At 64.5% G+C, this 56,594-nt stretch carries 48 protein-coding genes, 1 tRNA gene and 1 riboswitch; of the genes, 29 read left to right on the plus strand and 20 right to left on the minus strand.

The annotated features are described in order from the left end of the window. The first annotated feature begins 361 nt into the window (after positions 1 to 361). Complete coding sequence (locus AC3ITN_RS01170) at positions 362 to 916, plus strand: hypothetical protein (RefSeq protein WP_489391778.1); 555 nt, start codon at positions 362 to 364, stop codon at positions 914 to 916. A 137-nt stretch (positions 917 to 1,053) separates the two neighbouring features. After that, the gene (locus tag AC3ITN_RS01175; protein WP_489391779.1) at positions 1,054 to 1,584 is read left to right on the plus strand and encodes a hypothetical protein; all 531 of its coding nucleotides are present in this window, start codon (positions 1,054 to 1,056) and stop codon (positions 1,582 to 1,584) included. A 304-nt stretch (positions 1,585 to 1,888) separates the two neighbouring features. Here AC3ITN_RS01175 and AC3ITN_RS01180 read toward each other — a convergent pair whose 3' ends face one another. Then, positions 1,889 to 2,332: a hypothetical protein gene (locus AC3ITN_RS01180; protein ID WP_489391780.1), complete on the minus strand. Its 444-nt coding sequence runs from the start codon at positions 2,330 to 2,332 to the stop codon at positions 1,889 to 1,891. 588 nt (positions 2,333 to 2,920) lie between these two features. Continuing rightward, positions 2,921 to 4,075 carry a hypothetical protein gene (locus AC3ITN_RS01185; RefSeq protein WP_489391781.1) on the minus strand — a complete coding sequence of 385 codons (1,155 nt, stop codon included), beginning with the start codon at positions 4,073 to 4,075 and terminating at the stop codon, positions 2,921 to 2,923. A gap of 464 nt (positions 4,076 to 4,539) precedes the next feature. On the opposite strand from AC3ITN_RS01185, the gene AC3ITN_RS01190 reads away from it, so the two are divergent. Both AC3ITN_RS01190 and AC3ITN_RS01195 read left to right on the plus strand, forming a co-directional pair. Continuing rightward, a tRNA-Lys gene (locus AC3ITN_RS01190) sits at positions 4,540 to 4,614 on the plus strand. A gap of 25 nt (positions 4,615 to 4,639) precedes the next feature. After that, positions 4,640 to 6,952 (plus strand): hypothetical protein, encoded by a 2,313-nt coding sequence (locus tag AC3ITN_RS01195; protein WP_489391782.1) that lies wholly within the window; start codon positions 4,640 to 4,642, stop codon positions 6,950 to 6,952. Between the two features lie 1,171 nt (positions 6,953 to 8,123). Here AC3ITN_RS01195 and pncA read toward each other — a convergent pair. From pncA to pnuC, 8 genes are all read right to left on the minus strand, one after another. Then, entirely contained in the window at positions 8,124 to 8,750 is a 627-nt protein-coding gene (pncA, locus tag AC3ITN_RS01200; RefSeq protein WP_489391783.1) for a bifunctional nicotinamidase/pyrazinamidase, read from the minus strand. A gap of 57 nt (positions 8,751 to 8,807) precedes the next feature. Next, the gene (locus tag AC3ITN_RS01205; protein WP_489391784.1) at positions 8,808 to 9,479 is read right to left on the minus strand and encodes an epoxyqueuosine reductase QueH; all 672 of its coding nucleotides are present in this window, start codon (positions 9,477 to 9,479) and stop codon (positions 8,808 to 8,810) included. Between the two features lie 66 nt (positions 9,480 to 9,545). After that, on the minus strand, positions 9,546 to 11,843 hold the full coding sequence (metE, locus tag AC3ITN_RS01210; RefSeq protein WP_489391785.1) for a 5-methyltetrahydropteroyltriglutamate--homocysteine S-methyltransferase: 2,298 nt from the start codon (positions 11,841 to 11,843) through the stop codon (positions 9,546 to 9,548). Positions 11,844 to 12,056: 213 nt separating this feature from the next. Beyond that, positions 12,057 to 12,290: riboswitch (cobalamin riboswitch) on the minus strand. A gap of 33 nt (positions 12,291 to 12,323) precedes the next feature. After that, on the minus strand, positions 12,324 to 13,748 hold the full coding sequence (locus AC3ITN_RS01215) for a nicotinate phosphoribosyltransferase (protein WP_489391786.1): 1,425 nt from the start codon (positions 13,746 to 13,748) through the stop codon (positions 12,324 to 12,326). Between the two features lie 67 nt (positions 13,749 to 13,815). After that, the gene (locus tag AC3ITN_RS01220) at positions 13,816 to 14,871 is read right to left on the minus strand and encodes a bifunctional nicotinamide-nucleotide adenylyltransferase/Nudix hydroxylase (protein WP_489392854.1); all 1,056 of its coding nucleotides are present in this window, start codon (positions 14,869 to 14,871) and stop codon (positions 13,816 to 13,818) included. Positions 14,872 to 14,962: 91 nt separating this feature from the next. Then, the gene (locus tag AC3ITN_RS01225; protein WP_489391787.1) at positions 14,963 to 16,375 is read right to left on the minus strand and encodes an FAD-binding oxidoreductase; all 1,413 of its coding nucleotides are present in this window, start codon (positions 16,373 to 16,375) and stop codon (positions 14,963 to 14,965) included. 91 nt (positions 16,376 to 16,466) lie between these two features. Beyond that, positions 16,467 to 17,534 (minus strand): AAA family ATPase, encoded by a 1,068-nt coding sequence (locus AC3ITN_RS01230; protein WP_489391788.1) that lies wholly within the window; start codon positions 17,532 to 17,534, stop codon positions 16,467 to 16,469. Next, positions 17,527 to 18,099, minus strand: a complete 573-nt coding sequence (gene pnuC, locus AC3ITN_RS01235) for a nicotinamide riboside transporter PnuC (RefSeq protein ID WP_489391789.1) — start codon at positions 18,097 to 18,099, stop codon at positions 17,527 to 17,529. Before pnuC ends, AC3ITN_RS01230 begins: the two co-directional genes overlap by 8 nt. A gap of 220 nt (positions 18,100 to 18,319) precedes the next feature. Between pnuC and AC3ITN_RS01240 the strand changes: the two genes are divergently transcribed. The 12 genes from AC3ITN_RS01240 (at position 18,320) to AC3ITN_RS01295 (ending at position 29,924) form a co-directional block, all read left to right on the plus strand. Further along, entirely contained in the window at positions 18,320 to 19,099 is a 780-nt protein-coding gene (locus tag AC3ITN_RS01240; protein WP_489391790.1) for a hypothetical protein, read from the plus strand. A gap of 70 nt (positions 19,100 to 19,169) precedes the next feature. Further along, positions 19,170 to 19,739: a sigma-70 family RNA polymerase sigma factor gene (locus AC3ITN_RS01245; protein ID WP_313342003.1), complete on the plus strand. Its 570-nt coding sequence runs from the start codon at positions 19,170 to 19,172 to the stop codon at positions 19,737 to 19,739. After that, positions 19,736 to 20,512: an anti-sigma factor gene (locus AC3ITN_RS01250; RefSeq protein ID WP_489391791.1), complete on the plus strand. Its 777-nt coding sequence runs from the start codon at positions 19,736 to 19,738 to the stop codon at positions 20,510 to 20,512. The genes AC3ITN_RS01245 and AC3ITN_RS01250 overlap by 4 nt, the downstream gene beginning before the upstream one ends. Before the next feature lie 92 nt (positions 20,513 to 20,604). Continuing rightward, on the plus strand, positions 20,605 to 21,564 hold the full coding sequence (locus tag AC3ITN_RS01255) for an acyl-CoA desaturase (protein WP_489391792.1): 960 nt from the start codon (positions 20,605 to 20,607) through the stop codon (positions 21,562 to 21,564). 1 nt (position 21,565) lies between these two features. Further along, positions 21,566 to 22,846: an NAD(P)/FAD-dependent oxidoreductase gene (locus AC3ITN_RS01260; protein ID WP_489391793.1), complete on the plus strand. Its 1,281-nt coding sequence runs from the start codon at positions 21,566 to 21,568 to the stop codon at positions 22,844 to 22,846. Then, positions 22,843 to 23,610: a DUF1365 domain-containing protein gene (locus tag AC3ITN_RS01265; protein ID WP_489392855.1), complete on the plus strand. Its 768-nt coding sequence runs from the start codon at positions 22,843 to 22,845 to the stop codon at positions 23,608 to 23,610. Before AC3ITN_RS01260 ends, AC3ITN_RS01265 begins: the two co-directional genes overlap by 4 nt. Beyond that, positions 23,607 to 24,863, plus strand: a complete 1,257-nt coding sequence (locus AC3ITN_RS01270) for a class I SAM-dependent methyltransferase (RefSeq protein WP_489391794.1) — start codon at positions 23,607 to 23,609, stop codon at positions 24,861 to 24,863. Before AC3ITN_RS01265 ends, AC3ITN_RS01270 begins: the two co-directional genes overlap by 4 nt. A gap of 1 nt (position 24,864) precedes the next feature. Continuing rightward, on the plus strand, positions 24,865 to 25,416 hold the full coding sequence (locus AC3ITN_RS01275; protein ID WP_489391795.1) for a DUF2878 domain-containing protein: 552 nt from the start codon (positions 24,865 to 24,867) through the stop codon (positions 25,414 to 25,416). Beyond that, positions 25,413 to 26,222 (plus strand): DUF1295 domain-containing protein, encoded by an 810-nt coding sequence (locus AC3ITN_RS01280; protein WP_489391796.1) that lies wholly within the window; start codon positions 25,413 to 25,415, stop codon positions 26,220 to 26,222. The genes AC3ITN_RS01275 and AC3ITN_RS01280 overlap by 4 nt, the downstream gene beginning before the upstream one ends. Continuing rightward, positions 26,219 to 27,292: an SAM-dependent methyltransferase gene (locus AC3ITN_RS01285; protein WP_489391797.1), complete on the plus strand. Its 1,074-nt coding sequence runs from the start codon at positions 26,219 to 26,221 to the stop codon at positions 27,290 to 27,292. The genes AC3ITN_RS01280 and AC3ITN_RS01285 overlap by 4 nt, the downstream gene beginning before the upstream one ends. A gap of 59 nt (positions 27,293 to 27,351) precedes the next feature. After that, entirely contained in the window at positions 27,352 to 27,849 is a 498-nt protein-coding gene (locus AC3ITN_RS01290; protein WP_489392856.1) for a lipocalin family protein, read from the plus strand. A 218-nt stretch (positions 27,850 to 28,067) separates the two neighbouring features. Beyond that, the gene (locus AC3ITN_RS01295; RefSeq protein WP_489391798.1) at positions 28,068 to 29,924 is read left to right on the plus strand and encodes a patatin-like phospholipase family protein; all 1,857 of its coding nucleotides are present in this window, start codon (positions 28,068 to 28,070) and stop codon (positions 29,922 to 29,924) included. 391 nt (positions 29,925 to 30,315) lie between these two features. Here AC3ITN_RS01295 and AC3ITN_RS01300 read toward each other — a convergent pair whose 3' ends face one another. Then, positions 30,316 to 31,686 carry a helix-turn-helix domain-containing protein gene (locus AC3ITN_RS01300; RefSeq protein WP_489391799.1) on the minus strand — a complete coding sequence of 457 codons (1,371 nt, stop codon included), beginning with the start codon at positions 31,684 to 31,686 and terminating at the stop codon, positions 30,316 to 30,318. Positions 31,687 to 31,797: 111 nt separating this feature from the next. Here AC3ITN_RS01300 and AC3ITN_RS01305 point away from each other — a divergent pair, with 111 nt between their 5' ends. From AC3ITN_RS01305 to mmsB, 5 genes are read left to right on the plus strand one after another with little or no spacing between them, the layout of a single operon-like run. Next, a complete protein-coding gene (locus AC3ITN_RS01305) occupies positions 31,798 to 33,303 on the plus strand; it encodes a CoA-acylating methylmalonate-semialdehyde dehydrogenase (RefSeq protein WP_489391800.1) in 1,506 nt (501 codons plus the stop codon). Between the two features lie 32 nt (positions 33,304 to 33,335). Further along, on the plus strand, positions 33,336 to 34,490 hold the full coding sequence (locus tag AC3ITN_RS01310; protein ID WP_489391801.1) for an acyl-CoA dehydrogenase family protein: 1,155 nt from the start codon (positions 33,336 to 33,338) through the stop codon (positions 34,488 to 34,490). Then, positions 34,487 to 35,284: an enoyl-CoA hydratase gene (locus AC3ITN_RS01315; RefSeq protein ID WP_489391802.1), complete on the plus strand. Its 798-nt coding sequence runs from the start codon at positions 34,487 to 34,489 to the stop codon at positions 35,282 to 35,284. Before AC3ITN_RS01310 ends, AC3ITN_RS01315 begins: the two co-directional genes overlap by 4 nt. Beyond that, positions 35,281 to 36,456: an enoyl-CoA hydratase/isomerase family protein gene (locus AC3ITN_RS01320; RefSeq protein ID WP_489391803.1), complete on the plus strand. Its 1,176-nt coding sequence runs from the start codon at positions 35,281 to 35,283 to the stop codon at positions 36,454 to 36,456. The genes AC3ITN_RS01315 and AC3ITN_RS01320 overlap by 4 nt, the downstream gene beginning before the upstream one ends. Then, entirely contained in the window at positions 36,453 to 37,343 is an 891-nt protein-coding gene (gene mmsB / locus AC3ITN_RS01325; RefSeq protein WP_489391804.1) for a 3-hydroxyisobutyrate dehydrogenase, read from the plus strand. Before AC3ITN_RS01320 ends, mmsB begins: the two co-directional genes overlap by 4 nt. A 110-nt stretch (positions 37,344 to 37,453) precedes the next feature. On the opposite strand, the gene AC3ITN_RS01330 is transcribed toward mmsB, so the two are convergent. Next, positions 37,454 to 37,879 carry an organic hydroperoxide resistance protein gene (locus tag AC3ITN_RS01330; protein ID WP_313341966.1) on the minus strand — a complete coding sequence of 142 codons (426 nt, stop codon included), beginning with the start codon at positions 37,877 to 37,879 and terminating at the stop codon, positions 37,454 to 37,456. A gap of 110 nt (positions 37,880 to 37,989) precedes the next feature. Here AC3ITN_RS01330 and AC3ITN_RS01335 point away from each other — a divergent pair, with 110 nt between their 5' ends. Next, entirely contained in the window at positions 37,990 to 38,817 is an 828-nt protein-coding gene (locus AC3ITN_RS01335) for a cupin domain-containing protein (RefSeq protein WP_489391805.1), read from the plus strand. A gap of 151 nt (positions 38,818 to 38,968) precedes the next feature. Beyond that, positions 38,969 to 39,529 carry a hypothetical protein gene (locus tag AC3ITN_RS01340; RefSeq protein WP_489391806.1) on the plus strand — a complete coding sequence of 187 codons (561 nt, stop codon included), beginning with the start codon at positions 38,969 to 38,971 and terminating at the stop codon, positions 39,527 to 39,529. Here the strand turns inward: AC3ITN_RS01340 and AC3ITN_RS01345 are convergent. Then, the gene (locus tag AC3ITN_RS01345; RefSeq protein WP_489391807.1) at positions 39,501 to 40,457 is read right to left on the minus strand and encodes a cation diffusion facilitator family transporter; all 957 of its coding nucleotides are present in this window, start codon (positions 40,455 to 40,457) and stop codon (positions 39,501 to 39,503) included. The two genes, AC3ITN_RS01340 and AC3ITN_RS01345, sit on opposite strands and share 29 nt — an antisense overlap. A 308-nt stretch (positions 40,458 to 40,765) precedes the next feature. Here AC3ITN_RS01345 and AC3ITN_RS01350 point away from each other — a divergent pair, with 308 nt between their 5' ends. Both AC3ITN_RS01350 and AC3ITN_RS01355 read left to right on the plus strand, forming a co-directional pair. Continuing rightward, on the plus strand, positions 40,766 to 41,395 hold the full coding sequence (locus tag AC3ITN_RS01350) for a lysozyme inhibitor LprI family protein (protein ID WP_489392857.1): 630 nt from the start codon (positions 40,766 to 40,768) through the stop codon (positions 41,393 to 41,395). A 27-nt stretch (positions 41,396 to 41,422) separates the two neighbouring features. Next, complete coding sequence (locus AC3ITN_RS01355) at positions 41,423 to 43,840, plus strand: VgrG-related protein (RefSeq protein WP_489391808.1); 2,418 nt, start codon at positions 41,423 to 41,425, stop codon at positions 43,838 to 43,840. A gap of 87 nt (positions 43,841 to 43,927) precedes the next feature. Here AC3ITN_RS01355 and AC3ITN_RS01360 read toward each other — a convergent pair whose 3' ends face one another. Both AC3ITN_RS01360 and AC3ITN_RS01365 read right to left on the minus strand, forming a co-directional pair. Next, entirely contained in the window at positions 43,928 to 44,407 is a 480-nt protein-coding gene (locus AC3ITN_RS01360) for a DUF2442 domain-containing protein (protein WP_489391809.1), read from the minus strand. Then, entirely contained in the window at positions 44,404 to 44,625 is a 222-nt protein-coding gene (locus AC3ITN_RS01365; protein WP_489391810.1) for a DUF4160 domain-containing protein, read from the minus strand. The genes AC3ITN_RS01360 and AC3ITN_RS01365 overlap by 4 nt, the downstream gene beginning before the upstream one ends. 919 nt (positions 44,626 to 45,544) lie before the next feature. Here AC3ITN_RS01365 and AC3ITN_RS01370 point away from each other — a divergent pair. Further along, entirely contained in the window at positions 45,545 to 46,087 is a 543-nt protein-coding gene (locus AC3ITN_RS01370; RefSeq protein WP_489391811.1) for a YfbU family protein, read from the plus strand. 12 nt (positions 46,088 to 46,099) lie between these two features. Then, the gene (locus AC3ITN_RS01375) at positions 46,100 to 47,920 is read left to right on the plus strand and encodes a hypothetical protein (protein ID WP_489391812.1); all 1,821 of its coding nucleotides are present in this window, start codon (positions 46,100 to 46,102) and stop codon (positions 47,918 to 47,920) included. Between the two features lie 143 nt (positions 47,921 to 48,063). On the opposite strand, the gene AC3ITN_RS01380 is transcribed toward AC3ITN_RS01375, so the two are convergent. Together AC3ITN_RS01380 and AC3ITN_RS01385 are read right to left on the minus strand one after the other, a co-directional pair. Beyond that, the gene (locus tag AC3ITN_RS01380) at positions 48,064 to 48,255 is read right to left on the minus strand and encodes a hypothetical protein (protein ID WP_489391813.1); all 192 of its coding nucleotides are present in this window, start codon (positions 48,253 to 48,255) and stop codon (positions 48,064 to 48,066) included. Between the two features lie 31 nt (positions 48,256 to 48,286). Continuing rightward, entirely contained in the window at positions 48,287 to 49,741 is a 1,455-nt protein-coding gene (locus tag AC3ITN_RS01385) for a KAP family P-loop NTPase fold protein (protein WP_489391814.1), read from the minus strand. Between the two features lie 771 nt (positions 49,742 to 50,512). Between AC3ITN_RS01385 and AC3ITN_RS01390 the strand changes: the two genes are divergently transcribed. Beyond that, positions 50,513 to 51,600 (plus strand): IS3 family transposase gene (locus AC3ITN_RS01390; protein WP_489391815.1). Its coding sequence is split into 2 segments (ribosomal slippage): positions 50,513 to 50,765 and positions 50,765 to 51,600, totalling 1,089 coding nucleotides; the frame shifts between segments, so codons are not numbered across the junction. 651 nt (positions 51,601 to 52,251) lie between these two features. Here the strand turns inward: AC3ITN_RS01390 and AC3ITN_RS01395 are convergent. From AC3ITN_RS01395 to AC3ITN_RS01405, 3 genes are all read right to left on the minus strand, one after another. After that, on the minus strand, positions 52,252 to 53,544 hold the full coding sequence (locus AC3ITN_RS01395) for an SMODS domain-containing nucleotidyltransferase (protein WP_489391816.1): 1,293 nt from the start codon (positions 53,542 to 53,544) through the stop codon (positions 52,252 to 52,254). Further along, the gene (locus tag AC3ITN_RS01400; protein WP_489391817.1) at positions 53,541 to 54,146 is read right to left on the minus strand and encodes an SLATT domain-containing protein; all 606 of its coding nucleotides are present in this window, start codon (positions 54,144 to 54,146) and stop codon (positions 53,541 to 53,543) included. Before AC3ITN_RS01400 ends, AC3ITN_RS01395 begins: the two co-directional genes overlap by 4 nt. A gap of 158 nt (positions 54,147 to 54,304) precedes the next feature. Beyond that, a complete protein-coding gene (locus tag AC3ITN_RS01405; protein ID WP_489391818.1) occupies positions 54,305 to 55,357 on the minus strand; it encodes a tyrosine-type recombinase/integrase in 1,053 nt (350 codons plus the stop codon). Positions 55,358 to 55,440: 83 nt separating this feature from the next. Here AC3ITN_RS01405 and dusA point away from each other — a divergent pair, with 83 nt between their 5' ends. Next, positions 55,441 to 56,478, plus strand: a complete 1,038-nt coding sequence (gene dusA / locus AC3ITN_RS01410) for a tRNA dihydrouridine(20/20a) synthase DusA (RefSeq protein ID WP_489391819.1) — start codon at positions 55,441 to 55,443, stop codon at positions 56,476 to 56,478. Positions 56,479 to 56,594 lie beyond the last annotated feature (116 nt).

Below are 56,594 nucleotides of genomic sequence, written 5' to 3' on the forward strand. Positions count from 1 at the left end.
GCGTCGGGACCCTGGTCGAGCGTCCACTTCTGGCCTGAAGCGAGCGCTTCAGGCTAGGCGGCGGGGCCGCACGGGGTCGTCTGGCCGCACTGTCGGCAGCTGCGCGTCCAACAGGGTTGCCTCTAGCGGCAGCTGGCCCGGGTGCTGGTGGGCGAGCGAGGGGTGGTCGGCCGGGTACCAGCCCTAGATGGCCAGCGCGGTAAGGTAGCGGAGCTGCGCCAGCAACGCGGCAGGCCGGTTCCGCCAGTGCATCAGGTGGTTGATATAGTTCGCGATGCGAAACCTAGAAATCGCAAGAAGCCAGCGCTTGAAGTACCAACGTCGTGTAGGTATTTCTTCCCTCTAAGGGTTAATTGTGCACATGAACTCGATCAGGTGGACACTATTGGCATTTGGGTTGCTAGCTCTAGGCACCACTCAGGCCGCCGGGTCCAAGGCGAACCTTGTATCAAATGTCTTCCATGACGGTGAGTACCTGCCTCGTGTGTACGACGAGGTGGACATCTTGCGCCGCTATGGCGAAGGGGAAAAGACCATCGATGGCGCGGGGCTGATTCGTCGCAGGTACTGGGACCGATCGACCCAATTGGAGGTGGTGATCACCTCTGATCCTGACATTGCACCTGAGTTCCGTACTATTGACGAGATCCGCGTTTCTTCGGTCGCCACTGGGCAACATTCGCTCAAGGAGACCGAGAGCCTTAAGGGTCTGAAGCTCAAGGGGGTGGCGATCGGAGATCCAGAGTCGAAGGGGAAGGCGGCCGCACGCAGCTATGGCCAAACCCACAGTTCGCAGGAAAGGCTCGGCGAACTACAGGTCGAGCGCGTCTGTGGCTACTCGGATACCGGCTCAAGCATATGCTTCTATGCGCGAGAGAAACGGATTGTTGCGATGGCCGTCGGCTTTGGACCATAGGCCGTTGGTCCATGCTGTACAGCCTCGAATGGAGCGGCGTGAACAAGACACGTCCAAGCATCCGCAGATGCGCCTTGGCAATCATTCCACTACGTTGAGAGTTCACTGTGTCCATGACGACGTGCAGATTACTCATCGTGGCACTTGCCCTGCTCTCCGCATCGACGCAGGTGCAGGCCAAGGGCGATAAGGTGGACCACGTGTCGAAGGCATTCCGCGATGGTACGTACGCACTCTACGTCTACCTCGAATCCGACATCCTTCGCCGTTATGGGCATGGAGACGAGCGCCTGGACGATGTAGGTTTGCTGCGCCGTAGATACTGGGACCCGACCACGGAGTGGGAGATAGTGATCACGTCCAATCCCGACATTGGGCCGAAGTACCGAACCATTGATGAGATTCGGATCTCGCCAGTTCTTACAGGGAAGCAAGCACTCAGCACTACCGAGAGCTTGAAGGGCTTGACACTGAAAGGGGTGGAAATCGGCGATCCGGCATCAAAAGCGGAAGCCGCCACACGTCGATACGGCGATCAGTACCGAGACAAGGACAGGCTCGGCCGGTTCGATGTCGAACGCGTCTGTGGCATCCTCGATGGCGTCAGCATTTGTTTCGATATTCGAGAGAAGAAGGTGGTCGCCATGGCTGTGGGTGCTGGTGATTGATCCAGTAAGTCCGCTCTTGGCAACACATTGGCGCATCCCCGGCTGACCGTGCCTACACTGACCGTCACCCACCACGAGCGGTTCAATTTCCGATTTCACCGCCATCTGCGAAGTTGGACCTCGCCTCATCTGCTCGCACCTTGGAAGCCCGACCCCGCAGCTTGGTGAGCGGAATGCTGTGCAGTTCGCCGCTCAAGCCCAGTGGTAGTTTCACCGTGTATAGAGCCACACCCTCTGTGTCGTGATGCCGGTTGAAGCCCATCCCAAGAGTGTCTTCCAGTTCTGACCATCTTCCAATGCGTCGTTACCTGGGCTTCTCCTGAGTGGGTGCGGGGCCAAGTCCTTGACTAAGAAACTCGTTGAAGCCCGGACGAGGGTCCAGTCCTGCGGGCGACTGCAGAGGGGCGTTCATACTCCGCGACAACATCTCTTGCATGAGATCCGATTGAAGGCGCTGCGTACCGTTGAGCTGATTGGACACCAGGTAGCGCTGTTCGAACCCGGACTGGTCACCGGCACGAGCCTGCAAACCGTAGTAGGCACTCGCCATGGCCGGATCGCGGAACCCTTTCACTGCCATGTAAATATCGCCGGCGGTCTTCAGTGCGTAGACAGATCCTTCGTTGGCCGATTTGCTCAATATCGTAAGAACATCTTCGCGCGAGCCGCCCGAGGCAGCCAGCTTGTACGCATAGATCGCGGCTGCGGGTTGATTTCCACGCGCGGCAAGGGATTCCAGTTCCTGCATGGAGAGGCGTCGGAGATGATCTTCAACATCCGGACCTGGAAATCCCCGGGACTCCAACCATGCAGCGTCAGCTTCGCTTGCTGCGATGCCTGGCTTCGACGCATCCCACCGATATCCCAACTCCGACCTGGTGAAGGCCTGCTGCGAGACTCGAGCTGAAGGCACTGCAGACGAGTGTGGTGTGACTTGGGAAGGCCGCTCACTCAAGTTCTGCCGACTTGGTGAGCTCTCTCTGTCTTGAGCGGGCCCTTGATGCACGAAATAATGCAGTGCGAATGAAACGCCGGCTGCCAATGCTACGACGACGAAGACTTTAGTTCCTCGACCCATAGCCACGCCTCCATTCATGATTTATCTATTGTTTGCATGTTTTGGAGTGTTCGTCAAAGGACGCGTAACCCACCTGTTTTTGCGTCTTGGCAAGTCCACTTTTGACCTTGGATCCAACCGGTCGATGCAACCCGCTTACGACCGCACGTGAGACCAATCTGTCGCTGCGCGTATGTCTGTCGCCGCGCGTATGGCACAGGTCTACGCGAGAATGCGGGCGGACACCCTTAGGAGGGTGCCGCCCGTGACCGAACTTGATCAGGTCAGTTTGTAACGCTCTTCGATTGCCGCGAGCAGCTGAGCAGCCTCTTCCTTGGCGCGGCAACTCTCGTCGGTGGAGAGTGGCGCCAATATGATTCCGTCATCGCCCCCGACATAGGCTGGCCCACCGATATCGTCGTCATACGGAGTACCGTCTTCGTTGATCGCTTCATGCCGGTCGCGGCTAAGGTCCCCACCCAGCATCCGCGATAGGTGCATCCAGACCCAAGCGCGGAACGGGGTCTCGCCCCGGCGTTCGATGAGCTCGCGCATGGCCGATACATCACCCTCGCGTGCGAGCACGGTCAGCCATTGGTAGGCCAGCTCGGATAGACCATTCGCATCGGCCAAGTCAGCCATCTCGTACGGATCCATTTCATCCGACGGCTCAAGCTCGAGCACTCCAGGATCGCGGTAGCGTTCCGCGGTGATCAGCATCGCGCGCCTATCCCCGCCGCGTGCCGCGGAAAGGAGATGGTACCGATGCTTGGCCACCACCTGAACGAACCTGTCTGCGTCTGCGGCGACCTCCGCGAAGCCCACTGGCTCGGTCGACCACTGACCGCGGCGGCGCAGTTCTCGACCGAAGCGGCGGTCATCCTCGGCTGACAGATCCCCATAGGGCTCGAGCACGTACGCGGTAGCAAGATGCGCAGCGGCCATGCCGCGCGCGGCAGCCGCCTCCAATCCCTCGAGCAGCAAGGGGAGCTCGCGGAGCAGCGCATCTACCCCTTTCTGAATGCGGCTGACCAGTTCAGTGGAAACCCACTCGGCAACGAGATGCGACCCCGCCTCATCAGTTTCTGCCCACTCGTCTTCATCGCTGGCGAGCGCGGCAATCAGCTCCTCAAAGCGCACAGGCCCGTAGCCAGATACGCCGAGGAAGTTGACCACGCCTTGGGCTGCGCGGTCTGCCTCCTCGGCTGACATCCCAAAGTGCAGACAGCGCTGGATGACCCTGTCCCTATCGGGAGTCAAGCCAGTATCGCGCCAGGCAACATCGCACCACGCGGCTTGGTGATGGAAAGCGGCATGGGTGGCAAAGCCGGCGGCAGCCGCCAGCAGCTCATGGATCTGGCTGCGGGTAAGCGACGCGGAGCCCTGCGTCCGAAGGTACGCATGGGCATGAAACGCATATTGCTTGATGGTCATGACTCGTCCTCTACGGCCAGGCAGATCCGGGTCAGGCGCACACGTTTAACTCCCCGGCAGCTGGCTAGAAGAAGAGTCGAACAGGGTATACGGCCTGTTTTTGCTCGTGTGCAAGCAAGGCGGGCGCCGCGGGTAGTGTACGCCGTCTGCTACCGTGACTCCACGCGCGGGCGAAAACTGTCCGCGTCGGATCGCTGGGTACCCGTTGAGCTGTGCCTGGCCCCTGGACCGGGCCGAGTAGCGAGGCTCGATTCTCGCCGAGAGCGGCAAGGTAGCCCTGTGACCTGGCTACGGTAAGGGACGGGCAATTCATCGATTGTGTCTACCCGCATGCGACCCTCCAAGGCTCCCGCGAGTTGGAAGTGGATGAAGGGGCTTGCCGGGATTCGTCGTTCGCGACCATGATTGGTCAAGAAGGCGGCGTATTGCGCTTGCGCCCGCACCGTGCGAAATTCCGCCTGTACTCCGGAGTAGTTCAGTGGCAGAACCCTCGGCTCTTAACCGGGAGGGCGCTGGTTCGACTCCAGCCTCCGGACCCATCTCTTCGCGATATCGACATCACGGATGACTTCAGATCGAAGTGACGGGCCCACTAGCGCCCTGGGCTTTGCTTACGCGCAGTTCCAGTTGGCCAAAGCGCTGGTCAGCAGCGAGCATCACATGGACCCGGAAGTGCGGGCCCGTGCCGAGGCGCGGTCTGAGCGATGGCGGCGGATACTCGAGCATTTTCGGGTGGGAACCGCGCAGTATGGCTCGCGCACGCCGTTCGAGGAGGTGCCTGCTTGGGCGACGCTGGAGGTCGCGACCGGCGGTTTCGCCACGGGAGGCCTGCTCGCCGGTGGTGAGCTGACCGCCTACGAACGCGAGCTTTCACAAAGGGCGACAGGAGTTCGGGCCGATCAGACGCGGTTGGATCTGAATCTCTGGCATTTGACCGATGACGGCCTGAGCCACCTCCAGCAACTTCTTGCGGACGGTCGCTACCGAGTCGACGTACCTGAGGAGGCGGCCCTGCCGATGGTGGCGTGGCTTGTCAGTCAGGGGCAGATCGAACAATCGCAGGCGATCATCGAAGCGATTGCGCCTTTCTTTGACAGGCTGAGGTTCTTTCCGGCGCATACCGATGACGCGTCGCCCTTGACTGCCGAGGTAAGCGCCTTCACCGCTGGCGATGTTCGCAAGCGCCTATCCGGACTCAAGGGGCAACGCCAGCTGGCGGAGCAGAAGCGCGCGATCAGCATCCGCCTGCCGCTTTACGACGCCACGATCTCGCTGTTCCTTGCCACCTACGTGGACGGATGGCCGTGCCGGCTATACCCGGAAGGCTGGCACGTGTCAGCCAAGGCCCTGCTGACGCAGATCGACGGCGCAGAAGTCAGATTCCGCGGCGAGATCAACAGCAGGAATGACCGGGCGGGCGAGTTGCTCCGGCTCCTCGCAACCTGCTGCGACGATTCAGGCAACCTGACTGGGCGCCAGGTCGGGCGCATTCGCAGAATTGTCGACGATTTCGTTACTGCACATGGCAGACCCGAGTCGCCGCAGCACGTCGCCTTCAGACAGCGACAACAGCGCGATGTTTCCCCTGCGGCGCACCACCTCATCGGCCACGCCGTTGCCGCGCGACTGGCGGCGTATCCAGAATCCGAGGGCATCGGTGACTTCTCTACGTTGACCTGCTCAGTTACTGAGAGCGAGGCCGCTGAGTATTCAATAGAACCGGGAGAGGCGTTGCCCGACAAGATTCGCGAGCGTCTGGAGCGTTGCCGCCGCGGCACCATTGCAGAACTGGTCGACGTTGGCATCGTAACCTCCGGCGACACGATCGCCCGCCTGCTTCCAGCACTGACCGCTGAAATTCGAAGCAACGAGCTGGCAGATCCCGCCCTGCGCCGCTTGTATGCGTCAACGTATCGCGCGTTCCGCAGGCGGCGCTCGCTGCTGCTGCTCAATCTGGAAAGCCAAGTGCGTCTGAAGGAGCTGCCTTGGATCGCTGCCGCGGACGGCAACCGCGAACCAGACGCGGCCAGCGCGGAAAGTGCGCGCTTGGCGCTGACTGAATCGGCCCGGGTGGCAATTGAGGCGTTTCCCCATGCCATCACGCCCAACAAGCTGGTGAGCGAGTTCCGCACCCTTGCCGAAGGAGCCAAGCTGAAACTTCCGTTCGTGGATGAGATCGCAGCCGATATCTTCATGGGGGAGTTCACCAACACGTTCATTGCGGCCTCCCGAAGCGCGGCACGTGTTGTAGCTGGAACGCTGTACGCCAACTATTACGACATTGACACCGATGCGTTGGCGGCACTGCCGGACAAGCGGAAAGCGAGAGCAAGGTATGCCCTGTGGCGCCGGTCCACTGATGGTCCGGACGCACTTTCGAAATTGGCTGTTGAACGTGCAGACGTGAGCTCGGCTGGATCGTCCACCGCGATGAACGGCGCCATCCTCGAACAGTCACAGATCCTGACCACGCACAATCTTGCAGTGCTGTTCGACGGTGCAGGACTCCGCACGCTGTTGGACGCTTCACTGGATGCGATGGCAATACGTTGCTTTCAGTGGATCTGCAAACGCCAGCAGATGCGTATCCCGCACTGGCATGGCCGTCTGATCATGCTCAAGAACACCGCGTATGCCTGGAGACAGATGATCTTCTTCCTTTCGATGCTCGGCGATGCCCGCAGGCATGCTGCGATCGCGCGAATTGAAGCCCATTTCCGGGAGCAGCCCGAAACCTTCAGGCTGCGATTCGCGCCTGCCATGAAGGGGCTACGGCAGGCCGAAGCCGGCCGACGCTTGCCTCAGCACGCGCCCGGCGTGGATGGGGCGCGCGTCTTCAAGGGGTGGACAACGGCAAGGCACTGGCTGTTGCCCTGAGCTTCCCAATCAAATTGGTACTAGCGGCGCAAACGTCGCCTGCTTCCCAGACTGGCCAAGGGCGGCCTGCGGCTAGCTCGGTCCAGATATCGCCACCTTCATGTAGCCAAGGAGGCAGGCAGTGCTGACACCCGGAAATGCGAGCAAGTCCTGGTGGAACAGCAAACCCGGAGCTGGGTCATGTGCGAGCCTATGTCACCGTGCCAAGTTCAGTCGAGAATCTCATGGACGAGTGGAGCGAAATGAGCCCAGGACGCGCAATCCGAGCGCTAGCGATCGTTACAGCCGTGTGTTTAGCCGGGTGTGCGACATCGGGACGAGATTCGTCAAGCAAGTCCCCATTTCTGACGCTTCCACCCTCTACGGAAGGGCAAGGGGAGCTGATCTTGCTCGCAGCTATACAAGGAAAGATTGTTGATAAGAATGGCTGCGTTGTGCTCGAGGCGAACGGGATTGATACTGCGGTAGTCTTTGCGCATGGCTTCTCCCTAGACCGGCGGAGCAGCATTATCAGTGACGGTTCGGAAGGCGGAGGGACGATGAGGCTCGGGAGAAGCGGGCGTTTCTCCGGAAGCGTGGGAACGCGGATTGAGGCAGAGGCAAAGTTGGGCTTTGCGCTACCAGAGACGTGTCCCGCGAAAGTAGTGCAGATCGATGAGATCAAATAGAGACGTCTCAATAAGACGGACTCGAAAGTAGCTTGACGTGCAGATCCGCGATCTAGCTGAGATTCCGAAGCAAGTACAACTATCGGCCAGCGATCCAATTCGGACATTGGCCGGCGGAGAAATGGCGTGAAACAGTACCATCGACTAATGCGACGCCGGAATGCGACTCAGCACACCGACGCCGAGCGCAGTGACCTATTTCAGGTGCTGACGTCGGCTCCGGGCGCATCGAACGTGGAGATCGTAGAGGTGCACCTAAAGGGTGGATATCGGACTACGTTTGATTTGGAGCCGGAGTCAATCGACGCGTTCATTTCATACCTGGAAGAGAAGGACTGGATGTCTGTGTGGTAGGTCCCCTCTTGGCCGGGAAAGAGCCCTCTCTGCCGACCATACAACCGCGGGTGTAAGGGGGTTAGAACGATGAAGGCAGTCACGACCAACGGTCGTGACCCACCGGCGGAAGCAACGTCGCGCATTCTGCGGCGTGCCCGTCCTACGAGTCAGATCACTGCAATCTTGGCCTTCGCCAACTGCTCCCGCACCATCCCATCATTGGCCTCGGTCACCGGCCGCGTCAGCTCCCAAAGAAACTTCACTCGGAACCCAGCCTTTACCGCATCCTGCGCACTCCACAGCACGCAGTAGTCCCGCGCAAGTCCGCACACATGCACCTCACGAATACCGCGCTCATGCAGCCAGCCGGCCAGGCCGGTAGCAGGCCGGGTGCCATCAGGGCCATGGTTCTCCCGGAACGCACTGTACGAGTCCACCTCGCGCCGGGTGCCCTTGCGCAGGATCAGGTCAGCCACGGTCCAGTCCACGCCCGGGTGCAGTACCGCCCCATCGCTACCCTGCACGCAATGATCCGGCCACAGCGTCTGCGGCTGCGCGTGCAGCAGGATCGCCTCAAACGGCAGACGCCCCGGGTGCTGGCTGGCGAACGAGGCGTGGTCAGCTGGGTGCCAATCCTGGGTGGCCACCACCGTGCGGTAGCGGCGCTCCGCCAGCAGGGCGGCAATCGGCGCCACCAGCGCATCGCCCTGCTCACACGCCAGCGCACCGCCGGGCATGAAGTCCGGCTGCAGGTCGATCACCAGCAGGGCCACATCGGCGGGTAGGGCGGTCATGGCAGGTCCAACGCGACGAAACAGGGGCGACCAGCGTGGCCGCCATTGGCGTGAACGTCAATCGCCCTTGGGCGCGTCGTTGTCCTGCCCGTAATACAGCAGGCCGATCTTGATCCGCTCGCGGTTGTTCTCGCGGCGGTGGCGGTTGGCGTCGCGCAGCGAGTACACGCAGCCGCAGTACTCCTGCTGGTAAAACTGCTCGCGCTTGCTGATCTCCACCATGCGCGCCGCACCACCACCCTTGCGCCAGTTGTAGTCCCAGTACTGGATGCCCGGGTAGTGCGCGGCCGCGCGGTGCCCGCAATCGTTGATCTGGTTCATGTCCTTCCAGCGCGAGATGCCCAGCGAACTGCTGATCACCGGGAAGCCATGCTCATGGGCATACAGCGCGGTGCGGACGAAACGCATGTCGAAGCACATGGTGCAGCGGATGCCGCGTTCGGGTTCGTTCTCCATGCCGCGCGCCCGCGCGAACCAGTTGTCGGTGTCGTAGTCGGCGTCCACGAAGGGCACGCCATGCTTTTCGGCGAAGCGGATGTTCTCCTGCTTGCGCAGCTCGTACTCGCGCGCCGGGTGGATGTTGGGGTTGTAGAAGAAGATCGTGTAGTCGATCCCGGAGGCGGTGATGGCCTCCATCACTTCGCCCGAGCACGGCGCGCAGCACGAATGCAGCAGCAGCTTTGTGTGCTCGCCGGGCAGGGACAGGGTGGGGCGGATGAGGTCGGTCATGCGTCAGTCCATGGGCCCCGCCACCGGCAACGGCGGCAGCGGGACCCGGTTACAGCAGTGGAGGAATCAGGCGGCGTTGGCGTCGGCGGTTTCGGCACGCAGTTCCCGCGCGGCAGCCACCAGCGCGTCGAGGGCGGCACGGGTCTCCGGCCAGCCGCGGGTCTTGAGCCCGCAATCCGGATTCACCCAGATCTGTTCGGGGCGCAGCACTTCGGCGGCCTTGCGCAGCAGCGACAGCATCTCTTCCTTGTCGGGCACGCGCGGGGAGTGGATGTCATACACGCCCGGCCCGATCTCGTTGGGATACTGGAAGCGCACGAAGGCGTCCAGCAGCTCCATGCGCGAGCGCGAGGTCTCGATCGAGATCACGTCGGCGTCCATCGCGGCCACCGAGTGGATGATGTCGTTGAACTCGGAGTAGCACATGTGGGTGTGGATCTGGGTGGCATCGCGCACGCCGCTGGCACTGATCCGGAAGGCTTCCACCGCCCAGTCCAGGTACTCGCGCCACTGCGCGCGACGCAGCGGCAGCCCCTCACGGATCGCCGGCTCGTCGATCTGGATCACGCCGATGCCGGCCGCCTCCAGGTCCAGCACTTCATCGCGCAAGGCCAGCGCAATCTGGCGGCAGGTATCGGCACGCGCCTGGTCGTCGCGCACGAACGACCACTGCAGCACCGTCACCGGGCCGGTGAGCATGCCCTTCATGGGGCGGTCGGTGAGTGACTGTGCGTACTGCGACCAGCGCACGGTCATCGGCTTCGGGCGGGTCACGTCGCCGTAGATCACCGGCGGCTTCACGCAGCGCGAGCCATAGCTCTGCACCCAGCCGTTCTTGGTGAAGGCAAACCCGTCCAACTGCTCCCCGAAGTACTCCACCATGTCGTTGCGTTCGAACTCGCCGTGCACCAGCACGTCCAGCCCGATCTGCTCCTGGATGCGCACGCAATGCTCGGTCTGGGTGGCCAGGAAGGCGTCGTAGTCGGCGTCGGACAGCGTGCCGGACTTGTTGCTGGCGCGTGCTTCGCGCACCTCCAGCGTCTGCGGGAAGGAACCAATGGTGGTGGTGGGGAAGCGCGGCAGCTTCAGTGCGGCCGCCTGGGCCTGGTGGCGCTGCGGGTAGCGGCTGTGCCGCTGTGCATCGGCGGGGGTGAGTGCGGCCAGGCGCGCGGCCACGGCCGGGTTGTGCACACGTGCCGAGCGCCGGCGCGACTCGATGCGCTCGCGCGACAGGGCCAGAGGAGCTTCGGCACGGGCCGGGTGGTCGATGGCATCGGCCAGCACGCGCAGCTCGGCAAGCTTCTGCTTCGAGAAGGCCAGCCAGCCGCGCAGTTCACCGTCCAGCTTCTTCTCGTCGTCCAGGTCGACCGGGCTGTGCAGCAGCGAACACGACGGACTCAGCCACAGGCAGTCGCTGCCCAGCTGGCCGTGCGCATAGCGCGCCAGCACCAGCGCGTTGTCCAGGTGGGTGCGCCAGATGTTGCGGCCGTTGACCAGCCCGGCGGAGAGCACGCGGCCAACCGGCAGCGCCTTGATCACCGCATCCAGCTGTTCCGGTGCACGCACCAGGTCCACGTGCAGGCCGTCCACGGGCAGCGACGCGGCCAGCGCCAGGTTGTCGTCCAACGCACCGAAGTAGGTGGCCACCAGCACCTTCGGGCGCACTGCTTTGGCCAGCACCGCGTAGGCATGGGCGAAGGCCGCGCGTGCGTGGTCGTCCAGGTCCTGCACCAGCACCGGCTCATCCAGCTGCACCCACTGCGCGCCGGCGGCGTGCAGCTGGCCCAGCAGTTCCACGTACACCGGCAGCAGCGCGTCCAGCAGGTCCAGCGCCGGGCTGCCGTCGGTGGTCTTGGACAGCAGCAGGAAGGTCACCGGTCCAATCAGCACCGGGCGCGTTTCAATCCCCAGCGCCTTGGCCTGGCGGTACTCGGCCAGCGGCTTGTCGCCACGCAGCGCGAAGCCCTGGCCTGCCTGCAGCTCCGGCACCAGGTAGTGGTAGTTGGTGTCGAACCATTTGGTCATTTCCAGCGCGTGCAGGTCGTACCCGTCGCGTTGCACGCCGCGGGCCATGGCGAAGTAGCCGGCCAGCGGGTCGGCGTCGGCCAGGGCGCGGTAGCGCGCCGGGATGGCATCGAACAGGAAGGCGGCATCCAGCACCTGGTCGTACAGGCTGAAGTCGTTGCTGGGCGGCACGTCAACGCCGGCGTCGCGCTGCAGCTGCCAGTGCGTGGCGCGCAGGCCGGCGGCGGTGTCGAGCAGCGACGCGGCGCTGCTCTGGCCGGACCAGAAGGCTTCCAGCGCACGCTTCAGCTCGCGCTTGGCGCCGATGCGGGGAAACCCCAGGTTGGTAACAGTGGTCATGGAACGTGTCCTCATTGCGTATTGGCATTGAGGAACGAAGGAACTGCGCGGCCACCACGCCATTGCTGCCGTGCCCGCTGCGCCAGCGACCTTCGCCCCCGCGGGCGAACCGGATGCCGTGAAGCGGACGCACAGGGACAGCGCCACGCGGCAGGCGTGGCGTCAGGCCCCGGCAACCTCCCCGCGGACGTTCCAGGTCGAATCGGAGGACGGTCGTGTCCTCCGGCCGGGGCCGGTATTCGGGCTGATGGACACGGGCGCGGACGCCCACCTACTCCCTGCCGCTTCCCAGGCGATCACGCCCAGTGCTGTTGGCAGGCTTCGTTTCCATTTACCGCTGCGGGGCAGCTCCGGAATGGGCGCGCAAGGCGCCTTCACCGGATTCCCGTTTAAACCCATCCCTTCATCTGCATGAAGAGATGGATACCTTCGGCGAGCACAAGGTAGGCCGACTTGGGGCAACGGTCAAGCGCCTGTGCGTTAACGCCGTGCGGCGTTGGCCCGGCTGCGGATCTGCTCCAGCGCCTCGTCGTGCAGCAACCGACCGTTCTCCCACACCGTCACCATGGCGTCCTCGAAGCCCAGCGGCATTTCCATGTCGGCCAGCGAGGCGGCCTCCGCCGGCACCGGCACGGTGCGGAACTGGCCGTACTCGCGATGGCGCAGCAGGCTCATGCGGCCGCGCTTGCTCTGCTTGCCGCTGTCGGTCACCGGGTCCTTGTAGACGTCGATCCAGCGCCCGTTGACCCGGGCGGCCGAGCACTTCAGGGCGAACTTCTGGGTGTCACGGTCCAACCGCTGCAGCAGCGCGCCGCCCATGCCGAAGGCGAGGTTGTCGGCGGCGTAGCCGGCCGTGGTGATGCTCTCCAGGATCTCGCCGATGCTGGTGGGGTTGACCCCATCGCCCTGGATCACGCGCACATGGTTGAGCACCTTGTAGCCCTTGCCGTTGACGGTGTGCCCGAAGGCCTCGTCGAGCAGTTCCAGGCACTTGAGCACCACGGTCACCGGGTCGCCCGAGTCGGGGCGGATCACTACCGTGGCGCCCGAGTCGATCACCTGCTGGCGCAGCGTGGTGCCCCAGTGCTCGGTGATGGCGTGGTAGATGTCGTAGCTGTCCGACACCACCGCCACCAGCGCGCCGGGCTTGGCGAACTGCGCCAGCATGTTGCGGTAGGCCTCCACCTCGCCATCGCGGCCCCAGCTGGTGATCGTGCTGTGCTCGGCGGCCGGAATCGAGTAACCCGCCATGGGGGCGTGGTAGAACGCCCGGGCATACAGCAGGGCCGAGACGGTGTCGGTACCGAGGAAGTTGACCAGGTGCGCCGCGCCGCCGATGGCGGCCGATTCCAGGCTCGAGACACCGCGGCTGCCGAAGTCGTGCAGCTTGAATGGCAGCTGCCCCTCCGCGTCATCGCTGGTGCGTTCCAGGAACTGGCGGATGGTCTGCTTGGCATGCCAGCTGATGGTCGCCACGGTGACCGGGTACCAGATGCGCAGCAGCATCGTTTCCAGATACGACGGCACCCAGAACGCGTTCGGGTCGGTCGATTCGATGGTCATCAATGCGTTGTGGACCGGAACGACCGTGCCCTCGGGCACCGCGCGGATGCGGATCGGCATCAGGCCGGCGTGGTGGTCAACGATGTAGCGCCAGCCGTCTTCGTTGAATGGCACACCGTGGGCGGCGAACAGATCGCGCGCGGTGTCGACATCGGCATGGGTGATCGGCTTGGCCAGGTAGTCCTTCAGGAGCGCCTGCAGGCCGAAGAAGACGGTGCGGTCGTACAGGCCGCCGCGCGATTCCACGTAGAAGAAGGTGGCGTCGGTACCCGGCGGATACTGCAGCCAGTGGCTGGCCTTGTAGCTGTCGGTATTGAGGAGAAGATTATCGAGGTAGTGCATGACGGAAGCTCCTTCGCGTCGGGGGAACACCGGCGGTCTATCCGCCGGCGTGGGAAACGGGTCGGGATCAGCCCCGGCCCAGGAAAAACTCCAGGATGTGCAGGTGGTCTTCGTACAGCTGCGGGCCCATGTCCAGCGCTTCGCTCACCGGAATCCAGCGTGCCTTGTCGGCATCGTCGCCGCCGCGCACGGGCGGCAGTTCGCCTGCCGCAAACTCAAAGTGGAAAGCATGGGTGATGGTGCGGCCGCGCTGTCTGCGCTCGGGGTGGTCGAAGACATGCTGGCTCTTCAGCGAGCCCTTCAAGACCGGTAGCGGAATCTTCAGGCGGGTTTCTTCGCGCAGTTCACGCAGGCAGCTGTCGAGCAGGCTCTGCTGCTGGCCGACGAATCCGCCCGGCAATGCCCACAGGCCCTTGCCCGGCTCCGAACGGCGGCGCACCAGCAGCACGTGGCCGGAATGCACCACCACGGCATCGGTGGTGACGAAGGTGGGCGCGTAGGGCGCATCCTTCCAGGCCGCACGGTACTGCTCGATGAAGCGGTACTCGGCCACCAGCTGGCCGTACGCCGGCGAGCTCTTGCGGAAGGCTTCCAGCATTTCGTACACCGGTGCCGGCACGTTGCCGCGCAGCATCAGCAGTGCGCCGTGGAAGTCCAGGTCGCCCGACTCGAACAGGTAGCGGCGCAGTTCCGTGGCCGAGAGCGTTTCGGTGTGCTGCACATCCACCAGCGGCCACTGCGGAAACTCGCGCAGGTAGTAGCTCGATACATCCTTGTCCATGCCCACCAGCCCGACCTTGGCATCGGCGGCGGCACCATCGCTGCGCAGCGCGTCGGCCACGGCACGCTGCACGCCGGCAATCCAGTGCGCCTCGTTGTAGAGGTGGTCGCGAAGGGGACGGATGATCAGCCGTTCGGTGCTGCCATCGAGGGCAGCCTGGATCATCACGGCGCGTTCGGCCACGGTCCAGGGATTGCGGAGGCTGCGGGGGGTATCGGCAGAACCGACCAGGAAGATCAGCTTGCGGGCCCGGCTCAGGGCCAGGCGGGCAACGGCGGCATGGCCGTTGTGGAAGGGCTCGAAACGCCCGATGAAAACGAGATAGTCGTATTCCATGAGAATCCCTCATGTCGTTGTGGCTGCCGCGGGTCTGTCCCTTGGCTTGCTGCAAATGCTACGCCTCCTGTTCAGGCCGTCAAGCCCCGGCGCGTGTCTACCCCGCCAGCGGGCGCATGTAGCGTTGCCACAGGTGGTTGACCAGCTGCAGGTCTGGATCCACCTCGCGCTTCAGCGCTACGAATGCATGGGCTTCCGGGTAGGCCGCCAGGAACTGCGCGGTGGTGGCATGCGGCCGGTAGGGCAGGTAGTAACGCCCGCCGCAGCCGATGGCCGCGTTCACCAGGGCGCGCGTCCAGCCCACCGTCTGCCCGTCTGCCCACGGGTAGCGGCGTTGTTTGTAATACAGCACGAAGCAGAACACCGGTTCCTTTGCCCACGCCATCAGCGCGAGTGGATCGGCAGGCGCATGGCGGATGGACACGTTCAACGCATTGACCTGGTGGTCCTGCAGCACCTTGGCCATGGTCGCGGCGAAGGTGTGGAAGTGCCGCACCGGAATGAAGTACTCCTGCAGCAGGTAGGTGGACATCACGCGCGTGCGTGGCTCCAACGCCGCCACGTCCAGGCTCGCCTCCAGGTTGCGGCGGATCACGCGCGGCGCACGCAGCTTTTTCACCACGCTCCCACGCAGTGAATGCCCGCCAGGCAGTTCGGACAGCGCCCAGATCATGTTCTGCTCGGTGTCGTAGTGCCCGCCCATCGGCACCAGCCGCGTGGGGTCGGTCAGCGCCGCCTGCGTGCGCCGCCATGTGATGGCCAAGGGGGCATCGAACGAGGGTGGCAGCAGGTCGGCGTTGTGCATGACCGCATCGGGGTGCGCCGCGACGTTGCGCTGGAACCAGTCGGGGTACGCGGCCAGCGGCACCCGTTCCACGTGCCGTTCAATGATGTCGTTGTCGACGACGTCCAGCTCCACTTCGCTCACCACGCCGAGCAGTCCGTAGCCGCCCAGCACGCCGGCAAACAGCGCCGCCTGTTGCGTGCGCGTGGCTTCCACCACTTCGCCGGAGCGCAGCACGAGCTGCAATGCGCGCACAGTGGAGGCGATGCTGCCACCGCCCACATAGCGGCCGTGGCAATTCACCGACACCGAGCCGCCCACCGTGAAGTTGCTGAAACTCTGCATGACCTTCACCGACAGATCGTGCCGGTCCAGATGATCCTGCAGTGCACGCCAGCGCATGCCCGCCTTGACCCGCACCACCTTGCGCGCGACGTCCAGGAACACCAGCCCGTTGTACCCCTCCATGTTGAGCTGCAGGGCCTGTTCGGCGCTGGTCTGCCCGCCCATGCTGTAGCGCCCGCCGGCCACGCACACCGGGCCCCGGTGGTGCGTCAGCGCCGAGACGATGTCGGCCTGCCGCTGCACCGGAACCACGCCGGCCACCGCTGTGGCCTCGAGCTGACTGATGTCGTTGACCACCGGCGCGGAGCTGCACGCGCTGACACTGGCGCCGGCCAGTGCACTGGTGCCTGCGGCGGCCAGAAATCGACGTCGGGTGATCATGGGCAATCCTTGCGGGGTGACGATCCGTTCTGCGGATTCTGCGCTGCCTCCGCAGTGCCCTGCCAGTGGCAGCGCCACCACCTGGCATGGATCATTCAGGCGCGACGCCTGCCCGCGCCAACGCCTGGACCGCCTGCGCCACGCGCGCCTCCACGCTGCCGGTAAGCAGGGTGAACGGCATGCCCTGTGCGGACAGCGCCGCCACGTAGGCGCGTTGCTGGGCCAGGCGGAAGGCATCGTCGCGGCGCGTACCATCCTGCACGAACGGGAAGTCCGCCGCGCACAGGAACAGCATGTCGTAGCGGCGCTGCGCCAGCGTGCGCAGCGCGGGCTCGGCGCGGCCGAACATATCTTCGCAATACAGCAGCGTGGTCAGCGGGGTGGTGTCGCACACCAGCCAACGATTGGCGTGGCCGGCCATGGCGTCTTCCCGCGCGACCTGCACCTGCGCGATATGCAGCAGGTCGTCATAGGTCAGCGCACCTTGCCGGGCCTCCCAGTGTTCGCGCCCGAACTCTGCCACCCATTGCGTCTGCAGGTGGCTGGCCAAGGCGGCGGCGAGCGTGGTCTTGCCGCTGGATTCGCCGCCCAGCAGGCCGATCCGGCCGACGAAACCGGCGTAGACGCGCGGGTCGAGAAAGCCGCGCAGCGCGTGCGGATCACGCCGCAGCGCAGTGCCCGAGACCGGAACCTGGCGGCGGGCCTGGTCCAGGCACACATGGGCAACCGGCCACGGCCGCCCCGCTTCGGTGCTGAAATGTTCCTGCAGGGCTGCCGCGAATCCATCGCCGTACGATTCGCTGGTAAACACCGCGTCCACCCGCACGCCCCAGAGGGCGCTGCACACCCAGCCCACGAATGCGCGCTGGGCCGCGTCGTCGTCCTCGTTGGTGGGCAGCCGCCGTACCGGCAGGCTGTGCTGTCGGCACGCTGCGGCCAGTCGGCCATCGTCCAGCACCAGCCGTGTCACGTGGGGGTACAGGGCCTGCAGCCACGCCTCACGCTGAGCCGCATGGCAGCCGCTGAATTCCGGCTGGCTCCAGCTCAGCAGCAGCACGCGGTCGCACCGGGCCAGCGCATGGTCGATCAGCGCCTGGTGGCCACGGTGCAATGGACTGAACTTGCCGACCACCAACCCCGTGCGGAAGTGCTCAGGCATGCGCCGGCTGCCCGCGCATCAAGCGGTGCCAGTGCCGCAGCGACACCAGCGCGTTGATCCAGAACACCACGTAGAGCACGGCGGTCAGGTGCAGGCCACGGCTGGCATACAGCGGCACGGCCACGCTGTTGACCAGCAGCCAGAACCACCACGAATCCAGCTTGCGGCGCATCATCAACAACTGCGCAACCACGCTGAGCACCAGCACCGCCGAGTCCAGGAACGGTGCGTAGGCATCGGTCCAGGTATGCAGCAGCAGGCCGTAGCCGACGCTGGCCAGCACGGCGGCCGGCAGGATCCAGGCCAGGGTAGGCAGTTGAACGCGGGTGATCGGCAGGACATGCCCGTGGTCGCCGCGCAGCCACTGCCACCAGCCGATCACGCTGGTGGCCACGAACACGCCCTGCAGCACCACGTCGGCGTAGAGGCGGGCCTCGTAGAACACCACGCCGAACAGGGTGCAGCCGATGATCCCGGTCCACCAGGTGTGCACGCTGTTGCGGCCGGCCAGCAGGATGGAGGCGGCCACGGTGACGTTGGCGGCAATTTCCAGGGCGCTGGTCATGCCGGCGCACCCGGCAGGTCGGAGCTGTACTGCAAGGTGGAGTCCTTTACCTCAAGGGCGTGAAGCGTAACGCGCTGCGTGCTTGTGCGCCCAGCGCAATAAGGCATGCGTTGCGTGATCGATGCGGGGTTGGAGTGAGTCAGGCGGCGTGGTACCTATTGGGTGCATCCGCCAAGGCACTTCGCGCGTATCTCTCCACGACCCTCCCCTGGAACCGGGCATGCGCCACTCACCTCACTGCCTCGCTGGACTGCTCCTGCTGTTGAGCCCGCTGCTCGTGTCGGCCCAGTCCATCCAGCGCCAGGAAGGCCGCGCCTATGCGGCCTCAGGTACGGCCCTGCTGTATCGCGAGAGCCACTGGTTGCAGGGCCCGCCCGAGGCCCAGTCGCGGCTGGTGCTGTACCGCTGCGCCGACGGCCGGGCCTTTGCCCGCAAGTGGATGACCCCGCAGGGCAGCCCGCAGACACCGGACTTCGCGCTGGAAGATGGCCGCGACGGGTACCAGGAAGGGGTGCGCGGCAACGGGGCGGCACGCACGGTCTATACCCGCGCCTCGGCCGCCGCCGCGCCGGTCAGCCATGCACTGGTGGTGCCGCCCGATGCGGTGGTGGATGCCGGCTTCGATGCTGCGGTCCGCCGCCACTGGGAGGACCTGCGTGACGGGCAGGCGGTGGCGTTCCAGTTCCTGCTGCCCAGCCGCCAGCGGCTGGTGCCGTTGAAAGTGCAGCGCACCGGCACGCTGACCTGGCAGGGCCAGCCGGCCCAGCAGCTGCAGATGAAGCTGGATGCGTGGTTCGGGTTTGCGGTGCCGGCGGTGACCCTGGTGTACGCCAGCGCCGACCAGCGCCTGCTGCAGTTCAGCGGCACCGGCAACGTGCGTGACCGCAACGGGCGCTATCCGCAGGTGCGGGTGGAGTTCCCCGCGCGGCCGGTAGCGGCGTCCGCCGCCGAGCTTGCCACGGCACGGGTGCAGCCACTGGTGAAGACATGCGACAGCTGAATACCCTCTTGCGGCCAACCGCCGGAGCAACGACCATGCAGACTCGCTCCCTGCCGACATTGAGCCCGCGATGCCTGAGCTGGACGTTTCCGACACCGACGCCGCAACGCGCCTGGACGAACTGCTCGTCCGCGTCGCCGCGGGCGACCGCAAGGCGTTCGAATCGGTCTACCAGCTGGCGTCCGGGCGTCTGTTCGCCATCTGCCTGCACCTGCTGCACGATCGCGGCGACGCCGAGGACGTGCTGCAGGAGGTCTTCGCCAGCGTGTGGAAGAAGGCGGGGCAGTTCGATCCGGCCAAGGCCTCGGCCATGACCTGGCTCTCGATGACGGCCCGCCACCGCGCGATCGACCGCCTGCGCGCCGCGCCGCCGCGCGCGATGGACGACCTGTCGGTGATCGACGACCTGCCCGACGCCGACGCGCAGCCGCCGCAGGCCGCAGAGCAGGCGTCGGACCGCGAGCGCCTGGCGCGCTGCCTGGACACGCTGGAAAGCAAGCGCCGCGCGCTGATCCGCGCCGCATTCATGGACGGCTCCAGCTATGAAGAGCTGGCCCGTCGCATCGGTTCGCCGCTGGGCTCGGTGAAGAGCTGGATCCGGCGCGGCCTGGGCCAACTGCGGGTGTGCCTGGAACAATGAACATCCGCGACCTCCACGACCTTCCTGACGACGGCGAGCCGCCGACCGCCGACATCCTGGCCGGCGAGTACGTGCTGGGCGTGCTCGACGCCGCGCAACGCGCCGAGATCGAGCGCCGCATTGAAACCGACCCGGGCTTCGCCCGGCTGGTCCAACAATGGGAACAGCGGCTGGCGCCGCTGCTGGAATCGCTGGGCACGGCCACGGTGCCGGCGCACCTGTGGCCGCGCATCCGTACCGAGCTGGGCTGGCCGGCGGTCGCCGCGGCGCCGGCGAGGCTCTGGCAGCGCACCGGCTTCTGGCAGGGCATGACCGCCCTGGCCGCGGCATTGGCGCTGGTGGCGGTGTTCAACCGCCAGGAACTGCCGCCCACCGCGCCGGTGACCCCGGTGGCCGTCACTCCGACCCCGACCCCGGCCGAACCGGAGCAGGCCACCAAGCCGGTCACCCCGCTGCTGCACGACGACGGCACGCCCGGTTGGCTGGCCTCGGTCGACAAGGCGCAGGGCAAGGTGCTGATGGTGCCCGTGCCCGCCCCGGCCGATGCGGCCGGACGCGCACCGGAGCTGTGGCTGATCCCGGCCGGTGGCACCCCGCGCTCGCTGGGCCTGGTCTCGATCAACCGGGCGCACACGGTGGCGGTCCCGGACACGCTGCGTGACGTGCTGGTGAACGGCTCGATGCTGGCGATCACCCTGGAACCGTCCGGCGGCGCGCCGCAGGGCATTCCGACCGGTCCGATCATCGCCAAGGGCGACATCGCCAACCTGTAACGGCACCCTTCCGGAAGTATTTTTCGGAATGGGTGCATCCAAACGCCGCCGGCCTGCGTATCTCCTGATGAACCGCTCAGGAGACGCGCGACATGCTGTCCCGTTCCACCCCCGATGCATCCGGCCGCGGCCCCCGCCGCCGGATGGCCACGCTGCTTCGCTGGTTCGATACCGGCGCCGACGCGGCGGTATCCGACGGCGCCGAGCAGCGCGTGGACTGGCTGCGCGCGATCCCGTTCGCGGCCATGCACCTGGCCTGCCTGGCCGTGATCTGGGTGGGGGTGTCCTGGGTGGCGGTAGGCGTGGCGGTGGCGCTGTACGCGCTGCGCATGTTCGCCATCACCGCGTTCTACCACCGCTACTTCGCGCACCGTACCTTCCGCACCTCGCGGGTGGTGCAGTTCGTGTTCGCCCTGATCGGCGCGTCCAGCGTGCAGCGCGGGCCGCTGTGGTGGGCCGCGCACCATCGCAACCACCACCGCCATACCGACACCGCCGCAGACCCGCATTCCCCCAGCGTGCACGGCTTCTGGTGGAGCCACATGGGCTGGTTCCTCACCACGGAAGGGTTCCGCACCGACTGGGCGCGCATTCCCGACCTGGCCCGCTATCCCGAACTGCGCTGGCTGGACCGCTTCGACACCCTGGTGCCGATCGCGCTGGCCGCAGCGCTGTTCGGGCTGGGCGCCCTGCTTGAGCATCTGCTGCCCGCGTGGGGTACCAGCGGCGGGCAGATGCTGGTGTGGGGCTTCTTCATTTCCACGGTGGTGCTGTTCCACGCCACGGTGACCATCAACTCGCTGGCGCACCGGTTCGGCCGACGCCGCTTCGACACCGGCGATGACAGCCGCAACAACCTGTGGCTGGCCCTGCTCACCTTCGGCGAAGGCTGGCACAACAACCACCACTTCTTCCCGGGCACGGCGCGGCAGGGCTTCTACTGGTGGGAAGTGGATGTGACCTGGTACGGCCTGCGCGCGATGGCGCTGCTGGGCCTGGTGCGCGACCTCAAACCCGTGCCGGCCTGGGTGCTGGCCAAGGCGGAGCACTGACATGCGCATTGCCGTGATCGGATCGGGCATCGCCGGCCTGGCCAGTGCGTGGTGGCTCAGCCAGCGCCACGAAGTGACCCTGTTCGAGGCCAACGACTACCTGGGCGGCCACACCCACACCCACCAGGTGCAGGTGGATGGGCGCATACACGCGGTGGACACCGGCTTCATCGTGTTCAATCCGCTGAACTACCCGTTGCTGACCGCGCTGTTCGACGAGCTGCATGTCCAATCGCAGCCCACCACGATGAGCTTCTCCGTGCACAGCGAACGCAGTGGGCTGGAATACAACGCCACGTCGCTGGATACGCTGTTCTGCCAGCGCCGCAACCTGGTGTCGCCGCGCTTCTGGGGCATGCTGCGCGACCTGCGGCGCTTCTACCGCGAGGCGCCTGCGCTGCTGCACGGCAACGATGAGGGCCCGTCGCTGGGCGAATTCCTGGACCAGGGCGGCTACGGGGGCGCCTTCATCCAGGAACACCTGCTGCCGATGGCGTCGGCGCTGTGGTCGTCGCCGATCGCCAGCCTGGCCGACTTCCCCGCACGCTACCTGGTGCAGTTCATGGCCAACCACCAGATGCTGCAGGTCAGTGGGCGTGCGCCGTGGCGGGTGGTCACGGGGGGCTCGTGGCAGTACATCCAGGCGCTGCGCCGGCGCTGGCACGTGCGCGAGCGGCTGGGCTGCCGGGTGCTGGGCGTGGAGCGCCACGAACACGGCGTGCGGGTGCATACCGCAGGCGGGCTGGAAGGCTTCGACCAGATGGTGCTGGCCTGCCACAGCGACCAGGCGCTGGCGCTGCTCTCCGATGCCGATGGCATCGAACGCAGCATCCTTGGTGCAATCCGCTACCAGCCCAACGAGGTGGTGCTGCACACCGATGCGCGTCTGCTGCCGAGCAACCGCAAGGCGTGGGCGGCGTGGAACGCGCATGTGCCGCGCGACCCGCTGGCGCCGTGCACCGTCAGCTACTGCATGAACCTGCTGCAGGGCATCGACACGCCCACGCCGCTGGTGGTCACGCTCAACCGCAGTGAGGCCATCGCGCCGGAGAAGGTGCTGCGGACGCTGCAGTACGCCCACCCCGTGCACGACCATGCGATGGTGCGCGCGCAGTCGCGCTGGGCCGAGATCCAGGGTCGGCGCCGCACCTGGTTCGCCGGTGCCTACTGGGGCTGGGGTTTCCATGAGGACGGCATCCGCAGCGCGCGCCGCGTGGTGGACGCGCTGCACGCGCTGGATGCCGAAGCCTGGTGGCCGCTGTCGCACGGGGTGCCGGCATGACGGCCAGCGCCATCTACCGAGGCAGGATGCGGCACCGCCGGCATGCCCCGCGCGCGCATGCGTTCGGCTATCCGGTGGCGCAGCTGCTGCTCGATCTCGACGAGATCGGCCAGGTGTTCCGCGGCCGCTGGCTGTGGTCGGTGAACCGCCGCAACGTGGCCGAGTTCCGCCGCAGCGATTACCTGGGCGACCCGCAGCAGCCGCTGGCCGAAGCGGTGCGCGCGCGCATCAGTGCGGCCCTGGGGCGCGCGCCGGCCGGACCGATCCGCCTGCTCACCCACCTGCGCTACGCCGGCCATGTGTTCAATCCGGTGAGCTTCTACTACTGCTACGCCGCCGACGGGACCACGCTGGACTGCATCGTGGCCGAGATCACCAATACCCCGTGGAAGGAACGCCACGCCTACGTGCTGCCGGTGGCGCAGTCCGATCGACACGGGCGCGCGCTGTGCTGGACCTTCGACAAGCAGTTCCACGTCTCGCCGTTCATGCCGATGGACTGCGAGTACCGCTGGCGCTTCACCGCGCCGGGCGATGACCTGCACGTGCACATGCAGGTGTGGCGCGCGGGCGAGCGCCAGTTCGACGCCGACCTGGACCTGCGGCGCCAGCCGCTGGACGGGCGCGGGCTGGCCGGCGTGCTGCTGCGCCACCCGCTGATGACGTTGAAGGTGGTGGCGGCCATCCATTGGCAGGCGCTGCGCCTGTGGCTCAAGCGCACCCCGGTCCACGACCATCCCTCCCTTGCGGAAAAACAATCATGAACGACCTCTCCCGGGCGCTGGCGCTGCCACGACCCACTGCACTCGAGGCGTTCCTGCGCCGGCGCCTGCTGGCCCAGCTCGGGCCGTTGCAGGGCGGCTGCCTGCAACTGCGCGATGCGCTGGGCGAGGTGAGCCTGGGCGACCCCGCCGCGCCGCTGAAGGTGACGGTATGGGTGGACGATCCGGCGTTCTACCGCGCGGTGGCCGCGCAGGGCAGCGTGGGTGCTGGCGAGTCCTATATCCGCGGCGACTGGCGCTGCGACGACCTGGTGGCGCTGGTGCAGCTGCTGGTGCGCAACCGCGATCTGCTCGATGGCATGGAGCGCGGTCCGGCGCGGCTCGGCGGCTGGCTGCTGAAGGGCTGGAACCGGCTGCGCCGCAACACCCGCGAGGGCAGCCGCCGCAACATCGCCGCGCACTACGACCTGGGCAACGCGTTCTTCTCGTTGTTCCTGTCCTCGGACCTGATGTACTCCTCGGCGCTGTATGCCGAAGCCGGCGACACGCTGGAAGTGGCCTCGCAGCGCAAGCTGGCGCGCATCTGCGAACAGCTGCAGCTTGCGCCGGGTGACCGCGTGGTGGAGATCGGTACCGGCTGGGGCGGCTTTGCGGTGTACGCCGCGCTTCACCACGGCTGCCATGTCACCACCACCACCATCTCGAAGGAACAGTACGCGCTGGCCAACGAACGCGTGGCCGCCGCCGGCCTGCAGGACAAGGTCACGGTGCTGCTCAAGGACTACCGCGACCTGGACGGCCAGTACGACAAGCTGGTGTCCATCGAGATGATCGAGGCGATCGGTGCGCAGTACCTGGACACCTACTTCGCCACGCTCGGGCGCTTGTTGAAGCCTGATGGTCTGGCCATGCTGCAGGCCATCACCATCGAAGACCAGCGCTACGAACAGGCCCGGCGCAGCGTGGACTACATCAAGCGCTTCGTCTTTCCGGGCAGCTTCATTCCGTCGATCAACGCCATGCTGGCGGCCAAGACCCGCAGCAGCGACCTGCAGCTGATCGGCCAGCATGACTTCGGCCCCTCCTACGCACTCACCCTGCGCGCCTGGCGGCGCCGGTTCCTGTCGCAGCTGCCCGCCGTGCGTGCACAGGGCTTCGATGATCGCTTCATCCGCCTGTGGGAGTTCTACCTGGCGTACTGCGAGGGTGGATTCCTGGAGCGCTCGATCGGCGTGTCGCACCTGCTGATGGCGCGGCCCGGCTACCGCCCGGCGCTGATCGCAGGCACCCACTGACATGCGCCACTTCTGGGCCAACGTGATCGGCAACCAGCTGGTGTGGCTGTGCGCGGTGGTCGGTGCCGGGCACGGACTGCGCTGGCCGGCGCTGCTGGCCGCGACCGCCTACGTCGGCAGCCAGCTGGCGATGTCGGCGCGGCCTGCGGTGGAGCTGAAGGTGCTGGCGGTGGCCGTGCTGTGCGGGCTGGTGGTGGATGGTATTGCCGGGGGCTCGCAGCGGGTGGTGTACGCCGCGGCGTGGCCCAGCGCGTGGCTGGCACCGGTATGGATTCTGGCGTTGTGGGCCGCGTTCGCCATGACCCTCACGGTTTCACTGAAGGTGCTGCAGCAGAAGCGGTGGCTGGCCGCGCTGCTCGGGCTGCTCGCGCCGCTGGCCTATCTCTCCGCCTCGCGGGGCTGGTCGTCGGTGCTGTTTGCCGCGCCGTCCTGGCAGGGCGTGATCATCCTGGCGCTGGGTTGGGCGGTGGCGCTGCCGCTGCTGGCGGCCAGCGCGCGGCATTGGCAGCACGACGCTGCCGCTGTCGCGAATACGAACGGAGCACACGCATGAACGTACCTGGATGGGGCTCGCTCGGATGGGTCTGGCTGTATGCCGCGCTGATCATGTGCTGGGGCTGGTGGTGGCAACGCCGGCACCAGAACATCGGCGTGGTGGATGTGTTGTGGGCTAAAGGGGTTGGCGCCTCTGCGCTGCTGTTGGCACTGCTGGGGGAGGGCAGTGCCGCACCGCGCATCGCGTTGGCCGTTCTGGGGGGCGCCTGGGGAGTGCGCCTGGCCCTGCACCTGTGGCGCCGGGTGCGCAGTGAGGCGGAAGACGGGCGCTACCAGCACCTGCGTCGCCACTGGAACGGTCACCAAGGCAAGATCTTTGGCTTCTTCCAGTTCCAGGCACTGTTGATCGTGTTGTTCGCGCTGCCCTTCGTGGCGGTGTCGCAGAGCGCAGCGCTGCCGGTTGGCTGGATCATTGCGGCGGCGGGCATGTGGCTGCTCAGCGTGGGCGGCGAAGCCATTGCCGACCGCCAGCTGGCGCGCTTCCGCGCCGACCCGGCCAACAAGGGCAAGACCTGCCGCGAGGGCCTCTGGCGCTATTCGCGGCACCCGAACTACTTCTTCGAATGGCTGCACTGGTTCACCTACGTACTGCTGGCCGTGCACTCGCCGCTGTGGTGGCTCGCCTGGTCCGGACCGCTGGTGATGTACGTGTTCCTGCGCTGGGTGAGCGGCATTCCCTTCACCGAGGCGCAGGCGCTGCGCAGCCGTGGTGAGGACTACCGCGACTACCAGCGCACCACCCCGATGCTGTTTCCGTGGTTCCCCTCTCGTCAAACCTCCCCCCAAAAGGAGTCGTCCCCGTGAATGTCGCCCGTGAATCGCTGCCCCTGCCGGACTACGCACCTGGGCTGACCGGCCTGGCCGAACGCGGCCTGTTGCCCGATGCGCTGCTGCGGCTGGGCATCCGCCGCCAGTGCGAACAGCGCTTGCGCGAGGAAAGCGCCGGCGGCGCGGAGGGGCAGTCGCAGCGCTTTGCCGAGCGCATCGCGGGGCTGTCGCGCAGCCCGCTGGCCCTGCACGTGGATGCCGCCAACCGCCAGCACTACGAAGTGCCGGCGGCGTTCTTCCAGGACTGCCTCGGCGCGCGCCTCAAGTACAGCAGCTGCTATTACCCCACCGGTACCGAAACCCTGGACCAGGCCGAGGAGGCGATGCTGGCGCTGTACGGCGAGCGCGCCCAGCTGGCCGACGGCCAGGACATCCTGGAACTGGGCTGCGGCTGGGGCTCGTTGACGCTGTGGATGGCCGAGCGCTACCCGGCCGCGCGCATCACCGCGGTGTCCAACTCCAACAGCCAGCGCGAATACATCATGGCCCAGTGCCGCGCGCGTGGGCTCGACAACGTGACCGTGCTGACCCGCGATGTGAACCAGCTGACGTTGGACGATGGCAGCTTCGATCGCTGCATCTCCATCGAGATGTTCGAGCACCTGCGCAACTACGAACGGCTGCTGCAGCGTATCCAGCACTGGCTGCGCCCGGACGGCAAGTTGTTCGTGCACATCTTCGTGCATCGCACGCTGATGTATCCGTTCGAGACCGAGGGCGAGGACAACTGGATGGGGCGGCATTTCTTCACCGGCGGCCTGATGCCGTCGGCCGATACCCTGCTGTGCTTCCAGCAGCACCTGCACCTGCAGCAGCGCTGGTTGCTGGACGGGACCCATTACGAGCGCACCGCCAACCACTGGCTGGAGCGCCAGGACCAGAACCGCGACGCGGTGATGGCCGTGCTGCGTGCCGGCTACGGCGATGCGGCCGCAGCGCTGTGGTTCCAGCGCTGGCGCATGTTCTGGATGGCCTGTGCAGAGTTGTTCGGCTACCAGCAGGGCCAGCAGTGGATGGTTGCGCACTACCTGTTCGGTCGCTCCTGACCCCCTTCGAGGAAACCGCCATGTCCCTACGTCGCCTGTTTCCCCTGCTTGCTGCCGGCATGCTGTTTGGCTGTGGTGGCAACACCCGCCCCATCCCGCCGGTGGCCCACGTCGATGTGCCACGCTTCATGGGCGACTGGTATGTGATCGCGCATATTCCCAGCCGCCCGGAACGCGAGGCCTTCGATGCGGTCGAGTCGTACCAGCTGCGCCCCGACGGCCGCATCCAGACCACCTTCCGCTACCGCAAGGGCAGCTTCCAGGCCCCGATCAAGACCATGCATCCGGTGGGCACCGTCAAGGAAGGCACCAACGGCGCCGAGTGGGGCATGCAGTTCGTCTGGCCGATCCAGGCCGAGTACGTGATCGTGTCCCTGGACGATGACTACCAGCAGACCATCGTCGGGCGCAGCAAGCGCGACTACATGTGGTTGATGGCACGCACCCCGAAGATCTCCGACCAGGACTACCAGAAGGCCATGACCCGCATCGCCGCGCTGGGTTACGACCTGTCGCAGGTGCGCCGCGTACCGCAATCGGCCGCAGGCGACCGATAGCCGCAACTGCGGCGCGGTTCTCAGGTCCTGAGAAGCCTCTGGGCGATACTGTGCCTATAGCGTCACCCCGTGGCGTGTCCGTCCTGACGCGGGCATGTCGTGGGGGAACGCTGCAGTGACAGGCAGGTCTCGTGGGTCCAGGGAAGGCGGCTGGCGCGGCAACGCGCGGTGGGCGGACAGAGGGCGGCGACGTGGCGGACAAGTACTGCGATCTGGTCATGAAGGGCGGTATCACCAGCGGCATCGTGTATCCCAATGCGGTGTTGTCGCTGGCCCGCGACTACCGGTTCAAGAACATCGGCGGAACGTCGGCTGGCGCGATTGCCGCCGCAGTGGCGGCCGCGGCGGCGCTCGGCGACCGCCGCCGCCACGCGGGTGAACCGGTGCAGGCAGAGGTCGGCTTCGCGGGGCTGGCCGACGTATCGGCGCAGCTGTCGCGGCGCGGCTTCATCTACAGCCTGTTCCAGCCTGCGCGCGGGGCGCATACCGCGTATCGCCTGCTGGTGACGCTGGCCGGCAAGTCCAGCCTGCCGCGCAAGATCGCCTGCCTGCTGGCGGCGGTGTTCGCCATCGCGCCACTGGAACTGCTGGCCGCGCTGGCGCTGCTGCTCGGCATCGGGTGGCTGGCCGCCGGCAGCCAGGGCATGTGGGCCACGCTGCTGCCCTCGCTGCTGTGCGCCTATGGGGCCGCCGTGCTGGCCTCGGCGTTGCGCGTGGCACGCGTGGCGCGGCGCAACCTGCTGGGACTGTGTTCGGGTGCCACGCAGCCTGATGCTACAGCGCCGGCCCTGACCGACTGGCTGCATGCGCGCCTGCAGGCCCTGTCCGGGCAGCCGCTGGGGCAACCGCTCACGTTCGGCGACCTGCACCGCGCGCCGCGCTATCCCGGCGAACCCGCCGGTTCGCAGTCGATCAGCCTGCAGATGATCACCACCTGCGTGTCGCACACCGAGCCACGCACGTTGCCGTTCAACGGCGCGCACTTCTGGTTCCGGCGCGAGGAGTTCATGCAGCTGTTCCCGGCCAGCGTGATCGAGTGGCTGGTGGCCCAGGCCGGCGCGCCGCAGCGGGTGGAGGGTGTTGATTACTACCGTCTGGTGGATGGGGAGCAGTTGCCGGTGCTGGTTGCCACGCGCATGAGCCTGAGCTTCCCGCTGCTGATCAGCGCGGTGCCGCTGCATGAGCCGGCGCGGCGCGAGCGGCGCTGTGAATCGGCCGACGAGGCACTGCCGCCACGCGACAACCGCAACGTTGCCGACAGCACGGAGGGCCTGACCAGTGCGGGCCAGGGCGAGGGGTCGGTGATCGCGGCGTTCCGCGTGTGCTGGTTCTCCGATGGAGGCATCAGCAGCAACTTCCCGATCCACCTGTTCGACGCCGCGCTGCCGCGCTGGCCGACGTTCGGCATCAATCTGGTGTACCCACGCCATCCCGACGCCGCGCAGCCCGGCGACGATGCGGAAACTGCGGTCGACGCCGCCGTGTTCCTGCCTACCGAGAATCGCCAGGGCTGGCAGCGCAGCTACCAGCCGATAGCGCGGCCGTTGGCGGCGGCCGAGATGTCCGGCTTCCTGTTCTCCATCGTGTCGACGATGCAGAACTGGCGCGATGTGTTGCAGGCGCGCGCGCCGGGGTACCGCGACCGCATCGTGCACGTCACGCTGCAGGGCGACGAGGGCGGCATGAACCTGGACATGCCGCAGGCGGTGCTCAGCCGCATCGCCGCCAAGGGCAGCGTGGCCGGCGAGCGCTTCGGTGATTTCTCGTTCGCCAACCACTACTGGATCCGCTGGCGCAACCTGGCCTCGGCCTACCAGCGCTATACGCTGGAAGTAGCGCGCACCGATGACCCGGCCCAGCGCGTGGCCGGGTGGCGGGACGCGTACGAAACCGTCGCCCGCGGCGAACCGCCCGCGCCCTCGTACCGGCTGGGTTCGGAGGACAAGCGGCGTGCATCGCAGCAGCTGTGGCGGCTGATGGTGGAGCAGGGGCAGGCATGGGAGGATCTCGGCCCGGACCTCACCGAAGGCGCGCCGCGCCCCCTGCCGCAGATGAAGGTGACGCCGAGCTATTGACCGCAGAGCGGTCAACAGCCGGTAGTGCCGGCCGCTGGCCGGCTCCAGGCAACTCTCCACCACGCGCCACAATGCCGGCCGCTCGCACCACGCACCACGCACCACAATGCCGGGCCGCTCGCACCACGCACCACGCACCGCAAGGCCGGCCGCTGGCCGGCTCCAGGCACCACGCACCGTAGTGCCGGCCGCTGGCCGGCTCCAGGCAACTCCTGCCGGAGGTCATGAAGAGCCGGCCAGCGGCCGGCACTACCGGGCAATCGATTATCGCCTGGAGCCGGCCAGCGGCCGGCACTACCGGGCAAATGATTATCGCCTGGAGCCGGCCAGCGGCCGGCACTACCGGGCAATCGATTATTGCCTGGAGCCGGCCAGCGGCCGGCACTACCGTTTACGCGCGCCCGGGCAGCTGCGCGAACGCGCGCTGCATGCAGTCCTCGCGCGGGCACACCCGGCAGCCGGGGCCGATCGACACCGAGTTGCCCGGGCTCTGGATGTCCAGCCCGCGCGAATAGATCAGCCGCTCGGCATGCTGCAGGTCGCAGCCCAGTGCCACCGCGAAGGTCTTGCGCGGCTGCCCATGCCCGACCGGGCCGCTGCTGACCTGGCGCGCCAGCCAGAAGTGGCGGCGCCCGTCGGGCATGCGTGCGGTCTGGGTCAGCACCCGCCCGGGTTGGTTGAAGGCCTCGTACACGATCCACAGCGGGCACGAGCCGCCCACCTGCGAGAAGTGGAAGTCGGTGGCCGAATGCCGCTTGGACACATTGCCGGCGCGGTCCACCCGGATGAAGAAGAACGGCAGCCCTGGCGCACTGCGCCGAGCCAGCGTGCTGAGCCGGTGGCAGACCGCCTCGAAACCCACCCCGAAGCGGTGCGCCAGCGCGTCGATGTCGTAGGCGCTGTGCTCGGCCGCGCGCAGGAACTGCGCATACGGCATCACCAGCGCCCCGGCGAAGTAGTTGGACATGCCGATCCGCGCCTGCGCGATCTGCTCGGGCTGGTGGAAGCTGGCCCGCGCGATCACCGCGTCGATCTGTTCGGCATAGCCCAGCAGCGCCAGCTCGGCGGCCATCTGGAAGGCCTGCTGGCCCGGTTCCAGGTAGTCGGGCAGCCACAGCGTGCGGCTGCCGCCGTCGTACACGCGCTTCTCGCGCCCGGCCTGCAACGGCGCCACTTCCACCAGCACGCCGTGGCGGTCGGCCAGCAGCTGGCGCAGGCGCGGCGCCACGTGCCCGGTCACCAGCCCCCATTCGCCGAACAGCTGCTCGGCCAGGTCGTCCAGCTCCGGAATGTGGTTGTGCATGCGGTTGAAGAAGTCGCGCACCTGGTCGCCGGCTGGCAGCGCCTGCCCGGCCTGCGGGTCGCCCAGCTGGAACTCCAGCGCGGCGGCGTGTTCGCGCAGCAGCAGGTGGCGGCGGTGCAGGTCGAGCAGGGCCCGGCTGATCTGCGGCAGGTTGCCCGCCATCGCCCGCAGCTCGGTGCTGCTCACGTCGTCCAGGCCCAGGTCGCGCAGGGTCTCGCCCAGCGCCTCCTGCAGAGCGCCGGGCTCATCGACATCGAACAGGTCGGTAACGTCGCCCAACACCTCGCGCAGCTTCTGCTGCACCGCCGGAGTCAGGGGGCGCTTGTTGCGCTCGATCTGGTTCAGGTAACTCGCCGACAGCCCCAGCGCCCGGGCGAGGTCCGCCTGGCTGTAGCCGCGTTGTTCGCGCAGCTTCAACAGGCGCAGGCCGATCTGGCGTTGATGCAGCTGGCTATTCACAGAATTAACAGAAATCGTAGCGGGCGTTGGCCAGATTAAGCGTATACAGGCCGGAAATCGAGCGTTTGGCTGTGAATAATGCCAATAACTTATCGACCCGCCGGGATTGTTATGACTGTTGCAGCGCCCCGTATCCGCATGTTGATCGACGGCCAGTTCGTCGAATCGGCCAGCTCGCACTGGCAGAACGTGGTCAATCCGGCCACCCAGGACGTCCTGGCCCAGGTGCCGTTCGCCACCGTCGGCGAAGTCGATGCCGCCGTGGCCTCGGCCAAGGAAGCCTTCAAGACCTGGCGGAAGACGCCCATCGGCACCCGCGCGCGCATCTTCCTGAAGTACCAGCAGCTGATCCGCGAACACATGGGCGAGCTGGCCCACATCCTCAGCGCCGAGCAGGGCAAGACCGTGCCCGACGCCGAAGGCGACGTGTTCCGAGGGCTGGAAGTGGTTGAACACGCTGCGGCGATCGGCAACCTGCAGCTGGGCGAGCTGGCCAACAACGTGGCCAACGGCGTGGACACCTACACCCTGCTGCAGCCGCTGGGCGTGTGCGCGGGCATCACCCCGTTCAACTTCCCGGCGATGATCCCGCTGTGGATGTTCCCGATGGCCATCGCCACCGGCAACACCTTCATCCTCAAGCCGTCCGAACAGGACCCGATGGTCACCATGCGCCTTGTCGAACTGGCGCTGGAAGCAGGCATTCCCAAGGGCGTGCTCAACGTCGTGCACGGCGGCGAAGAAGTGGTCAACGCGATCTGCGACCACCCGGACATCAAGGCCGTGTCGTTCGTCGGTTCCACCCGCGTCGGCACCCACGTGTACAACCGCGCCTCGCTGGCCGGCAAGCGCGTGCAGTGCATGATGGGCGCCAAGAACCACGCCGTGGTGCTGCCGGACGCCAACAAGGAACAGAGCCTCAACGCCATGGTGGGTGCCGCCTTCGGTGCGGCCGGGCAGCGCTGCATGGCCGCCTCCACCCTGGTACTGGTGGGCGAGGCGCGCGAGTGGGTGCCGGACCTGGTGGCCAAGGCCAAAACGCTGAAGGTCAGCGCCGGCAGCGTGGCCGGCACCGACGTCGGCCCGGTGATTTCCTGCGCCGCCCGCGAGCGCGTCGAAAGCCTGATCGCCTCGGGCGTGGAGCAGGGCGCCAAGCTGGTGCTCGACGGTCGCAACCCGCAGGTGGATGGCTTCGAAAAGGGCAACTTCGTCGGCCCGACCATCTTCGACGGCGTGACGCCGGGCATGCGCATCTATGACGAAGAAATCTTCGGGCCGGTGCTGGTCATCCTGGAAGCGGAGACGCTGGATGACGCCATCGATCTGATCAACAGCAACCCCAACGGCAACGGCACGGCGCTGTTCACCCAGTCCGGTGCGGCGGCTCGCCGTTTCCAGGAAGAGATCGACGTCGGCCAGGTCGGCATCAACGTGCCGATTCCGGTGCCGGTGCCGCTGTTCTCGTTCACCGGTTCGCGCGCCTCCAAGCTCGGCGACCTGGGTCCGTACGGCAAGCAGGTGGTGATGTTCTACACCCAGACCAAGACCATCACCGCGCGCTGGTTCGACGACGAAACGCTGGGTCATGGCGTCAACACCACGATCAGCCTGAAGTAAGTGACTGCAGGGAATTTTTTATGAGCAACTCGATGACGACGGAACTCGAAGAAGCGCAGCAGGCCTATAGAGAGGCGGCGCGCGACTTCGCCCACGCCGAACTGGCGCCGCACGCCGCGCGATGGGATGCGGAGGGCATCTTTCCGCGCGAGGCGATCGCCAAGGCAGGGGAACTCGGGTTCTGTGGCCTGTACATGGACCCCGACGTCGGTGGCAGCGGCCTGAGCCGTCTGGACGCCGCCGTCGTCATCGAGGAGCTCGCCAATGTGGATCCGTCCACCGCGGCCTACATCAGCATCCACAACATGGCCTCGTGGATGGTCTCCACCTGGGGCCAGGACGCGTTGCGGGCCGCGTGGGGCAGCGATCTGTCGTCGGGCAGCAAGCTGGCCTCGTACTGCCTGACCGAGCCGGGCGCAGGCTCCGACGCCGCCTCGCTGAAGACCAGCGCGGTGCGCGACGGCGACCATTACGTCCTGAACGGGTCCAAGGCCTTCATCTCCGGCGCCGGTGCCACCGAGCTGCTGGTGGTGATGGCGCGTACCGGCGGCCCCGGTGCCGGCGGCATCAGCGCGCTGGCCGTGCCGGCGGAACTGGCCGGCATCAGCTACGGCCGCAAGGAAGAGAAGATGGGCTGGAACAGCCAGCCCACCCGCGGCATCACCTTCGAAAACGTCCGTGTGCCGGTGGCCAACCTGCTGGGCGACGAAGGTGGTGGTTTCAAGCTGGCCATGAAGGGCCTGGATGGCGGCCGCATCAACATCGCCGCCTGCTCGCTGGGTGCAGCGCAGGGCGCACTGGATGCAGCACGCCGCTACATGGGCGAGCGCCGCCAGTTCGGCAAGGCGCTGTCGGAATTCCAGGCGCTGCAGTTCAAGCTGGCCGACATGGTCACCCAGCTGGTAGCCGCGCGGCAGATGGTGCATACCGCCGCGCGCAAGCTCGATGCCGGTGCCAGCGACGCCAACGTGTGGTGCGCGATGGCCAAGCGCTTCGCCACCGACGCGGGCTTCCAGGTCTGCAACGAAGCACTGCAGATCCATGGCGGCTACGGCTACATCCGCGAATACCCGATCGAACGCCTGCTGCGCGACAGCCGCGTTCACCAGATCCTGGAGGGCACCAACGAGATCATGCGTGTGATCGTCGCCCGCCACCTGCTCAACACCGATGAGGAACTGCGATGATGGATTGGCGCAAGCACGAACATGTGGGCCTGAAGGTCGAGGCCGATGGCCATGTCGCGGTGGTGACGCTGGACAACCCGCCCGCGCACACCTGGACCGTGCACAGCCTGTCCGCCCTGCGCGATCTGGTAGGTGCACTCAACGCCGACCGCGACATCTACGCGCTGGTGATCACCGGTGGCGGCGAGAAGTTCTTCTCGGCCGGTGCCGATCTGAAGCAGTTCGCGTCCGGCGACAAGGCCGCCGCCCGCGAAGCCGCGCGCCGTTTCGGTGAAGCCTTCGAAGCGCTGTCCGGCTTCCGTGGCGTGTCCATCGCCGCGATCAACGGCTACGCCATGGGCGGCGGGCTGGAATGCGCACTCGCCTGCGACCTGCGCATCATCGAAGAACATGCCCAGGTGGCACTGCCGGAGGCCACCGTTGGCCTGCTGCCGTGCGCCGGTGGCACCCAGAACCTGCCGCGTCTGGTCGGCGAAGGTTGGGCCAAGCGGATGATCCTGCTCGGCGAACGCATCGACGCCGACACCGCCGTGCGCATTGGCCTGGCCGAGGAGAAGGTCGGCAAGGGTGAGGCCAAGGCGCTGGCGCTGGAGTGGGCGCACAAGGCCGGCAAGCAGAGCCCGACCAGCATCGCCGCCTGCAAGGCGCTGGTGCAGGCCACCCGCACCGGCACCCACGCGGCCGCACTGGTCAGCGAGCGCGAAGCCTTCGTTGACCTGTTCGACAGCGCCGACCAGGCCGAAGGCGTGAACGCCTTCCTGGAAAAGCGCGCCGCACAGTGGAAGAACGCATGAGCACGCCGCTCGCCAGCGACGACGCGCCGGTGCTGTTCGAGGAGCGCCCGGCCGCCAACGGCACCCGCATCGGCATCGCCACGCTCAACGCGCCGCGTACCCTCAACGGCTTCTCGCTGCCCATGGCGCACCTGCTGCGTGAGCGGCTGGACGCGTGGGCGAGCGATGACGGCATCGCGCTGGTGGTGCTGCAGGGCGCAGGCGAAAAGGCGTTCTGCGCCGGCGGCGACCTGCACAGCCTGTACCAGAGCATGCGCGCGTACCGCGACGCCGGCCGCAGCGACATCCGCGACAACGCTTATGCGGCCGAGTTCTTCGACGTGGAATACCGCGTCGACTACGCCATTCATACCTATCCCAAGCCGATCCTGTGCTGGGGCCACGGCATCGTCATGGGCGGCGGCATCGGCCTGATGTCCGGCGCCAGCCATCGCGTGGTCAGCGAGCGCTCGAAACTGGCCTTCCCGGAAATCACCGTGGGCCTGTTCCCCGACGTGGGCGGCAGCTGGTTGCTGCCGCGCGTGCCGGGCAAGGGCGGCCTGTTCGTGGCGCTGACCGGCGCGCCGCTCAATGCCGGTGATGCGATCTACGCCGGCCTGGCCGATATCCATATCGCCGAGGCGCAGCGCGAGGCGGTGTTCAACGCCCTGGCCGCCGTGCACTGGGGCGAGGATGCCAAGCGCAACCACGACCAGCTCGACGCGCTGCTGCAACAGCACGCCAGCGATGCCGCCACCGGCCCGCTGCTGCGCAATGCGGCCACCGTGGATGCGCTGTGTAGCGGCGACGACGTCGGCGCCGTCGTCGAGGCGATTGCCGCACTGCAGACCGAGGATCCGTGGCTGACCAACGCGCAGGCCACGCTGGCCGCCGGCGCGCCCGGTTCGGCACGGCTGGCCTTCGAGCTGCAGCGCAAGGCAGAAGGTGCTTCGCTGGCCGAGGTCTATCGGCTCGAGTACATCGCGGCCCTGCACGCGGCTGCCCACGGCGATTTCGCCGAAGGCATCCGCGCGCTGCTGATCGACAAGGACCGCACCCCGCACTGGCAGCCGCGCACGCTGGCCGAAGCCACCGCGGCCTGGGCCGACACCTTCTTCGTTTCGCCCTGGTCCGACGCCGCGCATCCGCTGGCCGACCTGGGTGCCACCGTCCCTGAAAGGAGCCACGCATGAGCCGTATTGCATTCATCGGGTTGGGCAACATGGGTGGCCCGATGGCCGCCAACCTGGCCAAGGCCGGTCACGCAGTCCGCGTGTTCGACCTGGTGCCTGCCGCCGTGCAGGCCGCCGTTGACGCTGGCGCCACCGCCGCCACCTCGGCGCTGGATACGCTGACCGATGCCGAGATCGTCATCTCGATGCTGCCCGCGAGCCGCCACGTGGAAGGCGTCTACCTCGGTGACGATGGCCTGCTCGGGGATATCCAGGGGGGCGCGCTGATCATCGACTGCAGCACCATCGCCCCCGCCACCGCACGCAAGGTGGCCGAAGCGGCGGCCGCGCGCGGCCTGCAGATGCTGGACGCGCCGGTCTCCGGCGGCACGGCGGGCGCACAGGCCGGCACGCTGACCTTCATCGTCGGCGGTGAATCCGATGCGCTGGAGCGCGCCCGTCCGCTGCTGCAGGCCATGGGCAAGAACATCTTCCACGTGGGTGCCAGCGGTGCCGGCCAGGTGGCCAAGCTGTGCAACAACATGGCACTGGGCGTGATCATGGCGGTGACCGGCGAGTCCATCGCCCTGGGCGTGGCGCACGGGCTGGATCCGAAGGTGCTGTCGCAGATGATGGCCGTCAGCACCGGCCGCAGCTGGGCCACCGAAGTGTGCAACCCGTGGCCGGGCGTGCTGGAGAACGCGCCGGCTTCGCGCGGCTACAGCGGCGGCTTCGGCAGCGACCTCATGCTCAAGGACATGGGCCTGGCCGTGGAAGCGGCGATGAGCGTGGGTGCCTCGATCCCGCTGGGCGAACTGGCGCGCAACCTGTACTCGATGAACCACCAGGCAGGTCGCGGCAAGCTGGATTTCTCCAGCGTGGTGCAGCTGGTAACGCCCGAAAAGTAACCGGAACGCGGGCCATGCCCGCAACAACCCGAATGCATCCCGGAAACGGGATCCACCGCGGTGGGATGGGCGGATGCACGGTTCAAGGACCGGCATCCGCCCATTTTTTGTTACACGATGGTCAGCGTCACGTCGATGTTGCCGCGGGTGGCATTCGAATACGGGCACACGATGTGCGCCTTCTGCACCAGCTCTTCCACCTGCTCGCGCGGCAGGCCCGGCACGCTGATCTGCAGCTCTGCCTCGATGCCGAAGCCGGTCGGAATCTGGCCGATGCCCACCTTGCCGGTGATGCTGGTTTCAGCCGGCAGCGCAACCTTGGCCTGGCCGGCCACGAACTTCAGCGCGCCCAGGAAGCAGGCCGAGTAACCGGCAGCGAACAACTGCTCCGGGTTGGTGCCCGGGCCGCCAGCGCCGCCCAGCTCGCGCGGGGTGGAGAGCTGCACGTCCAGCACGTTGTCCGACGAGGTGGCGTGGCCTTCGCGGCCACCGGTAGCGGTGGCGGTGGCGGTGTACAGAACCTTTTCAATCGACATGGGAATCTCCTGGCTGTGAACGGGATGGACCGGTTGGTGAGGTGTACTGTGCGCCGTCTGGGCGGACGTGTGGCAACATAACGTCCAGAAAACTTGATCTGGAGTCCGGAATGGTCGACCGCCTGCAATCCCTGTTGGGCCGCTTCGCGGTCAATGCCGAAGTCTTCCACGCCGGCGCGCTGTGCGGCATCAACGACCTGCCCGCCGACGGCGAGCGCGGCCAGCTGCACCTGATCCGCGACGGCCAGGTACGCGTGGAGCACCCCGACGGCAGCGTGCTCGAGATCACCCAACCCAGCGTCCTGGTGTATCCACGTCCGCTGGCGCATCGCTTCGTCACGGACGCGGAGGTGGGGGCCGACTTCGCCTGCGCCCATCTGCAGTTCGAAGGCGGCGGTAACAACCCCGTCGCCGCCGCGCTGCCGCCGATGATCTGCCTGCCGCTGGACACGCTGTACGGCGGCCAGCCGATCCTGTCGGTGCTGTTCGACGAAGCCTTCGCCCAGCGCTGCGGCCGCCAGGCGCTGCTCGACCGCCTGTTCGAAGTGGTGATGATCCAGATCCTGCGCGCGCTGATGGAAAGCGGCCAGCTCCGCGTGGGCCTGCTCGCCGGCATGGCGCACCCGCGCCTGCGCCATGCACTGGTGGCCATGCACGAAGCGCCCGCCCAGGAATGGACCCTCGAATCATTGGCCCAGCGCGCCGGCATGTCGCGCAGTGCCTTCGCCGACAGCTTCCGCGACACCATCGGCAGCACGCCCGGCCACTACCTGCAGGGCTGGCGCACCCGCCTGGTGCAACAGGCGCTACGCAAGGGCCAACCGCTCAAGCGCATCGCCGTGGATGTTGGGTACGGCAGTGAAGCGGCGCTGTCGCGTGCGTTCAAGTCGCAGACGGGGCAGTCGCCACGGCAGTGGAAGCAGGCATCGGCGCAGTAGCGCCGTTGCGTTGCCACCATCGGCAGACGAGGAGCGACCGACCAATGCGAATACCAGAATATTCCTATCGAGTTCTGTGATCCCTTCGCGGCCAGGTTCGCATTGTGATCGCTACAGTGCCGCCTCTTCATAGGTTGAGAGGGAGCTGGCAATGTTCATGCGCTTTGCGACATTCATGCTGTGGCTGGCGGGTGCAGCGTTGTCGCACCACGCTGCCGCGTCGGATGATCTGACCGGGGAGACCGCTGTCGTACATACGCTCTCGCTTCACGTATCGGTGGGCGGCGAGGAGGTGATGGCACCGGTGTTCCAGATGACGTCGGCCGCTGCGGCGGAGCTGTTCATCGGGTCCAGCGAACAGGATGGCTACACCCTTGTAGTGAATATGCTGGCGCCTGCCGGTTCGGGAGTGTCCGATGGAGCAGGGGCGCAGTTTGTGCTCTGGCGCGGCGTACCTGACAAGGGGGTGCGGCTGCTTGATCAGGTGATGGTGCTCGGCGAGAAGCGCAAAAAGAAGGCAGGGGAAAACGTCCTTTACTCTCCCGGTGCCGGACAGCCTGTCGTACTTACCGTGGTGTCGCACGCGATGCAGACGGTTGCTCGCACTCAGTCGAACGCACTGACGCCGTGTAAGGAGGCTGGGAACATCGGCGTGAACGGTGTTGGAGCAGCGTCACCTGCCCTCAGATCGTCCATTCCCGATCCGTCGTAAACATGATCGTCAGCCACCGATCCGTCGACTCCTCGCCCAGTGCTTCGCCGATCTCGTCGCGCAGCTGATCCCACTCCACCAGCGGGCGCGGTGGGTCGTTGGCGGGCACCACGAAGAACAGTTCGATCTGCTCGCCGCGCCCCACCTTGGCTACGTAGCTGCGGTGCTCCAGGAAGCCATGCTTGGCCACGATGGCGCGCGCGACTTCGTCCACGTGCGACTGCAGGTCCACGGGCGTGATCAGCAGGATGTCCGACAACGCCCGGCGCACGGTGCCGAGCGGGGCGACCACCACGAACGCGCAGACCACCAGCAGGATGGCCGGATCGATGTACGGCACGATCCACGCCCAAGGCGTACCGCGCAGCAGCCAGCCACCGCCGAAGCCGATCAGGTAGGCGCCCGACATCGCCGTGGCCACCATCCAGTTCTTCGCATCCAGGCCGACAAAATCCGAGCCGATGCTGCGGTTGGCACGGCGGATGAACAACGTCATCGCCGCTTCGCCGATGAGCGACAGCACCGCGAACACAATGGCCGGGCCCAAGGCGATCTCGCGGCCGCCGGACATCAGCGCGTTCACGGCGTTCACCGCCGCATAGAGCGCCGCGCCGATCATCAGCGTGCCGCTCACGCCCAGCACAATGGGTTCCAGGTGCCAGAAGCCCATCGTGAAGCGCTGGTTCAAGCGTGACTGCAGCGCGTCCACGTTGGTCGACAGGCTGATCAACCGCACTACCAGCAACGACAGCCACGTCATCACCACGTCGATCAGGCCGTAGATGCCATCGAAGATGATCAGCGAGGAGTTGGCGTACAGGCCGAATGCCACGGCACCGAGCGCCACCGCGAGCGAGGCGGCAATCGACAGACGCAGCACGCCTTGTTCGGTGGCGGGGTCGAACAGGGTGGGCCTTACGCTGCGCATGGGGGTGTGGAGCAGGAAGAGGTAAGCCCCATTGTGCCTGCGCAGCGCTTCCTGCGGCGTGACAAGTAGTTGATCTCACGGAGAAAGACACTTGTATATACGCCTTGAACCCTCAATTTCCCCTTGTAATGCGTGCTGGACGTCAATGGTTTGACGCAGGTATCGTGCACGCGTGGTGCGTCGCCGGGGAAGGGTGGGCGCACCGATGCGGCCACCGCATCGCCGGCGTCATGATCGCCGCGCAGAATGGATACCCGACCGTCGAGGTGGGCCGGCCATGACCGGACACCCGCAAGGAGAAGCGAATGATGCACGCAGTGAACCCTCTTTCTGGACTCCGCCGCCGCCTGTACGGCCACGGCCACTGGAGTGTCCTGGCGCTGACGGTGATGCTGGCGGCCTGCCAGGCACCCAGTTCCGAAGCCGTCACCCTGGGCGGTCCTGCCGCCGCCGGGACCCCGGACGCTGCCGCGCCGGCCGCTGCTCCCCAACCGACCGCCGCGCCAGGCCAGACTGCTCCGACGGCCCCGCAGGCGCGTCCGGGTCTGTCCGCGGCCGACCTGGCGATGGAGGCCGAAGACATGGGCCGGAGCGTCCCCGACGACTCCTACCGCAAGGCCAATCTCCGCCCGCAGTACGCAAAATGCGTCAAGGCCAGCAATGCCGTGACCCCGGCGCTACAGGCGTGTGGTGACGAAGAGTTCGCCTGGCAGGACCGGCGCCTCGTAGCGGCGGTCAGCAAGATCGCCGACGGTCCCGATGGCAAGGTCAAGGACGATCTGATGGACGAGCAGGCGGCGTACATGAGTGACACCAACCGCTACTGCAGCGCGAACCCGGACGAAGATGGCCAGGGCCAGATGCTGGACGCGCAGTCGTGCCGGATCAACCGTACCGCCAATCGCGCCGACCAGCTCGAAGCGCTCATCTCGAAGTAATCCCCCCCCCGCAACGGAGTGTAGGCAATGGATGTTGTTACCCAGGCAAAGCAGGCGATGGACAACTGGCACCGTGGCCAGACGTCGGCCCACTATGAAACCGGCGGTCGCGGCCCGGGCCATGTGTCCACCGGGCAGGGCGATCACGGCGGCGTGTCGTACGGCAGCTACCAGTACGCCACCAACGTGGGCGGTGCCGCCGAGTACGTGCGTGCGTCGCGCTACGCCAGTGAGTTCACCGGCCTGCAGCCCGGCACCGCGGCATTCACCGAGCGCTGGAAGGAAGTGGCCGCGGCCCACCCGACCGCCTTTGCCCAGGACCAGCACGACTTCATCCAGCACAAGTACTACGACGTCCAGATGGACCGCCTGAAGGCGGTCGGCGTGGACCTGTCCGACCGCGGTCCCGCCGTGCAGGACGCACTGTGGAGCACCTCGGTGCAGTACCGCGGCATGACCCGCTCGGTGTTCCACAACGGTCTCAAGGCGGCCTATGGCGAGAACTTCAATCTTGCCGACCTGACCGACGAACAGATCGTGCGCGCTGCGCAGGATTACAAGCACGACAACGTGCAGCGGCATTTTGAAAGCTCCCCGGCCCTGTGGGATTCCCTGCGCGATCGCGCCACCAACGAGAAGACCTCGCTGGTTGGGCTGGCCCGCTACGACCAGGTCAACCGCAACCCCGAGGCCTATCAGGGCAAGGACTACCAGCAGGCCTTCGGCGAGCCCGAACCCCGCCAGCAGGGACGGCGGCAGAGCAGCGCCGCGCCGATGGCCGACGGCATGCTGACGCCGGGCGAGCGCGGCACCGAAGTGGAGGCGCTGCAGAACAAGCTGATCCAGGCCGGCTATACGGGCAAGGACGGCCAGCCGCTGACGGCCGACAAGCACTACGGTCCCAATACCGAGCATGCGGTGCGCGAGTTCCAGCAGGCCAATGGCCTGACGGTGGATGGCAAGGCGGGTGCAAACACGTTGGGCGCGCTGGCGGCCGTGGCGAGCCAGCAAGGGCCGCAGGCGGCAGCGCCTGCCGCACCGGTCGCGCCCACCGCACCGACCCAGGCAGCGCCGACGCAGGCGCCAGCGACGCAGGCTGCCCCGACCGCGCCCACGCGCGATGCCGCCACCCCTGCCACCGCCACTGCCACCGACCTGACCAGTGGCGAGCGGATCCGGGTCGTCGAGCCCTTCGGCAATGGCACGTCAAACCGCACCATCGCGCACGGCACCAGTGGTGAGGACGCCTTCCGCGACATGAAGATCCACCACCCCAATGCCAACCGCGAAGCGGTGCGTACTGGCAATGCAGCATTGGCCGACCGTCATTCGGAGATGGTGGAAGGGGAACTGGAGACGGTCCGCAATCGCGACGACCGCAATGGCATTCCGCTGGTGCACAAGGACCTGATCCTGACCAATCCGCGCGGTGATCGGGAAATCATGATCCCCGCCCCGGTCGCAGGCTACGCCGAAGTCAGGTCGGATGCCTGGAACTCGATCGGCATCTACAGCAAGCCCGCCGGCCACCCCGACCGCGAACTGGTCGGCCAGGTGCTGCACGGCGCACGCGGCACCACCCCGTTCAAGACCGGCGACTACGTGGAATACGGCGCGCCGCTGATCCGCCAGTCCGACGCCGGCACCCCCGGCGCGGTGCATGCGCATATCGAGCTGGAGCCGGAGCAGTACCGCAAGTACCTGGGCGACATGCTCAATGATCGCCTCACGCTGACCCATCAGGCACCCAGCCGGACCCAGTCCGGACCGCCTGCGCAGGCGGCGATGGCCGACGGCGTGATGGTGCACGGCGAGCGTGGCGACGCGGTCAAGGCGATGCAGACCAAGCTCGCGGGGCTGGGTTACCAGGGCGCCGACGGCAAGCCGCTGTCCACCACCGGCTACTTCGGCGACGACACCCGCGCGGCAGTGACGAAGTTCCAGGAAGAGCACGGGCTGAAGAACGACGGCAAGGCTGGGGAGAAGACCCTCGGCCAGCTGGATGCGAGCGTGGCAGCCACGCGAAATGCACCGGCCCACGCAGAGCCCAGCATGCGTGACGCCTCGCATGTGGACAACGCCCGCTTCGAGCAGGCGCAGGGCAAGCTGCAGGCGATGGAACAGCAGCGCACGCAGAGCGGCATGAAGCCGTTGTTTGCCGACGCCGAGCAGCTCGATCGCGCCGCCGGCCAGCTGGTGGTGGCCACCAAGGCCTCCGGCATGCAGCAGATCGATACGGTCGTTGCCCGTCTCGACGGCTCGGGCGTGTTCGCGGTGCAGGGCAACGTGGGCGACCCGGCGGCACGCCGCGCGTGCGTCGAGCACAGCCAGGCGATCTCGCAGACGGTGGAAAGCAGCACCCGCCAGGCAGACGACCTCAACACCCAGTCGCAGAACCAGAGCCAGCACCAGGAACGCGAGCAGACCCGCGCACGCGGGATGTAAGCGATCTCCTGCCGGCGGCGTTGCACGCGCTGCACGCCGCCGGCGATTCGGTCACATCTCAGCGGTGCGGGAGATGGCGGGCCCGCCTCACGCTGCAGCGTCGTACTCGAAGGCGTGTTCCGAGCCGCGCAGCAGATATATGTCCCACCCCAGCATTGCCAAGCCAACGGTCCGAGGAATGGGCTTTTCGCCGCTGCGGTAATAGGCCAGCATCCGCCGGCTGACATCCAGCGCGGCCGCAGCCGCATCCAACGTCATCGCGTGATGGGCCATCCACACCAGCAGTTGCTGGTGCGAGAACTCTCCCGACTGTTCAATTGCCATGGCGCGCAGGTTGTCGCTTGCCAAGGTCAAGTCGTCATCGCCTGCAAAGATGACGCCGCGATTCCACTCATCGGGTTCCACCTGTGCGAACACGTCAGGATCGCGCAATTTGGCCAGTGTCGGATGCTTGTTGATTACCTCGCCCAGGTCGAGCTCGAATGCCTGGTCATCGGCATAGCGCAGCGCCAATCGCGTATGGCCAATGGCCGTCACCGCGGTCAGCAAGAAGTGCTTGTGGTTCATGGATTGAGCTCCTGCCATTTTGCGATGAGGATTTCAGTGTTCTGTTCGGCCCACACCAGCGCTTCCACCAGCTCGCGAAGCTTGTGAGAACTGGTGAGCGGGGCGATGGCGATCAGTGCCTCCCTTCCGTCCCGCATGCGCACGTGGAAGTGCGGTGGCTGATGGTCGGCGGGGTACATGGTGACGGTGCAGTTCGGCAGTCTGACGAGCGTCGGCATGGAATGATGCTAGTGCAACCATTGCACTGCTGCAACCATTGCACCGACGCAGCGCCTCTCCGAACCAGACCTTGGCGTTCAGCCGATCGGTGTAAACTATTGATCGCGCTGGTAAACCCGGCCATTCCTGCTGACCCGCACACCCCATGACCCAGCCTGCCACTCCCGCAGCCCGCTACGCCGCCTCCATCCGCCTGTCCGTTGCCCCGATGATGGACTGGACAATGGCAGTATAAAAGCGACATGAAATCATGTATTTAGATGGCATGAGTGTTGTCATGTAGCACTTTCGTTGCCCTGAATCATCGGTTTCCAACTCGAGGCTCTACAGGCGCGGTGGCAGTCGGAGGGGCAAGCGGGCCGACGCGAAGTGGGTGACAACGCCTGTAGGGAATCGTGGTAAAGAGGACAGGTGTGAGCGAATACGACGCGACCAACATCGGGGCACTAGAGTGGGACAGCCCTCCTAGGCAGCAGCTCCTGTTGCAACGGCCCGTAAAGTCTTGGAGCGCGGAAGACTGGACGTATGTTGTCAATTGGACGGACGATTGCTGGCAAACCAGGGCGCGAGTGATGGACACGCTGCGCGAGGCTTTTCCGGAGCTGGGAGACCGGTTCGGGTATGTCCTAGAGGTATGGGAAGCCGGCTATGGACCGGGAGGCCCCAAGCGCTCGGGAGAGTGATGACTAAATAGTTGAGCACGACGGCGTCCGCTTCCGACCAGGAGCGGGCGGTCGCGAAGGGCGGTTGCTGGGCATGGACCGGTTTCGTGGACGACCGAAGGTGGGTAGTGCTGCAGAGCTTAGCAGGGCACAATTGCAGGGGACTTGGGGGTTCATATGAGGCGCCAGGTGATCGACGGTACACGTCCCCCTCAATCGATGAATTGACCGCTCACAAACTTCCTCCAGACCCACCATGAAGCTGACGAACCCTGAGAAGCTCATCCTTTTGATGCTGAGCGATATATACGACAAGTTGGATTTGGACTCTGTCGACACGAGCCTTCTGCGTTCAGCGATTTACACCGAGAACACGTGGGCCCTCGATTGGGAGATGCCTGGCGTCGTCGGAAGTGAGTCTGACCCAACTCCAGAGTTGGTCTCGAAGGTGGCTAACTACCTCGAAATGTGGTCCTTCATTGAGGAAGCCGTTTCGTCGTTTGGGTCAGAGGAAACCACACGCTTAGAGCGGAACGCAGCTCCCTTCGGCAAACATGTCCGGTTCCCCGGGTTCGACGGCAACAACGAGGCCAAAGCTCTCGGAATCGCCTTGATCCTCATTGAGGACATGGGACGCTTCACGAAGTTTAAAGGCCGTGACCTCAATTCGCATGCTCCGTTATTGGACGCCTACACGCGTATGCATCGCGTGTTCAGCGGCATGCGCGATCAGTTGGGTCATAGAAACCATCTTTCAGTTGATGAAGTCGCGGCCATTCTCAATGCCATGCACGCTTGATAGGGGAAGAGCATGAGCATGCTTAGATATACGGCGGACGCCGTTTGGACGCGCCTGCCCGTTGCAGATTTCCGTGCGCGCTTCTTCGTGGACTGCTTTGTAGAAAAGCTTCGCATGTACACGCCACACTTCTACCAGGCTCGCCTGATGAATGTGATCAGCGCATCGAGGGAACTACGCGGGTACGTGGAGGAATATCGCGCTAACGAGAAGAATATCGCGTACCTCCAGTCTGCGGTAGAGGAGTTTAGTGACTGCTGGGACGGAGATCCTGTCGCGCAGGAGATTCTTGGTGACCTGGTAGTTCTTCGGACACCTCTAGTGAAACTTGTCTTGGCCGCAGATGTCTCGGAGAACGCGCTGCTCCGCGTAGGCCAGCTTGCACGGTCCGTTCTTGGTCGTGAGGAGTCGTATTCCTCCGCGCTGTTCGCCAGCATCGAGCGAGAGGTAGCTGGGCCGGTAGACTTGACCCAGAAGGAGCGGATAACGTCACAGATCGATCGCATCACTGGATTGTTTGTTACCTATCTCCTGAACGAGGGATACTCTCCCACCTATTTGTTCAATCGCTCCGAGCTCTTCACGCGCGAAAATAACTACCGCGGACGCGATTTCAGTGAGCAACTCACGTTCGTACTGGATCGGTTGAAGAATCAACAAACACAGTTCGACACCTACTATGGCATACATACAACCAAGCCGAGCCTGATTCTGGGCATAACTGATGAGCCAGGACTGAGCTTCTTGCCTGAAATTCCGGCGTCAATTCACGGAGCAGAGCTCGAAAAGTTCAAGAAGAACATTGACGTCACTGTCGTCGCACATGCATCGTTGTCGGCAACCGACTATGTCTCTGCTGCTCTGAAGACCAAAGAGCGCTTAGACCGATTTCTGGACGCGGCTACGGCGCTCGAGATCGGGTCCGAGTTCCAAGTTTCCGCGCACTGTGCAACGTTAGCTCTTGGGCCCCCGGTTCACCTTCGCACCATTAATGTCGAGGTGCTGCTGGCCTTCATGGCGAAGGAGGCTGGATCTTCTTTTGCAGCTCCCGGGCTGAGTCTTCGTCAAGTTTTCAAGAATCTCGACGATACGGCGAAGGATCAACTCGGTCGCTCACTGCGCTACCTCCGTTTGGCTAGGAATGCGGCGTCACTGGAGCAGAAGCTGTTGAATCTATGGATTGCGCTAGAGTCTCTGTTCGTAACAAGGGGGGCATCCATTCTCCAAGGTATCCTGGACTTTGTGCCGCAGTTGTATGCTAGTGCTGGGCTGCATCGCCGTGTGATCTACCTCCGGGATCTGCTTGTTGCCAACCACGTTGCGACGACCCCTCTCTATCAAGCGTTAATTGGTTCGGAGGCTGTCATCTTCGATGAATGCACGACGGATCACCACGTCTTTGCACTGCTTCGTGATGAGGCGACCGCCATCGAGCTATTCGGCAGCATCGGTGATCGTGAGCATCTCAAGTTCAAGCTTATGCAGATATTCCGTGAGCTGAAAGACAACAAAGCTCTTGCAGGCCGGCTTACGAAATCGGAAACCGATGTTCGGCGACAGCTGCGCCGCATCTACTACTTGCGAAACAAGATCGCGCACACCGGGCACTTTCAAGGTGTGAGGCCGCAGTTGGTCACCCATTTATTAGACTATCTGGCGATTTGCTACCGCTCGATTTCGGCCGCCGCTGCTAGGGCCGCGGGCGGCGATGTCTACTCGGTCCCAGAGCTTCTGAGCGCAGCGAGAATGGGGGCTGATCTCGTGGCGGCGCGAGTTAGTGCACGGGAAGAAGTTCGGGATCTGAACTCCATTGTCCCGCAACCAGTCATTTAGGTGCCGTATAGCCTGCGCCCTGGGTTTCGGGCGAGCTCACTCAAGTCATCGATAAGGGATCAAGGTCCCTTCGCCGCAAGACCTGTCCCCGAGCGGCGCGTAATAGAAGCGATGGGGGCATCAGGGGATCGCCCTGCGAGCGGCTAGAGACTGAGGTACATAGCCACACTCTCCAACCGCTCCGAGCGCCCTTCGATGCCCAGCAACTGGCTCTCGATCAGCGTGCGTCGGAAGCGTCGCATCACGTGTTGCGAGGCCACGGCATTGGTCATGCCACGTTCGTCCTCCAGCGTCACGAAGGTCACTCCACTGGCGGTGCCCGGCGACTGCCGCATGTGTACGAAGGGCAGTCATTGGATCACTAGGCTATTCAAGTTCTTCGTCCCTGTTCAGGGATCTACTTAGTCGAATGACCGAATCAATGTACGCCCGTGGATTGAAGTCCGGGATACGCTTATGTCTAGCCACTGATGTGACTGCTGCTAGGACGCCAATATTCTCACCTACACTGGCTTCTCGAATCCTTTTTTCCACGCTGTGAGTTGCATTCTGCCGATTTGCCGGACCACCTACAAACAAGTCAAGCACTTCATTGTAGTTGTGTGCTCTCACACAATTCAGCGGATTGTCTTGGTTGGTTGAGTAGGCGCCTGGGAGTGAAATGGAGCCCGTCGATGAAAGCTCTATGTAGTCCTTAGGGGAGCCAAACCTCAGGCACGCGATGAAACAGTCGACGAGCGGAATTGTGACGGATGACTTCGGGTGCGTAATGTAGAAGGCATAGATCAGCGTGAAAGCACGTATCTGATCTCGAGGAGAGAGCTTGAAGACCGTAGACATCGAAGTGAAGAACGTCTCGTACTCAATCCTATCGAGCTCTTCGATTTGAGTCTGGCTGAGTTGCTCTAGGTCAAATGAGGAAGGGTGCCCTACGATACTCGCTAGATTCTTCTTTTGGTTAACTCCGAGCCCAGCGCTGCTGAGCAGGTACTTTGTTACAGCTTCGCGTGATGCTGGCGAGAGGTGGTACTCGAAGTCAAAGAACTTTCGTAAATACTCCTCTCCATTCACATGCGTACCGTAAACTGTTTGCACTGCAGCAGGGAGATTTCCATGGTCAGTTGCAATCAAGAAAATGATCCCAGGGACATCGAAGTGATGTTTGATTCGCTCAAGTGTCTGTATAGCGTAATCCGGACGGCAGCGGTCTAGCTCGTCAATGACAAAAAGGATCGGCCTAATTGGGGCGGTTGGCGCTCTGGCGGCGAGCGCATCTCTCGCCGCTTCAAGCGCAGATCTGAAGGCTGGCTCAGATTTCATCAACTCGCGTTGCGCATCTAAGAGCCTAGTCGCTATCTTTTCGGTACCCTCCACCATGGCTGAATAGACTGGTACGGTGCCCTTGGCTGCTGCGGCAAGTACAGGGAGGATGTATTTAGTGCCCGCAGCTGCAACGTCGGAACCGGCCTTTTCTAGGTTTATCCTGAGATTGCTTTTGGGTTTCGCGATATTTGCTTGCGCCTCGATTACATCCAGAAGTTGGGCGAGGATTGGGACGAGGGGGTCGCCATGATGATCGTACTTCCACGCATCTACCGAAATGGCCTTGATTCGGTACTCGTTCTGAATATGAGCTTTGAGGCGTTGGAGGAAGATCGTCTTTCCGCTCCCCCAGGGGGCTTGCAGGGATATGGTGAGGGACTGTTCTGCGCTCTTAGCGATGAGGTTTGAAAGAACTTCACCGTCGTGCTTTCGATCAAATATATCTCCCTGCCAAGGAGAGCTCTGATCCACGATAGGCGGCGCATCCTTTCTGATCATCGTAATGTCCTGAGCGTTGATTCAGGTGAGTCTATCCATTGCTTGCTGCATAAGAAAGCGCCGAGTTCATGGAGTGCGCAGCCAGTCGCGGTTGGGTCTATAGGGTCACCTCGACAGTATGTCCGACGTGTCGAGGTAGCGTGTTGAGACAGATGGCAAGCGACAGCATGAGAAGCGACTTGTGTCCCGCTTGGGCACTAGGGGAGAAGATAGTCGCGAAGTCTCATCTGGTGATCTTTCCAGATGGATCTAAGTTTCTGAATAGTAACGCTAACCACCTGTCGGGATATGCCAAGCTCCTTGGCGATATCAGACTGCGAATGACCTTGCCGGAGTAGCATCCAGACCCGCTCCTTAAGACTGGGATCTTTGCGGGCGTTCGGGGACCTCACGCCGGAATGAACACGATCGTAGGCCAGGCGGCGAAGCATGTGTTCGTCCGGGTGCGGCAGCCCGGGCAACTCAAAATCGTAGGCGGATGACGAGAAGTTGCAGACCGCATCCAGCTCCTTCAGGAACGCAGCCTTGTATCGCAAGTTGGTTCGGTACCGGGACTTCGGATTGCTGGGGTCGTGCACGTCGCAGAAGCGGGCACTTCTCTGACTGCTGCTCAGCAGCTGCGGGGATGTGGCCGTGGCCGCCCACCGCATGCTGGGACGCCAGCAAAGCTCACAGCATGTATCGCTTCCAGGCGCGTGATCTGGTAATCCCCCCGCAGGTTAGCAGCAGCCAAAAGTGGAATTTTCTCGTAACCTAACCCGAGGAGATCCCATGAAGAAGTCACGCTTCACCGACAGCCAGATCATCGCAGTGCTCAAGCAGGCTGAGGGCGGCACGCCCGTGCCCGACCTGTGCCGACAGCACGGCATCAGCTCAGCGACGTTCTACAAGTGGCGCAGCAAGTTTGGCGGCATGGATGCGTCCATGGTGTCCCAGCTCAAGGAGCTGCAGGACGAGAACCGACGGCTGAAGAAGATGTATGCCGAAGCGCAGCTCAGCGCAGACTTGCTGAAGGACGCACTCTCAAAAAAATGGTGAGGCCATCTCAGCGTCGCGAGATGGCCAAGAGGGCGGTCCAGGCAGGCATCACCAACATTGCTCATGCTTGCCAGACCTTCTGCGTGAGCCAGACCTGCTACCGCTATCAGGCCAAAGCCAGCCAGGAGAACGCGATCATTGCGGACTGGCTGGTCGGGCTGACCAGCGCCTATCGGGATTGGGGATTTGGCCTGTGCTTCCTGCACCTGCGCAACGTGAAAGGCTTTGCCTGGAACCACAAGCGTGTGTACCGCATCTACCGCGAGCTGGAACTTAATCTCCGGATCAAGCCCCGCAAGCGCATCATCCGCGAGGTGCCCGAGCCGTTGGCGGTGCCTGAAGCAGCCAACCAGACTTGGTCGATGGATTTCATGCACGACCAGTTGGCCGACGGGCGTAGCTTCCGGATGCTGAACGTTCTGGATGATTTCAACCGGCAGGGACTGGCGATGGAGGTCGACATATCTCTGCCTGCGACGCGTGTAATTCGCAGTCTGGAGCAGATCATCGAATGGCGCGGTAAGCCCATCGCGATCCGGTGCGACAACGGTCCCGAATACATAAGCGGCGCGCTGCAGGCATGGGCCGAGCAGCAGGGCATTGCGCTCCTCTACATCCAGCCGGGAAATCCGCAGCAGAACGCCTACATCGAACGCTACAACCGAACCGTGCGGTACGCCTGGCTCGCCAGCAACCTATTCAATGACATCGAACAGGTCCAAGACATTGCCACTCGATGGCTATGGACTTCCAACCACGAGCGACCGAACATGGCGCTTGGCGGCATCACGCCAATGCAAAAATTGGCGCTGGCCGCATAGTTCCATTTTTGGCGACTGCTAAAGATGGGGGGATTACCGGGCAGACGAGCGAAGAGCGACACTGACAACCAAAGCAAAAGATAGTGGAATATAAAGGGTGGGATGCAGCTGTGCCTGTTTCGTGGCTTAACCATTTGATTGTGCTGAGAATCGATTGCATCCCGGGGCTTGGCGATTGCATCCCAAATGCATCCCGCCCCACAGCGGGTGGTTGCAGCGAATTCTCAGGAGTTCATGGACCCGTAATCGCGAACGACAGTGACCGAGTCCACGGCGGATGCAAATATTGTTGAAATCTTGGGGTGTTCACAGCAGAACGGCATCTACCAAATTTGCGGCCGCCGCAATTTTGGGACTGCGAGCAAAACTGGATGCAGTGAACCGCACCGCAGCCAGCGCCCTGCCAGAACTCGAGGGCCCTTGGCAGAGGGCAGAGGCTAGGCTACCTAAGCTAAGTAGCGCATCCGCGATGGGCTGGCGGCGCGTCGTTTCGGGCGTCGAGGTGCACAGTACGAAGCGCCAAATGAGCGAGGAATGTGGGCTCAAGCACGACTGCGGAGACGCCGTTTTCGCTCGGCGGATGGCCGCGGCCCGCGGCTGGGTGCCTATCCCGAAGCCGAGAATGGCCAAAGGGACGCGATGGATTTTTCCCTAGGCGTCAATAGGCACTGCAATCTTCTCACGGGCGACACACACTCCATCCTTCACCGCGTAGACCTCGACGTAGTGATTGCCGGGGAAGTCGGAAGTCTCGATCTTCTCCCTGCCGTTGCCCTTGTCCGGAGTAATTTCGCCCCTCAGCATCTCGCGGTCTACTGCTTCCTGCCCCCTATTTCGCACCTTCCAGAATAGTTGGTAGTGCCCCGGGACGTTGCAGTCAGTCACATGGAAGCGAAGGTGCCTTCCCACCGGTACTCGCTCGCGATTGCGGAGTTTGCGCCGCAACATATCGCTGTACGAAGTCCCTTCACGGATATCACAATCAAGCTCGATGTTGTAGCGCACATCGATTGGATATCGGTCTTCGATGAACTCTTCCATGTCAAAGCTGGCCCGCGCAGACTTGGCAACTGTTTCCGCTTTCGGGAAGTCTGTGCCAAACACCTTTCGCCAAATCTTGGCTCTTGCTGCTTCGCCCTCAGTGTCAATAGCCTCTTGGCACCGCGCAGCGGCCTTCTTTGCCTTGCTTTGGAACTTTGCCTTTCTCTTTACTCGCTGGCCACTTCCGGGTGCGGCCCAGTATTCCTGGGTGGTGTCCAGGCCGCCCAGATATGTGAAGATTGAGACAAACATGGCCGGGAAATCCGACCAGCCAGCCTTGTCGTAGTCATCCGTCTGATTGAAAAAATTGTAGGCGAGAGTGTCGATTAGCAGCCCGCCAATCCCCACGCCAATGTGGTTCTTCCAGGACCGAAGCATTTTGCACGCGTCTTTGAGATTCTGGTTGGTGGCTGCGTTTAGGTCGTTGACTGCCTTTATTTCTGGTCTAGGCTTGGTTGTCTTCCACGAGCCACCATCACTCGTGTCCCCGTAAATGTAGTCATTATTTGCGTCGAGAAAGGCGGGGAGTACCTCGACTCGGTACCCGTGAAAATTGACGCCGACTACCTGTCCATCGGCTTGAACGTCTGAGCGTGGGTAGCGCTTGAGAAGAGAAGCTCGCACCTCTTGGAGCATCACGGAGGGCCCGTTGCCCTCAAGCTTCTTATAGCGCTCGTAATCCGCAGTCGGCAACTCGAAGACCATGTCAAGGTCACTCACGCCGTCAATGGCTGTCTTTCGACCGTAAGATCCGACCTGGAGGCTGTGCCGAGTGTCGCTTTCAATCTCCCAGAAATCGAGATTCAGCCTCGCCGTGATGTTGGCGTACTTGACGGAGATATCTTCGGCGTTCTTTACCGACAAGTTCTCTCTAAATGTTTGGAACAACGAAGCGTCGCTCACAGGTAACCCCCGCAGATAAGGCTGTAGAGCAAGCCACAGACGGCTGTCAAGATTACTGCGATACCGAACAGCGTCGCGGACAGGGGTATCTGGTCTCTCCAGAATGTGAAGGGTCGATACTTCTCCAGCCAGCTCCGCTCCGCCTGCCAGAAGAACTTGTAGTGTGCATACCAATCACTTAGGAAAATTTGCTTGCTGATCCCAATGCTTTGAGACTCATCGCGAAGCTCGCGGTAGCGCATCTGCAAATCCTCCAGGCCGTCGGTCTCGCTTCGACTCTCCACCTCAAACAGCAGTTCGCGCAGCGACGTGAAAATTGTCGTCAACCGGCTTCCGACCTTGGCGTATTCCGCGCGGCCGTCCTGATAGGAGTTGAAATAGAATACTGCGTAGGAAACGACCAGCAGGAACGCGGCAAGCACGTTGTTGTTTAACTGCGGAACGACGAGCGCGAGCACGCCGAAGGCGAAACTCAGGATGCTGATCCAGCCGGGTGCCTTCTCTACGATGTCGTAGGTAGCCAGGTGCTTCTTTGCCGCGTACCCGATGTTGTAGCCGCTTGCAGCTATGTCTTTAAGCAATAGTTGCTTATGCACACGCATCCCCTCTGTCCATAGATTGCCTCCAACATCACTTGGGGCGACGTTAGATAAGTCAAGGTACTACGTCACAGTCTCCTGGGATGAGATTGCGTGAGAAGAATTTCGTGAGGTCACGCTTGGGCGAGCCATTGGACGCCCTCAAGTGCCGCGCGTGTATGTCAGCGGTCCGGCACGTCTTCTGGCCTGAGGTGCGTATACCGCTTCAAAGTGGCCCAAGACTCGTGCAGGGTGAACTGCGCAACCTCTTGAATGCTATAGCCGTTTTCAAAAAGTCGCGACGTCGCTTCATGGCGGAGATCGTGGAAGCGAAGGTCGGGAATGCCTAGCACATGCACCGCGCGCGTAAAGGCTGCTCCAACTGATTTGGGGTTGTATGGGAACACCAGTGGACTGTCAGCCGAGCTCCTGCGTTGTTCGATGAGCTCCCAGGCGGCGGGAGAGAGCTTGAAAGACTTGTGGTTCCCAGCCTTCAGTCGCGGGTGTTTTACGTCGCGTAGGAGGGCCGTGCCGCGTTCCCGGTTTAGGTCGCTCCACTGCAGGCGGGTAATTTCTTCCTGACGTCGCGCCGAGGCCAAGGCAAACCTCATGATGTCCACCATGGGGAGGTCCGCACGTTGATCGCGCTCCGTGAAATAGGCGATGAGGCTTCGCTCCTCGGCTTCTGAGAGGCGTCTCTGCCGTTGGCGCGATTTCGCAGTTATCCTTTCCCCGCGAAGAAAGGTCGCCGCCTCATCTAGCGCATGCAGGGGGGTGGGCAGCCCCAAGACGGCCGTGGCGGTCTTGAACACCATGCGGAGCCAAATGAGGTCGTTTGCCGCCGTAGCGGGGCCCGCACCCTCGGCGCGCCGACGCTCGATGTAGTGAATGAAGTCCTGACGAGTCAGGCTATCGGCCCCGCGATCCCTTAAACTGGCCATCTTGAGCCTGGCCAGGTCTGCTTTCTTGGATCGCCCCCATTCTTCCCCTTGGCGCTCCCGAAGCTCATACCATCCGATCAGCTCGCCCCAGGTCATCCGCTTGCCCAGTGGTTCACCCCGGGCCCGCTGGAGTTGCAGGCCAGCCTCTCGGCGGGTGATCCACTCCTTGGCCAGAACCTTGGTGCTGAAGGTTTCAGACTCGCTATGGACGAGCTGCCCATCGCGCTTGAGTCGTATCTGCGCTGTGTACCCTGTAGACCCGTCTTTGCGACGTCTGCTGGTGATCGTTCCCATTAGTGCTACGGCATCCGATGTGTAGCATTCAATGTAGCACCAGAGCCTCGAAAACGCCCAAAAACGCGCTAAAATTACCGACAATGCAGAGTCATGAAAAAGCCGAAAATACAGTGAATAGCGCTGAAAAAGAGCGCTACGCCGCCTCCCTGCGCCTGTCCGTTGCCCCGATGATGGACTGGACGGACCGCCATTGCCGCGTGTTCCACCGGCTGCTGGCCCCGGGCGCACGGCTGTACACGGAGATGGTGCACGCCAACGCCGTGATCCACGGCGACCGCGAGCGCCTGCTGGGCTTCGACGGCAGCGAACACCCGCTCGCCCTGCAGCTGGGCGGCAGCGATCCCGCGCTCCTGGCGCAGGCCGCGCGCATTGCGCAGGACTGGGGCTACGACGAGGTCAACCTCAACTGCGGCTGCCCCTCCGACCGGGTCCAGGCCGGGCGCTTCGGTGCCTGCCTGATGCGCGAACCGGCCCTGGTGGCCGAGTGCGTGGCGGCCATGGTGGAGGCCGTGAATATCCCGGTCACGGTGAAATGCCGCTTGGGCGTGGATGAAGACAACGACTACGAAAAATTCGTCAAATTCGTCGATCAATCGGCTAACGCCGGAAGCGCGATGTTCATTGTGCACGCGCGCAATGCCTGGTTGAAGGGCCTGTCGCCGAAGGAAAACCGCGAGGTGCCGCCGCTCCGCTACGAGTGGGCACACCGCCTCAAGGCGGACCGCCCGCAGCTGCAGATCGTGCTCAACGGCGGCCTGGCCACGGTGGACGCCGCGCAGGCGCAGTTGCCCGCGCTGGACGGGGTGATGCTGGGCCGCGCGGCCTACCACGACCCCTACGTGCTGCATCAGCTCGAGGCCGCGCAGACCGGTGCGGCGTTGCAGCCGCGCGAGGCCCTGCTGCGCGCCATGCGCCCCTACATCGAGGCCCAGCTGGCCCGCGGTCTTGCGCTCAAGCACATCACCCGCCACCTGCTCGGCCTGTTCCACGGGCAACCGGGTGGCCGCGCGTTCCGCCAGGTGCTGAGCGAGGGCGCCCACCGCCCGGGTGCTGACTGGGGCCTGATCGAGCAGGCGCTCACCATCACCCGCGACCAGGCAGAGCGCGTCGCAGCGTGAGGCCCGTCACAGTCGGTGCTTGACATCGCGGCGGAAGTAGCCGTCAATGTTCACCTAGATGAACGAAGCGAGGCGTCGGTCATAAAAGTTCAGACCGGATTCACTGCGTAAAACCA

The sequence above is a fragment of the Stenotrophomonas sp. KH_036_B genome, assembly GCF_057839485.1.

What these genes read in the sequence shown, in the direction of transcription:
- AC3ITN_RS01260 (WP_489391793.1), top strand. Translation starts at nt 21,566, where the DNA reads ATGCGCATTGCCGTGATCGGATCGGGCATCGCCGGCCTGGCCAGTGCG.
- AC3ITN_RS01215 (WP_489391786.1), bottom strand. Translation starts at nt 13,748, where the DNA reads ATGCACTACCTCGATAATCTTCTCCTCAATACCGACAGCTACAAGGCC.
- AC3ITN_RS01250 (WP_489391791.1), top strand. Translation starts at nt 19,736, where the DNA reads ATGAACATCCGCGACCTCCACGACCTTCCTGACGACGGCGAGCCGCCG.
- AC3ITN_RS01240 (WP_489391790.1), top strand. Translation starts at nt 18,320, where the DNA reads ATGCGCCACTCACCTCACTGCCTCGCTGGACTGCTCCTGCTGTTGAGC.
- AC3ITN_RS01295 (WP_489391798.1), top strand. Translation starts at nt 28,068, where the DNA reads ATGAAGGGCGGTATCACCAGCGGCATCGTGTATCCCAATGCGGTGTTG.
- pnuC (WP_489391789.1), bottom strand. Translation starts at nt 18,099, where the DNA reads ATGACCAGCGCCCTGGAAATTGCCGCCAACGTCACCGTGGCCGCCTCC.
- AC3ITN_RS01345 (WP_489391807.1), bottom strand. Translation starts at nt 40,457, where the DNA reads ATGCGCAGCGTAAGGCCCACCCTGTTCGACCCCGCCACCGAACAAGGC.
- pncA (WP_489391783.1), bottom strand. Translation starts at nt 8,750, where the DNA reads ATGACCGCCCTACCCGCCGATGTGGCCCTGCTGGTGATCGACCTGCAG.
- AC3ITN_RS01330 (WP_313341966.1), bottom strand. Translation starts at nt 37,879, where the DNA reads ATGTCGATTGAAAAGGTTCTGTACACCGCCACCGCCACCGCTACCGGT.
- AC3ITN_RS01400 (WP_489391817.1), bottom strand. Translation starts at nt 54,146, where the DNA reads ATGCGTGTGCATAAGCAACTATTGCTTAAAGACATAGCTGCAAGCGGC.
- AC3ITN_RS01265 (WP_489392855.1), top strand. Translation starts at nt 22,843, where the DNA reads ATGACGGCCAGCGCCATCTACCGAGGCAGGATGCGGCACCGCCGGCAT.
- AC3ITN_RS01360 (WP_489391809.1), bottom strand. Translation starts at nt 44,407, where the DNA reads ATGAACCACAAGCACTTCTTGCTGACCGCGGTGACGGCCATTGGCCAT.
- AC3ITN_RS01245 (WP_313342003.1), top strand. Translation starts at nt 19,170, where the DNA reads ATGCCTGAGCTGGACGTTTCCGACACCGACGCCGCAACGCGCCTGGAC.
- AC3ITN_RS01370 (WP_489391811.1), top strand. Translation starts at nt 45,545, where the DNA reads ATGAAGCTGACGAACCCTGAGAAGCTCATCCTTTTGATGCTGAGCGAT.
- AC3ITN_RS01205 (WP_489391784.1), bottom strand. Translation starts at nt 9,479, where the DNA reads ATGACCGACCTCATCCGCCCCACCCTGTCCCTGCCCGGCGAGCACACA.
- AC3ITN_RS01170 (WP_489391778.1), top strand. Translation starts at nt 362, where the DNA reads ATGAACTCGATCAGGTGGACACTATTGGCATTTGGGTTGCTAGCTCTA.
- AC3ITN_RS01305 (WP_489391800.1), top strand. Translation starts at nt 31,798, where the DNA reads ATGACTGTTGCAGCGCCCCGTATCCGCATGTTGATCGACGGCCAGTTC.
- AC3ITN_RS01230 (WP_489391788.1), bottom strand. Translation starts at nt 17,534, where the DNA reads ATGCCTGAGCACTTCCGCACGGGGTTGGTGGTCGGCAAGTTCAGTCCA.
- AC3ITN_RS01280 (WP_489391796.1), top strand. Translation starts at nt 25,413, where the DNA reads ATGAACGTACCTGGATGGGGCTCGCTCGGATGGGTCTGGCTGTATGCC.
- dusA (WP_489391819.1), top strand. Translation starts at nt 55,441, where the DNA reads ATGCAGAGTCATGAAAAAGCCGAAAATACAGTGAATAGCGCTGAAAAA.
- AC3ITN_RS01375 (WP_489391812.1), top strand. Translation starts at nt 46,100, where the DNA reads ATGAGCATGCTTAGATATACGGCGGACGCCGTTTGGACGCGCCTGCCC.
- AC3ITN_RS01340 (WP_489391806.1), top strand. Translation starts at nt 38,969, where the DNA reads ATGTTCATGCGCTTTGCGACATTCATGCTGTGGCTGGCGGGTGCAGCG.
- AC3ITN_RS01320 (WP_489391803.1), top strand. Translation starts at nt 35,281, where the DNA reads ATGAGCACGCCGCTCGCCAGCGACGACGCGCCGGTGCTGTTCGAGGAG.
- metE (WP_489391785.1), bottom strand. Translation starts at nt 11,843, where the DNA reads ATGACCACTGTTACCAACCTGGGGTTTCCCCGCATCGGCGCCAAGCGC.
- AC3ITN_RS01270 (WP_489391794.1), top strand. Translation starts at nt 23,607, where the DNA reads ATGAACGACCTCTCCCGGGCGCTGGCGCTGCCACGACCCACTGCACTC.
- AC3ITN_RS01310 (WP_489391801.1), top strand. Translation starts at nt 33,336, where the DNA reads ATGACGACGGAACTCGAAGAAGCGCAGCAGGCCTATAGAGAGGCGGCG.
- AC3ITN_RS01405 (WP_489391818.1), bottom strand. Translation starts at nt 55,357, where the DNA reads ATGGGAACGATCACCAGCAGACGTCGCAAAGACGGGTCTACAGGGTAC.
- AC3ITN_RS01385 (WP_489391814.1), bottom strand. Translation starts at nt 49,741, where the DNA reads ATGATCAGAAAGGATGCGCCGCCTATCGTGGATCAGAGCTCTCCTTGG.
- AC3ITN_RS01335 (WP_489391805.1), top strand. Translation starts at nt 37,990, where the DNA reads ATGGTCGACCGCCTGCAATCCCTGTTGGGCCGCTTCGCGGTCAATGCC.
- AC3ITN_RS01255 (WP_489391792.1), top strand. Translation starts at nt 20,605, where the DNA reads ATGCTGTCCCGTTCCACCCCCGATGCATCCGGCCGCGGCCCCCGCCGC.
- AC3ITN_RS01365 (WP_489391810.1), bottom strand. Translation starts at nt 44,625, where the DNA reads ATGCCGACGCTCGTCAGACTGCCGAACTGCACCGTCACCATGTACCCC.
- AC3ITN_RS01180 (WP_489391780.1), bottom strand. Translation starts at nt 2,332, where the DNA reads ATGCAGGAACTGGAATCCCTTGCCGCGCGTGGAAATCAACCCGCAGCC.
- AC3ITN_RS01275 (WP_489391795.1), top strand. Translation starts at nt 24,865, where the DNA reads ATGCGCCACTTCTGGGCCAACGTGATCGGCAACCAGCTGGTGTGGCTG.
- AC3ITN_RS01355 (WP_489391808.1), top strand. Translation starts at nt 41,423, where the DNA reads ATGGATGTTGTTACCCAGGCAAAGCAGGCGATGGACAACTGGCACCGT.
- mmsB (WP_489391804.1), top strand. Translation starts at nt 36,453, where the DNA reads ATGAGCCGTATTGCATTCATCGGGTTGGGCAACATGGGTGGCCCGATG.
- AC3ITN_RS01185 (WP_489391781.1), bottom strand. Translation starts at nt 4,075, where the DNA reads ATGACCATCAAGCAATATGCGTTTCATGCCCATGCGTACCTTCGGACG.
- AC3ITN_RS01290 (WP_489392856.1), top strand. Translation starts at nt 27,352, where the DNA reads ATGCTGTTTGGCTGTGGTGGCAACACCCGCCCCATCCCGCCGGTGGCC.
- AC3ITN_RS01350 (WP_489392857.1), top strand. Translation starts at nt 40,766, where the DNA reads ATGCACGCAGTGAACCCTCTTTCTGGACTCCGCCGCCGCCTGTACGGC.
- AC3ITN_RS01315 (WP_489391802.1), top strand. Translation starts at nt 34,487, where the DNA reads ATGATGGATTGGCGCAAGCACGAACATGTGGGCCTGAAGGTCGAGGCC.
- AC3ITN_RS01195 (WP_489391782.1), top strand. Translation starts at nt 4,640, where the DNA reads ATGACTTCAGATCGAAGTGACGGGCCCACTAGCGCCCTGGGCTTTGCT.
- AC3ITN_RS01225 (WP_489391787.1), bottom strand. Translation starts at nt 16,375, where the DNA reads ATGATCACCCGACGTCGATTTCTGGCCGCCGCAGGCACCAGTGCACTG.
- AC3ITN_RS01380 (WP_489391813.1), bottom strand. Translation starts at nt 48,255, where the DNA reads ATGCGGCAGTCGCCGGGCACCGCCAGTGGAGTGACCTTCGTGACGCTG.